This window comes from Actinomyces gaoshouyii (genome assembly GCF_002076915.1).
GTDB lineage: Bacteria > Actinomycetota > Actinomycetes > Actinomycetales > Actinomycetaceae > Actinomyces > Actinomyces gaoshouyii.
Genome location: NZ_CP020468.1, coordinates 2,288,501 through 2,346,171 on the forward strand (window position 1 = coordinate 2,288,501; position 57,671 = coordinate 2,346,171).

47 protein-coding genes and 1 pseudogene (2 of these 48 running past the window's edge) are annotated in these 57,671 nt (G+C 70.8%); 22 read left to right on the top strand and 26 right to left on the bottom strand.

Annotated features, from left to right (window positions below; genetic code table 11):
• The 11 genes from B6G06_RS09695 to B6G06_RS09735 all read right to left on the bottom strand — a co-directional run.
• On the bottom strand, positions 1-824 hold the 5' portion of the coding sequence (locus B6G06_RS09695) for a type II toxin-antitoxin system HipA family toxin (RefSeq protein WP_081172049.1). Its footprint begins 385 nt before the window's first position; the window shows 824 of its 1,209 coding nt (coding positions 1-824); the start codon lies at positions 822-824; its stop codon lies beyond the left edge, outside the window.
• On the bottom strand, positions 821-2,455 hold the full coding sequence (locus tag B6G06_RS09700) for a DUF262 domain-containing protein (RefSeq protein ID WP_081172051.1): 1,635 nt from the start codon (positions 2,453-2,455) through the stop codon (positions 821-823). The genes B6G06_RS09695 and B6G06_RS09700 overlap by 4 nt, the downstream gene beginning before the upstream one ends.
• 290 nt (positions 2,456-2,745) lie before the next feature.
• Positions 2,746-4,134, bottom strand: a complete 1,389-nt coding sequence (locus B6G06_RS10575; RefSeq protein ID WP_081172054.1) for a CAP domain-containing protein — start codon at positions 4,132-4,134, stop codon at positions 2,746-2,748.
• Between the two features lie 522 nt (positions 4,135-4,656).
• Positions 4,657-6,702, bottom strand: a complete 2,046-nt coding sequence (locus tag B6G06_RS09710; RefSeq protein WP_080462265.1) for an alpha-amylase family protein — start codon at positions 6,700-6,702, stop codon at positions 4,657-4,659.
• A 71-nt stretch (positions 6,703-6,773) separates the two neighbouring features.
• The gene (locus B6G06_RS10695; RefSeq protein ID WP_338025861.1) at positions 6,774-7,085 is read right to left on the bottom strand and encodes a Fic family protein; all 312 of its coding nucleotides are present in this window, start codon (positions 7,083-7,085) and stop codon (positions 6,774-6,776) included.
• A 113-nt stretch (positions 7,086-7,198) separates the two neighbouring features.
• Complete coding sequence (locus tag B6G06_RS10700; RefSeq protein ID WP_338025862.1) at positions 7,199-7,882, bottom strand: Fic family protein; 684 nt, start codon at positions 7,880-7,882, stop codon at positions 7,199-7,201.
• Positions 7,854-8,444, bottom strand: a complete 591-nt coding sequence (locus tag B6G06_RS09720) for a methylated-DNA--[protein]-cysteine S-methyltransferase (RefSeq protein ID WP_080462267.1) — start codon at positions 8,442-8,444, stop codon at positions 7,854-7,856. Before B6G06_RS09720 ends, B6G06_RS10700 begins: the two co-directional genes overlap by 29 nt.
• Positions 8,445-8,465: 21 nt before the next feature.
• Positions 8,466-9,671: a DUF3322 domain-containing protein gene (locus B6G06_RS09725; RefSeq protein ID WP_081172056.1), complete on the bottom strand. Its 1,206-nt coding sequence runs from the start codon at positions 9,669-9,671 to the stop codon at positions 8,466-8,468.
• Positions 9,668-9,838: a hypothetical protein gene (locus tag B6G06_RS10295; protein ID WP_158082816.1), complete on the bottom strand. Its 171-nt coding sequence runs from the start codon at positions 9,836-9,838 to the stop codon at positions 9,668-9,670. Before B6G06_RS10295 ends, B6G06_RS09725 begins: the two co-directional genes overlap by 4 nt.
• Positions 9,839-9,939: 101 nt before the next feature.
• Entirely contained in the window at positions 9,940-11,193 is a 1,254-nt protein-coding gene (locus tag B6G06_RS09730; protein WP_081172058.1) for an AI-2E family transporter, read from the bottom strand.
• A 33-nt stretch (positions 11,194-11,226) separates the two neighbouring features.
• Positions 11,227-12,081, bottom strand: a complete 855-nt coding sequence (locus B6G06_RS09735; protein ID WP_080462270.1) for an alpha/beta fold hydrolase — start codon at positions 12,079-12,081, stop codon at positions 11,227-11,229.
• Between the two features lie 97 nt (positions 12,082-12,178).
• Here B6G06_RS09735 and B6G06_RS09740 point away from each other — a divergent pair, with 97 nt between their 5' ends.
• The 4 genes from B6G06_RS09740 (at position 12,179) to B6G06_RS09755 (ending at position 15,434) form a co-directional block, all read left to right on the top strand.
• Positions 12,179-12,631, top strand: coding sequence for an S-ribosylhomocysteine lyase (locus B6G06_RS09740; protein ID WP_081172060.1), 453 nt, complete (start codon positions 12,179-12,181; stop codon positions 12,629-12,631).
• A gap of 63 nt (positions 12,632-12,694) precedes the next feature.
• On the top strand, positions 12,695-13,591 hold the full coding sequence (locus B6G06_RS09745) for an alpha/beta fold hydrolase (RefSeq protein ID WP_081172062.1): 897 nt from the start codon (positions 12,695-12,697) through the stop codon (positions 13,589-13,591).
• Between the two features lie 9 nt (positions 13,592-13,600).
• Complete coding sequence (mtnN, locus tag B6G06_RS09750) at positions 13,601-14,425, top strand: 5'-methylthioadenosine/S-adenosylhomocysteine nucleosidase (protein ID WP_080462273.1); 825 nt, start codon at positions 13,601-13,603, stop codon at positions 14,423-14,425.
• Positions 14,426-14,621: 196 nt separating this feature from the next.
• Entirely contained in the window at positions 14,622-15,434 is an 813-nt protein-coding gene (locus tag B6G06_RS09755) for a hydroxymethylpyrimidine/phosphomethylpyrimidine kinase (RefSeq protein ID WP_081172064.1), read from the top strand.
• A 224-nt stretch (positions 15,435-15,658) separates the two neighbouring features.
• Here B6G06_RS09755 and B6G06_RS09760 read toward each other — a convergent pair whose 3' ends face one another.
• Positions 15,659-16,645 (bottom strand): CAP domain-containing protein, encoded by a 987-nt coding sequence (locus B6G06_RS09760; RefSeq protein WP_125898933.1) that lies wholly within the window; start codon positions 16,643-16,645, stop codon positions 15,659-15,661.
• Positions 16,646-16,828: 183 nt separating this feature from the next.
• Complete coding sequence (locus B6G06_RS09765; protein ID WP_095532460.1) at positions 16,829-18,433, bottom strand: aspartate-alanine antiporter-like transporter; 1,605 nt, start codon at positions 18,431-18,433, stop codon at positions 16,829-16,831.
• A 305-nt stretch (positions 18,434-18,738) separates the two neighbouring features.
• Between B6G06_RS09765 and B6G06_RS09770 the strand changes: the two genes are divergently transcribed.
• The 3 genes from B6G06_RS09770 to B6G06_RS09780 are packed head-to-tail and all read left to right on the top strand — an operon-like array spanning position 18,739 to position 24,480.
• Complete coding sequence (locus B6G06_RS09770; RefSeq protein ID WP_080462276.1) at positions 18,739-19,008, top strand: heavy-metal-associated domain-containing protein; 270 nt, start codon at positions 18,739-18,741, stop codon at positions 19,006-19,008.
• Entirely contained in the window at positions 19,005-21,527 is a 2,523-nt protein-coding gene (locus tag B6G06_RS09775) for a heavy metal translocating P-type ATPase (RefSeq protein ID WP_420807194.1), read from the top strand. Before B6G06_RS09770 ends, B6G06_RS09775 begins: the two co-directional genes overlap by 4 nt.
• Positions 21,528-21,576: 49 nt before the next feature.
• Positions 21,577-24,480 (top strand): lysylphosphatidylglycerol synthase domain-containing protein, encoded by a 2,904-nt coding sequence (locus B6G06_RS09780; RefSeq protein WP_240494059.1) that lies wholly within the window; start codon positions 21,577-21,579, stop codon positions 24,478-24,480.
• A gap of 302 nt (positions 24,481-24,782) precedes the next feature.
• Here B6G06_RS09780 and B6G06_RS09785 read toward each other — a convergent pair whose 3' ends face one another.
• Together B6G06_RS09785 and B6G06_RS09790 are read right to left on the bottom strand one after the other, a co-directional pair.
• Positions 24,783-25,580 (bottom strand): hypothetical protein, encoded by a 798-nt coding sequence (locus B6G06_RS09785; protein ID WP_229657824.1) that lies wholly within the window; start codon positions 25,578-25,580, stop codon positions 24,783-24,785.
• Positions 25,581-26,013: 433 nt separating this feature from the next.
• Positions 26,014-27,441, bottom strand: a complete 1,428-nt coding sequence (locus tag B6G06_RS09790) for an amino acid permease (RefSeq protein ID WP_081172067.1) — start codon at positions 27,439-27,441, stop codon at positions 26,014-26,016.
• Positions 27,442-27,516: 75 nt separating this feature from the next.
• Here B6G06_RS09790 and B6G06_RS09795 point away from each other — a divergent pair, with 75 nt between their 5' ends.
• The 10 genes from B6G06_RS09795 to B6G06_RS09840 all read left to right on the top strand — a co-directional run bounded on the left by B6G06_RS09795 (position 27,517) and on the right by B6G06_RS09840 (position 37,401).
• A complete protein-coding gene (locus tag B6G06_RS09795) occupies positions 27,517-29,196 on the top strand; it encodes a DUF2079 domain-containing protein (RefSeq protein ID WP_240494060.1) in 1,680 nt (559 codons plus the stop codon).
• 1 nt (position 29,197) lies between these two features.
• Entirely contained in the window at positions 29,198-29,668 is a 471-nt protein-coding gene (locus tag B6G06_RS09800; protein WP_080462279.1) for a fluoride efflux transporter FluC, read from the top strand.
• On the top strand, positions 29,665-30,153 hold the full coding sequence (locus B6G06_RS09805; RefSeq protein ID WP_205635458.1) for a fluoride efflux transporter FluC: 489 nt from the start codon (positions 29,665-29,667) through the stop codon (positions 30,151-30,153). Before B6G06_RS09800 ends, B6G06_RS09805 begins: the two co-directional genes overlap by 4 nt.
• A gap of 72 nt (positions 30,154-30,225) precedes the next feature.
• Positions 30,226-31,059 (top strand): DsbA family protein, encoded by an 834-nt coding sequence (locus B6G06_RS09810; RefSeq protein WP_081172069.1) that lies wholly within the window; start codon positions 30,226-30,228, stop codon positions 31,057-31,059.
• 176 nt (positions 31,060-31,235) lie between these two features.
• Positions 31,236-32,231, top strand: coding sequence for an ROK family protein (locus B6G06_RS09815; RefSeq protein WP_081172070.1), 996 nt, complete (start codon positions 31,236-31,238; stop codon positions 32,229-32,231).
• A 197-nt stretch (positions 32,232-32,428) separates the two neighbouring features.
• Complete coding sequence (locus tag B6G06_RS09820; RefSeq protein ID WP_081172071.1) at positions 32,429-33,472, top strand: iron-siderophore ABC transporter substrate-binding protein; 1,044 nt, start codon at positions 32,429-32,431, stop codon at positions 33,470-33,472.
• The gene (locus tag B6G06_RS09825; RefSeq protein WP_240494061.1) at positions 33,469-34,512 is read left to right on the top strand and encodes a FecCD family ABC transporter permease; all 1,044 of its coding nucleotides are present in this window, start codon (positions 33,469-33,471) and stop codon (positions 34,510-34,512) included. Before B6G06_RS09820 ends, B6G06_RS09825 begins: the two co-directional genes overlap by 4 nt.
• Entirely contained in the window at positions 34,509-35,552 is a 1,044-nt protein-coding gene (locus B6G06_RS09830) for a FecCD family ABC transporter permease (protein ID WP_081172072.1), read from the top strand. Before B6G06_RS09825 ends, B6G06_RS09830 begins: the two co-directional genes overlap by 4 nt.
• The gene (locus tag B6G06_RS09835) at positions 35,549-36,427 is read left to right on the top strand and encodes an ABC transporter ATP-binding protein (protein ID WP_205635459.1); all 879 of its coding nucleotides are present in this window, start codon (positions 35,549-35,551) and stop codon (positions 36,425-36,427) included. The genes B6G06_RS09830 and B6G06_RS09835 overlap by 4 nt, the downstream gene beginning before the upstream one ends.
• The gene (locus B6G06_RS09840) at positions 36,424-37,401 is read left to right on the top strand and encodes a siderophore-interacting protein (RefSeq protein WP_229657820.1); all 978 of its coding nucleotides are present in this window, start codon (positions 36,424-36,426) and stop codon (positions 37,399-37,401) included. Before B6G06_RS09835 ends, B6G06_RS09840 begins: the two co-directional genes overlap by 4 nt.
• Positions 37,402-37,470: 69 nt before the next feature.
• Here the strand turns inward: B6G06_RS09840 and dnaB are convergent, their stop codons facing one another.
• On the bottom strand, positions 37,471-38,892 hold the full coding sequence (gene dnaB / locus B6G06_RS09845) for a replicative DNA helicase (protein WP_080462394.1): 1,422 nt from the start codon (positions 38,890-38,892) through the stop codon (positions 37,471-37,473).
• 516 nt (positions 38,893-39,408) lie between these two features.
• On the opposite strand from dnaB, the gene B6G06_RS09850 reads away from it, so the two are divergent.
• Complete coding sequence (locus B6G06_RS09850; RefSeq protein ID WP_240494134.1) at positions 39,409-40,845, top strand: MATE family efflux transporter; 1,437 nt, start codon at positions 39,409-39,411, stop codon at positions 40,843-40,845.
• 267 nt (positions 40,846-41,112) lie between these two features.
• Here B6G06_RS09850 and rplI read toward each other — a convergent pair whose 3' ends face one another.
• The 5 genes from rplI to B6G06_RS09875 all read right to left on the bottom strand — a co-directional run bounded on the left by rplI (position 41,113) and on the right by B6G06_RS09875 (position 45,525).
• Entirely contained in the window at positions 41,113-41,568 is a 456-nt protein-coding gene (gene rplI, locus B6G06_RS09855) for a 50S ribosomal protein L9 (protein WP_080462286.1), read from the bottom strand.
• Between the two features lie 15 nt (positions 41,569-41,583).
• Positions 41,584-41,820: a 30S ribosomal protein S18 gene (gene rpsR / locus B6G06_RS09860; RefSeq protein ID WP_017177879.1), complete on the bottom strand. Its 237-nt coding sequence runs from the start codon at positions 41,818-41,820 to the stop codon at positions 41,584-41,586.
• Between the two features lie 86 nt (positions 41,821-41,906).
• Positions 41,907-42,485, bottom strand: a complete 579-nt coding sequence (locus B6G06_RS09865; protein ID WP_081172076.1) for a single-stranded DNA-binding protein — start codon at positions 42,483-42,485, stop codon at positions 41,907-41,909.
• Positions 42,486-42,508: 23 nt separating this feature from the next.
• Complete coding sequence (gene rpsF, locus B6G06_RS09870; protein WP_017177877.1) at positions 42,509-42,796, bottom strand: 30S ribosomal protein S6; 288 nt, start codon at positions 42,794-42,796, stop codon at positions 42,509-42,511.
• Positions 42,797-43,083: 287 nt separating this feature from the next.
• On the bottom strand, positions 43,084-45,525 hold the full coding sequence (locus tag B6G06_RS09875) for a transglycosylase domain-containing protein (protein ID WP_081172079.1): 2,442 nt from the start codon (positions 45,523-45,525) through the stop codon (positions 43,084-43,086).
• A gap of 447 nt (positions 45,526-45,972) precedes the next feature.
• Between B6G06_RS09875 and B6G06_RS10580 the strand changes: the two are divergent.
• Positions 45,973-46,323: pseudogene (locus tag B6G06_RS10580) on the top strand (hypothetical protein); the annotation flags it as partial.
• Positions 46,324-46,430: 107 nt separating this feature from the next.
• Here the strand turns inward: B6G06_RS10580 and B6G06_RS09885 are convergent.
• From B6G06_RS09885 to B6G06_RS09905, 5 genes are all read right to left on the bottom strand, one after another.
• Positions 46,431-47,627, bottom strand: a complete 1,197-nt coding sequence (locus B6G06_RS09885) for a phosphoglycerate dehydrogenase (RefSeq protein WP_080462289.1) — start codon at positions 47,625-47,627, stop codon at positions 46,431-46,433.
• Between the two features lie 75 nt (positions 47,628-47,702).
• Positions 47,703-48,785 carry a 3-phosphoserine/phosphohydroxythreonine transaminase gene (gene serC, locus B6G06_RS09890; protein ID WP_081172080.1) on the bottom strand — a complete coding sequence of 361 codons (1,083 nt, stop codon included), beginning with the start codon at positions 48,783-48,785 and terminating at the stop codon, positions 47,703-47,705.
• A 275-nt stretch (positions 48,786-49,060) separates the two neighbouring features.
• Complete coding sequence (locus B6G06_RS09895; protein WP_080462291.1) at positions 49,061-49,465, bottom strand: type II toxin-antitoxin system VapC family toxin; 405 nt, start codon at positions 49,463-49,465, stop codon at positions 49,061-49,063.
• Between the two features lie 3 nt (positions 49,466-49,468).
• Positions 49,469-49,768 carry a type II toxin-antitoxin system Phd/YefM family antitoxin gene (locus tag B6G06_RS09900; RefSeq protein WP_081172081.1) on the bottom strand — a complete coding sequence of 100 codons (300 nt, stop codon included), beginning with the start codon at positions 49,766-49,768 and terminating at the stop codon, positions 49,469-49,471.
• Positions 49,769-49,962: 194 nt separating this feature from the next.
• Positions 49,963-51,516 (bottom strand): CCA tRNA nucleotidyltransferase, encoded by a 1,554-nt coding sequence (locus B6G06_RS09905; RefSeq protein WP_081172082.1) that lies wholly within the window; start codon positions 51,514-51,516, stop codon positions 49,963-49,965.
• A 132-nt stretch (positions 51,517-51,648) separates the two neighbouring features.
• Here B6G06_RS09905 and B6G06_RS09910 point away from each other — a divergent pair, with 132 nt between their 5' ends.
• The 3 genes in view from B6G06_RS09910 to B6G06_RS09920 are tightly spaced (at most 26 nt apart) and all read left to right on the top strand, a layout consistent with a single transcriptional unit that may run on beyond the window.
• Positions 51,649-52,158: an NUDIX hydrolase gene (locus B6G06_RS09910; protein ID WP_080462294.1), complete on the top strand. Its 510-nt coding sequence runs from the start codon at positions 51,649-51,651 to the stop codon at positions 52,156-52,158.
• Positions 52,155-54,671: a DUF6049 family protein gene (locus tag B6G06_RS09915; RefSeq protein ID WP_081172083.1), complete on the top strand. Its 2,517-nt coding sequence runs from the start codon at positions 52,155-52,157 to the stop codon at positions 54,669-54,671. The genes B6G06_RS09910 and B6G06_RS09915 overlap by 4 nt, the downstream gene beginning before the upstream one ends.
• A gap of 26 nt (positions 54,672-54,697) precedes the next feature.
• Positions 54,698-57,671 carry the 5' portion of a murein biosynthesis integral membrane protein MurJ gene (locus B6G06_RS09920; RefSeq protein ID WP_081172332.1) on the top strand. Its footprint extends 983 nt past the window's final position, so the window shows 2,974 of its 3,957 coding nt (coding positions 1-2,974); its start codon is at positions 54,698-54,700; its stop codon lies beyond the right edge, outside the window.

The following is a 57,671-nucleotide window of genomic DNA, read 5'->3' on the forward strand; positions in this document are numbered from 1 at the left end:
AGCGAGTCGTAGTCCTGGCCACGATAAGCCAGGCCGAGGACCGTCTCGACATTGGACAGGTACTTGGCTCTCCCCGCCCCGTGGCGTCCGAGGACCTGCGCGAAGTCCTCGATGTGAATGCGTCCCGCGGGCGAGCGGTCGAAGCGGCGCACCGCGTAGGCCTGCGGCTCCTGCGAAGGCCAGGCGCCGGGGCCGAGGTCATCGACGTCGTCCCGGTGCCACAGGTCCACCTCGGGCACGTCGATCCCCACCTGACGGGCCAGGCTCATGACGGCGCGCTCATTGGCGGGCAGACCCGGGAAGGACTGGTCCGGAGTCTTGAGGATCCAGTCGCCGTCCTCGCCATGGACGGGGACGGCGAGGCGGTCCCCCTCTCGGCGCACGGAGAACTTGAGCGCCATCCCCGCAAGCGAGGCCCGGCGCGGGCCCGCGACCGGCACAGGTTCCCGCCCTGAGGTGGAGACCGCGTCATCGAAGGAGGTGTCGACTGGCTGGGCGGGGTCCAGCACGACGGACACCGCTCCCGGCAGGTCGCGGCCGATCCGCTCGAGCAGGTCCATCTCGCGGTACCCGGACACCGCCTGCTCCCGAGCGATGAGGTCGCGCAGCCTCCCCTCGGGCAGGAGGTTGGAGAACCAGGCGGGGACGCTGTTCGTGGCGTGCTGCTGCTTGCGCGGGTGGTCCTCGAACCAGCGCCCCAGGACCATCCGGTGGGGGCGGTCCCAGTAGTCGGCGTCGAAGACGAACTTCGTGAAATCCCCCCGGCGCTGGAGTGAGCCCACGTGCTTGCCATGGAGGAGGACCGCGTAGACAGCCTCGTTCATGCGCCGACCTCGGCGTCGTCGACGATGTAGTCCTCCAATGGCGGGGTGTCCTCCTGGTCCCAGGCGGTTCGCACAGCCACGAAGCGATGCAGATGCTCGGCAAGAAGGTCGCCCCGAAGCCGGATCGCCTCAGCACCGTCGTTGTTCTGCAGGCATGCGACGATTCCCTCGGTCAGGAGGAGGGAGCCCAAGCGCTTGACGTCGCCGCCCAGGAACTCCATGACTTCCCGTCGATCCAGCCCTGAGATCATCCGGTTCGCCGCCACTGGAACGCCCCCGGCAAGAGTATCGGCCGGCACAAGCTCCGTAAGGGCGGGGCTCGGCGTACTGCTGGACACCAGCATATCCGCGAGGGCCTCAACCGTCAGGGGCTCGCCTGTGCGCAGATCGGTGGGCTCAAGGCTCCACAGCGCACTGGCGATGACCTTGGAGTCGGAGCGATTGGCCCGGAACACGCTCAAGTCCGGCAATGGCGCCTCGTGCTCCAGGCGGGCCGCTGCGAGAAGGCGCTGGATAGAGTCCGACTCCTGATCCACCACGAGGCAGGCGGCCATGCTCCGCAGATCGGTCTGCGATCCGCTGATCCCGAGCTCGTCGGCGCCCACGCTCGTGCGCCACAGCCAACGGCCGAGCAGATCGAGGTTGCGATCATGCGGGCTGGGGAAGAGCGCGAAGAAGCGGGTGAGGACCAGCAGTTGGAATCGGAAGGGCAGGAAGGTCCAGTGCGGAACGCCTTCCTCCTGGAGGAAGCGGACAGCGGCGAGCAGCGCCGCCTCCGTGCCCCGGTACGCCTCCTCCTCGCTCTCGTCTGGGAAGTCGCTCACCCGGCGTCGGGAGTCGGAGAACTCACCGTGAAGATCCCGGGTGATATCCGTGTGCCGACGCACGAGGAGCGCCTGGACGACTGCGGCGCCGGGAAGCAGACCGAAACTCGTTCGGGAGGCGACAGAGGCCCGTATGCCTTCAATGGTCAGCCCCTTGCCCGGTCCTCCGTGAAGCGCGTCGAATACCTCGGCGTCGCTGAGCGGCTTGCCTCGATTGTTGATGCGGTCGAAGACCTCCCTCAAGATGCTCTCATCAGCGTCATCCATGATGGTCGCCGCGATCTTCGCGCTAGTCAGCCGGGTGACCGCCTTCTGGAGGCGGTCGGCCGCCTCTGCCGCCTCAGGATGATCCCCCAGCCAGGCGAGTGCCCGGCCGAGGTCGAACAGGTCGGGAAGGGGGACCACGGAGTCCTCCTCCGGATCGCGCCGCCGCACTACCTTCCCGGTCTTGAGGGAATACCCCAGGGCGAAGCGTCGATCACGGCCGCCGTCCGGGTCCACCGCGTTGACGAGACTCGTGATGCGCTGCTGGCCGTCGACCACCCACAGGGCATCGGGCACCTCCGAGGCTTCGACGTCGAGCGCGCCGATCCGCAGGCGAGCGGCCTCGGCCGGCCGCTTCCACAGCAGGAGGCTGCCCACGGGGAAGCCTCGCAGGAGCGAGTCGAATAAGTCGAGGACGTCCTTGGTCTCCCACCGGAAGGAGCGCTGGAACTCGGGCACGCGGATGCGCCCCGCGCGCGCAAGGGCGTGCAACTCACCGATGGTGTAACTCTCCGCCCGGGAGATCGCCTGGAACTCGTCCATGCGCCCATCATGCCAGGCCGCACCAACACGATTTCGGGCGATGGGCCACGCCCCGACTGAGCGCGTCGAGTTCCTAGGTGTGGTGACGAGTTCGGCGGGCGGGGGACAGGCTCGTCACCAAAAGCACGAAGTCGCAATGGAGCGGGCCGGGCAGGGGAGCGCTGCCCATGACGATCACCCCGTTCCCACTGACGATGACCATGTCCAGGTCGAGCAACGCCCCCCACCGAAGCCACGGGCGCCCGCCGCCTCTCGGGACAGCGGGCGCGTCGGTGCGGCGTCAGTGCGGCTCAGCGCACCCAGGCGCCCGAGGCGTCGAGGAAGTACCACTTGCCGCCGTCGGCGATCCAGCCGGTGGCCATGGCACCACTGGCCTTGAGGTAGTACCAGTGACCGCCCGTGGCGATCCAACCGGTGCGCATCGCGCCCGACGCATCCATGAAGTACCAGCTCCCGCCGTCGGCCACCCAGCCCGTGGCCATGGCACCACTGGCCTTGAGGTAGTACCAGTGACCGCCCGTGGCGATCCAACCGGTGCGCATCGCGCCCGACGCATCCATGAAGTACCAGCTCCCGCCGTCGGCCACCCAGCCCGTGGCCATGGCCCCGCTGGGGCGCAGGAAGTACCAGTGACCGCCGATGAAGTGCCAGCCGGTGACCTTGGTGCTCGTGGACGGGTCGATGTAGTGCCAGATCGAGCCCGAGCGGACCCAGCCAGTCGCCTGGGAGGCGGCGGGCACGGGGCGCCCCGGGGCTGCGACGGCTGCCGGCCTGGAGCCGGAGAAGGAGTTGCTCGACGCCCCCACCTGCGAGCCGGCGGCCGGCGTCAGAGCGCCGACGTTCGCAGGGTTGCGATAGAGCGCGAAATTCTGGGTGGCGTACCAGGAGCGAGTGGCACTGTCATAGTGGACGGCAATGCCGATATGGGTGAAGGACGGGTCGAGCATGGCTCCCAGATGGCCCGGGGAATGCAGCCACTGATTGAATAGCGAGTACCCCTGGTTGCCATTCTTGTGGCCGTAATAGTACTGCCAGGCGATATTCTCGGATCCACCGCCCCAGCCGGAAGGATACAGATCCCAGAAGTTCTCCGGGGCACCCTTCTCGGTGATGTGGTGCTGGAATCCCTTGGGCAGATTATTCGATCCCACGCCGTAGGAGGCCATATGGGCGCTCCAGTCACGCGCGACGGTGTCGAGCTTGACCGCGCGCTTGACCGGGTTCAGCCCCTGCTCGACACGGAGCTGGTTGACGCGGTCGAGGATCTGCTGCTCGTAGACGGCTATGGCGGAGAGCGACCACCCCAGCGCGTCATCCTCGGCGACCGTTCCCTCGGGGACATCGTTGACGGAGGACGAGACCGTGACCTTCTTGGCGGCGGATCCCTCCCCCGAGATCACCGTGGTGGCTCGATGATCCTTGGGATTGGTCTGGCTGGGATCCGACACGACGGGGGCGGACAGAGCTCCGACCGTCCCCGGGGTGTCGGCGAAGCCCAGTGGATCCCCGTAGTTCTGGACGCATGGCAACGAGCCGCCGCGCGAGCCATCCACGGGCATGATCGAGGCCGTCGCACCCGGCACCACCGCCAATCCCAGGAGAATTGCGGAGGCGAGCGCGGTTACCAGTCGCGATCCACGAGACGCGACGTGCTGGGATTCTTTCAAGGAGGAAGACATGGGGATCTCTCGGGAAGGGATGGCAGGGGCAGGGGCAGGGGCAGGGGCAGGGGCAGGGGCAGGGGCAGGGGCAGGGAGAGGATGGGAGGAGCGGTCGCAGGGAACCGGAGTCCTGAACTCCAGGCGATCGGGCGAGGACGATGCTAGCAGCGCCCCGGCAGCCTGAACATCGAGATTTCCCCGTGATGGCGCCGGTCGGGATAACGAATCATCGACGGCGCCCGACGACATTCCTGTCACGCCCATTCATCGCGGGGCGGACTCGTATTCGTCACGGTTCGCCGATGACCTGGTCCGGCACCGGGGCCACTGCGGGAACGCGAGCGCGCCGCGGGGATATCCCCGACCGCGCCCCGTGACCGCGGTGAGACCGGGAGGACGCGATGGCGCCCGGCGACTCGCCCTTTCACAGGGCCCGGCACCGGGCGCCATCGTGATTCTTCCGCAACGGCCACGAGACCGGAGAGCGACGGGAGAGCCGCGCGGTGCCCGCCCGGGGCGCCGCGCGGCTCGGGCGGGCGCTCAGTCGGTGGCGCGCACGAGCCACCAGGCGGCGTAGGGCGGCACGGGGACCATGCCGTCGCCGTCGCCCTCGAGAGTCGCCGTACCCGCCGGGATCGTGTCCGTCAGAGCGTCGACGGCGCCGAGCACACCGTGCTCCGCCAGCCGCCAGGCGGGGATCCTCCTCCAATCCGGAGTCACGTTGTACACGCCCACAAAGCTGCCCAGCGGGTGGTCGCGGAAGGTGACGAGCACGCCGTCGTCATCCAGGGGGGCCACCTGCGTGCGCACATCAGCGCTGAGCACGGGCAGGGAGGCGCGAACCCGTCCCATGTGGGCGAGGTCGGTGAAGACGCGGCCCTCGATGGTTGAGCGGTCCCAGCGGCCGGCCATGAGGCGCTCATCGAGGCGGGGGCGGCCCGCCCAGCGGGAATCGGTCTCGTGGCCGGGCTCAGTGTCCCAGTTGGGGTCGTTGAACTGGGCCAGCTCGTCGCCGGACCAGATGACGGGGACGCCGCCCCATCCGTAGAGGATCGCGTTGGCCATGCGCAGGGCGTTGATGCGCTCCTCGCGCCACCGCCGCAGGGAGTCGACCTCGTGCTCGGGGGTGAGGTCGTTGATCCCCTCCCAGGCCTCGGCCACGGCCTCCAGGCCGATGAGCGAGGCGGCGGTGCCCGAGATGCGGCGGTCACCGGTGGCCGGGTTGTGCTGGAAGACCAGGCCCCGCGCGTCGGAGAGCGGGTAGAGGCCCGCGTACCAGTCGGACAGGAAGGCTCGGTGCCAGTAGCCGGACAGGCCCACGGCATCGGCGTCGCCGTCGTCGATCGCCCAGCCGATGTCATCGTGGCAGCGCAGGTAGGTGATCCAGGTGGAGCTGGGGGACTCGGCGGGGAGGTGGCGCAGGGCGTGGGCGCCGAGCACCGCGTTGCGCGCCGCGAGCATGGACCAAACCTGCACCATGAGGGAGTTGTGGTAGGCGAGATCGGAGACCTTGTTCGTGTACCGGCCCTGACCGAGGTACTGAACGAGCTCCGTGGGGGCGACGATCGCCTCGGCCTTGAGGATGATGGCGGGGCAGGCGACCCGGGTGATGGCGCGCAGCACCTGGGTGATGGCGTGGACCTCGGGCTGGCCCTGGCAGTCGGTGCCCTTGCGCTTGATGGTGAAGGCGATGGCGTCCAGGCGCAGCACCTCGACGCCGCGGTTGGCCAGTTCCAGGATGATGGAGACGAATTCCTCCATGACGTTGGCGTTGCGCCAGTTGAGGTCCCACTGGAAGGAGTTGAAGGTGGTCCACACCCAGGAGTCGAGTTCCTCGTTCCAGGTGAAGTTGCCGGGGGCGAAGTCCGGGAACACCTCCGGCAGATCGCGCTCGTACTCGTCGGGCTCGACTCGGTCGGGGAAGAGGAAGAAGTAATCCTGGTAGCGCTTCTCCCCCGCCCGGGCGCGCCGGGCCCACTCGTGCTCGGCCGCCACGTGGTTGAGGACGAGGTCAACGACGAGGCTCATGCCCTCCCCGCGCAGGGAGCCCGCCAGGTGCTCGAGGTCGTCCATGGTGCCCAGGTCCGGGCGGACGGAGCGGTAGTCGGCGACGGCGTAGCCGCCGTCGGAGTCCCCGGGGCGGGGGGTGAGCAGCGGCATGAGGTGGAGGTAGTTGACGCCGAGCTCGCGCAGGTAGGGGATGCGGTCCTCGACGCCGCGCAGGTTCCCGGCGAAGCGCTCGGTGTAGCAGGCGTAGCCGATGCGCGAGGGGTCCTGGATCCAGGAGGGGTTGAGCATGCGCTGAAGGTCCAGGTGGCGCAGCTCGGGGCTCCGTTGGGCGTAGGCGGCCGCCGCCTCGGTCAGCAGGATCGTGGCCGCCCGGGTCGCCGCGGGCTCGCCGTAGAGGGTGACCAGGCCGTCGATGACATCGGGGTACCAGCGCTCCAGGCGGGTCGTGAAGATCTCCTGCTCCGTGGGGCTGAGCCCTACCAGGGGGGTGGCGATGGCCCGGGACACCTCGTCGGGGATGCCGACGGGCGGGGTGGGAACGGGCTGTGTCTCGGGGGCGCGGCGCTGGGAGCTCATGTGATCATGATCCCCCACTCCGGGCCCTCGTGACAGCCGAACCGCGATTCGGCCTCGGCCGACCGCGGGGCTCAGGCGCGCACGCGCCGGGCGAGGTCATCGACGGGGAACCACACCATGCGGCGCCCCTGCCTAGCGGAGATCAGCAGCCCCCGGGCCTGAAGGTCCCGCAGATCGGTGCGAGCCGTCTGCGGGATGGCGCCGTGGGTGGTCCGATGGGCCTCCACCGAGACGCTTCCAGTGGAGTCGCGCAGGAAGGAGTCGATGACGGCGATCTGCCGGTGATTGAGCCCAGCTCCCCGCAGGGCCCGCGAGGCCTGGCGCAACTGGCCGGCCTGGCGCTCCAGGTAGACGTCAAGATCGTCGATCGCCCGGGCGACCACGCGGGCTTGCGCGAGGAGGAAGTGGGTGAGGTCGCCCTCGTCACTCTCGGTGAGCAGGAGACTCCGGGCGTACCGCGCCGGCGCGCGGCAGCGGGCGCGAGATGGGAAGGAACTCAGTGAGGAAGAAGCCCTGGTGGAGCATCGCCCAGTAGAAGACCGCACGGGCCGTGCCCATTGCCGTCGGCGAAGTAGTGGTCGTAGCCCATCATGAAGTGCAGCGTGATGGCGCGGATCAGCGAGGGCATGTAAGGGGCTCCCTCCGAAGGGTCATCCGCAGCGTTGGCGAAGGCGCACAGCCGCTCCATCCGCTCAGGCAGGTCCTCGGCGGCCGGTGGGATGTGGAGCACCTGCTCATCGTCGGAGACGCCGTAGATGCGCACCCGCTGCTCCCCGGGGCGCTGGAGGCGCCCGGCGTCGTCGGGATCGTCGAGCGTGCCGTCTGTGACCATGCGGTGGATCTGGGTGATGAGCGCCGGCGACAGAGGCTCATCCTTGATCTCCACGATCCGTTGCATGGCCCGGTAGTTGTTGAGGATCATGCGCTCGGAGCGGTCGCGCGGGGAGCGATCCTCGCGCAGCATCTGCTTGGCGCGGACCCGGGACGTGGAGGCGCCCTTGAGCTGGGAGGAGGTGATGGCCTCCTCGATGAGGGAGCGCACGAGGTAGCGATTCCGTGTGGCCGTATTGGCGATCGGCTCGGAGAGCTCGACGCGCCCCCGGGCCCGGCTGGAGACGTCGTCGATGAGCCGCAGGAGTGGATCGGGCAGGTTATAGGTGAGCGGCGCGCCATCGGTCATGGTCAGGGGCGCGGGTCCGGCGGCCCTCGCGGGCGAGCAGGCTCTCCTTGGTCGCCGGCCCATAGCGGAAGCCGCCCAGGGAGCCGTCGGCGCGAGCCACCCGGTGGCAGGGGACGAAGAGCGCGGCGGCGTTGAAGGCGCAGGCGCCGGCCGCGGCCCGCACCGCCCGGGGGCTGCCGCACAGAGCGGCGTACTCGGCGTAGCTCACCAGGCGCCCCGGGCCGATGCCGCGCAGCACCTCCCAGGCCCGCTCGCGGAAGGGACCCGAGCGCTGGAGGACCGGAACCTGGGCGGGGGCGCCCAGCTCGCCGTCGTAATAGGCCTCCAGGGCAAAGAGCGCCTGGGCCAGGGCCCCGGGAACGGATCCCGACGACGCCTCCTCCAGGCGCCCGGGGCGCAGGCCGGGATGGATGAGCGCGAGGAGCCCGGCGGGATCCTCGGTCCACCCCGAGGCCAGCACGGCGCTGCCCGCGATGATCGTGAAGGGGCCATCCGCGGTGGGCACCGTGGCGACGGAGGCCGTCAGCCCGTCATCGTCCAGGTCCCGCTGAGGTCGCGTCATGCCCCTATCCTCCTGCACCACTCATGCCAGTGCGAGGGACAGGGCGGACGTCGCCTCATCCCAGGGCAAGCGCTCCTGCTCCAGGCGCAGGCCACAGTCGATGATCATCCGCCAGGCGCGCATCTGCTCGTAGCCGAGACCCTCGGAGCGCAGGCCGTCGCGGCTCGCCCGCTCGCCGGGGTCGGCCACCGCCAGGGAGCGCCAGCGCTCCAGGGTGGGGGCGTCCATGAGCACCGGCACGATCCCCGGGAGGCGCCGGCTGAGGCAGGCCAGGATCCTCATGCCGTCGCCATCGAGATCCCCCCAGTAGACGACGCGGCGCGCGCGGCGCGCCCAGGAGAGCCGGGGGAGCGTCTGGACGATCTTGCTGCCCGCGCCCCAGACGGCCACGGTTCGCGGCCGCTCCTCCAGGGCGAGGAACGTAGCCAGGTTATCCACGGCGACGACGTCGATGAACCCCGCCCGATCGGCCCACATGCGGCTGATCTCCTCCACCGGGGCCTCGACGTCGCGCAGGCCCCCGGCAGCCAGGCCCGGGTCGAGGATCCGCACGCGCACGGTCGTGGGAGGGCGGCGCAGGCCCAGCCCGGATTCCACGAGACGCTCCCCGCCCCGAGCCGCTCCGAGCAGGCGCAGCACCACGCGGCGGTGCCGTTCCAGCCATGCGGTGTCCAGGCCGGCGATCGGCAGTTGGCGCAGGTAGAGGCCGGAGGACGGATGCGAGGCCAGCCAGCCCACGGCGGCGACGAGGCGCTCGACGTCATCGTCCTCGTACTCGACAACCTCGCCGATGACGGCGGCCACCGCCTCGGCCGCGCCGTCCCGCCCCGACGGGCCAGTGGGCCCCGCGCCCAGGGCCTCGAGCATGCCCGCGATCATCCCCGCCCGCGAGCTCGCCAGCCCCCAGTGGCCGGCGCGGCCCGCCGCCGATGCTATGGCATCGGCTCCCACGAGCTGGGCGCGCACGGGCAGGTGCTGGGTGCCCGGTGATGCCCAACGGCGCCCCTCCCAGGTGACGGTGCCGGGGGCGGAGCGCTCCCATTGGCGCCATGCGTCGATCCATGCGGCGACGCCGTCGGCGTTCGCGAGCGCGAGGTCCTGCGTGGGCGGGTCGAGGGGCAGGGGCAGCACCTCGGCGCGCGCCTGGTCGGGGTTGGCGGCCCAGGCGGCGTAGACGCGCTGGTAGCGCACGGCGGCGCGCGCGGCGAGCTCGGCCGGGCCCCTCACAGTGCCTCCTGAGTGAGGCCCTCGAAGGGGTCGCCGGTCCGCTCGGGGCCGCCCCAGACGGCGATCGCGGCCTGGTCCGAGCGCAGGAGGCGCAGCCCGGCGTGGGCCTCAGGACCGGCCAGGAGGCGGCTCGCGCTCAGGGCGGCGACGCCTGAGGACCGGGGCATGGCACCTCCTTCAGGGCGGGGGCGGCGGCTACGAACGCGCCGCACGGTACCCGCCATCCCTGACACCCGCCTGAAGGCGGGCAGGCGCCCAGGGGCTCCCGCTACTGGGCGCGGACCGGTTCGTCGGCCTCAGGGGTGGCGGGACCCGGGCCGTCGCCATCGAGGTCGGCGCGGTCGACGTCGTCGAGATCCACCTGCTCGACGGGATCCGGCGGATTGTCCCCGGCGGACAGGAAGAGGCTCACCCAGGCGGCGCGCCGATCGGTGTCGATGAGGAGGGCCTTGACGAAGAGGGTGAGCGGGATGGCCAGGATCGCGCCGAGCGCGCCGATGACCTGGGACCAGAACAGCAGGGAGATGAAGGTGACGGTGGTGTTGAGACCCACGGCGTCGCCGGTGAACTTGGGCTGGATGATGGACTGGATGACGAAGTTGAGCAGTGAGTAGATGACGATCACCCACAGGGCAGTCCAGGGCCCGGAGTCCACCATGGCCAGGAGGGCCGGCGGCATGACGCCGATGACGAATCCGATGTTGGGGATGTAGTTCGTGACGAAGGCGACGACACCCCAGGTCACGGCCATGGGCACGTCGAGCCACCACAGGGCCATCGTGTCGAGGACGGCGACGATGAGGCCGAAGACGGTGGAGACCAGCCAGTAGGAGCGCACGGACTGCGCGAAGCCGGCCAGTGCCGAGGCGAGACTCGGCTTGAGCATGACGAGGGCGCGGGTGCGCCTCTCGATGCGCGACATGTCGAACATGAGGAAGATGACGGCCAGGCCCATGACCGTGAGCATGGAGCCGATGCCGGAGATCTGCCCGAGGAGCGCCTGGGCGAAGCTGACGACCTTGGAGGTGTCGACGGCCTTGGAGAACTGGGCGATGAGGTCGGCCTGGGACATGCCCAGTCGGGTGAGGCGGTCCTGCAGTTGCGTCCAGATGTCGGCGAACCTGTCCGAATAGCCCGGGAGGGTGTCGATGAGCTGTACGACGGCGATGCCGAGGAATGCGAACAGGCCCACGACGAAGGTGTAGATGATCATGATCGCGGCGAGCGCGGAGACGGGCCTCGGGATGCGGTGGCGGGTGGCCCAGGCGATCAGGGGCCGCACGGTGATGACCAGGGTGAGGGCGAGGAACACGGGACCGATGAGCCCGCGCGCGTAGTACATGCCGACGCAGCACACCGCGAGCGCGGCCACCGTGAAGGCGATCGTCTCCCCCTGGCTGCGCCCGGGCTCCCCGGAGGGCGCGGAGGGCGGCGGTGCCGGGGAGGCGGGCCCCTCCTGATCGGCCGCTGTCACCGGCAGGGGCGGCGTCAACCGCTCTGTCTTAGGGATGGCAGTACTCATGGGCCGTATCCTCCCATGACTACCGCTCCTGGCTCATCCCGCGGTGCCGCCGATGGGAGCCAGGAGGCGCTCGAGCCACGGGTCGACGGCGGCATAGTAGCCGCGGCGCCGGCTGCGGCGGATGAGGTGCCCCGCGCCCTTGATGAGCATGGTGGTGATGAGCGGGTTGCCCAGGGCGCGGGCCTCCTCCAGGCCTCCGGCGCCGAGGCGGGCGGAGCCGGGCTGGTCACCGCTGAGCAGCAGCGTGGGAATCGTCAGGGCGGACATGGCCTCGCGCCAGGGGACCTCGGGGGCGACGACGCCGGTGCGGAGCAGCGCTGGATCCACGCGCTGACTGGCCCAGACCGAGGGCAGGGCCTCGGCCTCGGGCATGGTGGCCGAGGCGAGGGCCCGCAGGACGGCGCCGGCGGGATTGGCGAGCTCGGTGTCGAGGGAGCGCTCCCGAGCGGCGCCGCGGGCGAGCAGATCGGAGGGGCTTCGGGTCCCGTAGAGGGAGGGGTCCTCCAGGACGAGGCCGCTGAGGAGCTCGGGGTGGCGGGTGGCGGCGACCATGGCGGTGGCCCCGCCCATGGAGTGGCCGAGCACGATCGGGGCCGGCGCCGCGGTCAATCCCAGGGCGGCGCGGCCCCGGGCCTGGGTGTCGAGGTCGGCGAGGAGGCCCAGGGCGTCGTCGACGAGCTGATCGCCGGCCCGTGCGAGCCGCGCGTCCTCCCAGCGGGGGGAGAGCCCGTGCCCGCGGGCGTCGGCGGCGACGACCCGGTAGCCGCGCCGGGCCCAGTGGTTGATCGCGTCGGCCTGGGAGATGGCCGAGGAGGTGATGCCGTGCAGGAGAACGAGGGTGGGAGCGTCGTCGCGGCCCACGGTAATCCGCGCCAGGGAGGAGTGCATGGGCGCTATCCTCCCCCATTAGGCTGTGCCCATGACAGGGGACAGAGATACGAATAAGCAACAGGTCGTCACCAACGAGGGCGCACGGACCGGACGGATGAACGTGGAGTCCTTCAATCTGGACCATCGGAGGGTGCGGGCCCCCTACGTCCGTATCGCCGACCGCAAGGAGCTGCCGGGCGGAGACACCCTCATCAAGTACGACGTCCGCTTCTGCCAGCCCAATGCGGAGCACCTTGCGATGAAGGCGGTCCACTCCATCGAGCACCTGAGCGCCGAGCTCATGCGCGACCGCACCGACCGGCTCATCGACTTCTCCCCCATGGGGTGCCAGACGGGCTTCTACGCGCTCATGCTGGGCGTTGAGACCGAGGAGTTCCTGGGGCTCCTGGAAGCGACGATGCGCGACATCCTCGCGGCCACCGAGGTGCCGGCGGCCAATGAGGCCCAGTGCGGCTGGGGCGCGAACCACTCGCTGGGCCAGGCCCAGGACGCCGCGCGAGCCTTCCTGGCCGAGCGCGAGGAGTGGGAGACCGTCTTCCCCTCCTGATCCCGCCCGCCCCGCCCGCCGGCGAGAGCGGTCTCGCCGGCGGGCGGGATTTACGATCAGGGCATGACCGCTGATCCCGCTCCCGCGCCCCTCGCCCGGCACCTCGCCGGGCGGCTCGACGACGCCGAGGCGCCCGTTCTCGTCCTATCCCACGGGATCACGGACTCGGCCGCCTGCTGGATCGAGGCGATCGAGCACTGGGCGCCGCGCCACCGGATCGTCGCGCTCGACGCGCGCGGCCACGGGGACTCCCCCCGCTGGGACAACGCCGACCTGAAGAACCAGGAGACCGCCGGGCGCCGCCTGGCCGCCGACCTCTCCGACGCCCTGGAGGACCTGCGCTCCCACGGCCTGCGCACGTCGCCCGAGGAGCCCTCGGTCGGCCCCCTGCGCGCGCCACTGCTGCTCGTGGGGCACTCCATGGGCGGTGTGACCAGCCTCGATGTCGCCTATCACCGCCCGGACCTGGTGGACGGCGTCATCGCGGAGGACCCCGCCTTCGTCACCCCGGCATGGCGGGCCCTCCTGCGCGCGAACGCCTTCCGGCAGGTGGCCGGGATGAAAGGCATCGCGAAGGATCCCGAGGCCCGCTTCACCGCGGAGACCACCGAGAACCCCACGTGGTCGCACCGGGAGGTGCGCGCGAGCGTGGAGGCATCCTGCGGCGTCGACCTGCGGTTCATCGGCCTGGGTTGCGTGTCCCCGCCGACACCGTGGGAGGAGGTGGTCGACGGCCTGGCCGTCCCCGCGCTCATCATCACCGGCACCGACGGCGTGGTGCTGCGCGGCGACCACTACCTGAACCTGCTCTCGCGCAGGAACCCCCTCATCTCCACCTCGGTGATCGTGGATGCCCCGCACTGCGTGCGCCGCACCTTCCCCGAGCGATTCCACGCGGTGTCAGACCCGTGGATGGAGATGATCATCGCGCGCGGGCGGCGGGCCGGGCGGGCCGCATAGGCTCTCGGCATGACATCCTCTCAGCTCCCACGGCCCGTTCGGCCCGCGCGCCCGGGCCGCCGGGTTCATTCCGTCGTCCTGACCGCGATGGAGGAGGAGGCGCGCCCCTTCCTCGAACGCCTCCCCGCGCTCAACGGCGCCGCTCCCCCCACGCTGAACGGTGACGCATGGGCCGCGAGCCTCACGCTGCCCCCGGCCATCCCGGGAAGCGCCGATGGCGCGGACCCCGGGGCCTCCCGCGAACTCATCCTCATCCGCACGGGGATCGGCCTGGTGGCGGCCGCCGCGGCGCTGGCGGAAGCGCTGACGCGGGTGGCGCCGCGCATGATCGTCTCGGCCGGAACGGCCGGCGGCCTGGCCCGGGGCATCGAAGTGGGGGACGTATGCGCCTCGACCGCCTTGGCGTTCACGGACGCCGATGCGACGGCCTTCGGCTACGCCCGAGGCCAGATCCCCGGCCAGCCCCCCGCCTTCGGGTCGGCTGCCGGGCTGCGCGACGCCGTCGAGATCCACGGCCCCGCAGCGCTGGCCACCGCAACCCCGGCATCGTCGTCGGCGCGCATCCATGCCGGGCAGATGCTCTCCGGCAATTCCTTCGTGACGGCGGCGAACGTGGCGGACACGCGCGAGGCGTTCCCGGAGGCGGTGTGCACCGACATGGAGTCGACAGCGCTGGCGCAGGTGGCGGCCGCCGCGGGCATCCCCTTCGTCTCGGTGCGCGGGATCTCCGACCTGTGCGGGCCCGAGGCGGGCCAGGACTTCCACATCGGCGCCGACGAGGCCGCGGCCCGCAGCGCCGCCGTCGTCATCGCCGCCCTGGCCGCGCTCGGCTGAGGCCGCGCCGACTCATACCGCCCCATGTCGGCGCCCCGAGCCCGCCAGGCTCCCGGCATGACCGCAGCGCGCGACCGCCTCATCGTCGAGGGAATCAGGTCGATCCGACGGATCGGACCCGGGCACAGGCCGCGATCCTCATCGGAACGAAGGCCCCGGGCTGCGCGATGGGGCCCACTGGGTGCAAGCTTGACCCATGAGCACTACTCCCCCCATCGCCCTGACCATCGCCGGCTCCGAGGCCTCCGGCGGCGCTGGCGCGCAGACCGACCTCAAGACCTTCCAGCAGCTCGGCGTCTTCGGCTGCGCAGCGCTGACCTGCATCGTGTCCATGAACCCGAAGGCGAACTGGGACCACCGCTTCGTGCCGGTGGACCCGCAGGTGATCGCGGATCAGATCGAGGCCTGCGCCACCGTCCACTCCGGGATCGACGCCGTGAAGGTCGGGATGCTGGGCACGCAGCCCACGATCGACGCCGTCGACGCAGCCCTGGAGCGCTACGGCTTCCCGATCGTGGTGCTCGACCCGGTCCTCATCTGCAAGGGCCAGGAGTTCTCCGCGGCGATGGCGGTGGACAACGCGCTGCGCGAGAGGATCCTGCCGCGCGCCACGATGGTCACCCCGAACCTCTTCGAGTCGGCGACGCTGGCCGGCGTCGAGGAAATCACCTCTCTGGAGGCGCTCAAGGACGCGGCGAAGCGGATCTTCGACCTCGGCGTGCCCAACGTGCTGGCGAAAGCGGGCCCGAGCCTGGGCACCGGCACGGCGCTGGACGTCTTCTACGACGGCTCCGCCCTGGAGGTCCTGGAGGTCCCCGCAGTGGGCACGGAGCGGATGCACGGCGCGGGCTGCACACTGGCCGCTGCGGTGACGGCGGAACTCGCCAAGGGGGCCACGCCCCTGGAGGCGGCGGTGACGGCGAAGAACGTGGTCTCGGCGTCGGTCAATCCCGGCATGCGCGGGAACATCCCCTTCACCTACGTCTGGCAGGGCAGCTACCAGCACTGAGAGCCCGGCCGCCCGGGACATCCGATACCCCTCGCTCAGAACAGCCCTCCCATCATGGCGAGGTTTGAGGATTGCTCGTCGCCTCACCACTCTCCAGGCAGGAACTCAATCAACGAGCAAGTCGCTGACCTGCAATAATATCGGACCTGCCATCGCGTCAGAAAAAGGAATCCTCAAACCCCGCCATTTTCTCCACTCCCGAGCTCAGGTCTATCGCTCGTGGATCAGTCGCGCAGACCGCGGCGCAGGATGAGGACGACGCCGCCCACGCCCAGCGTGATGATCGCGAAGAGCACGAGGGTCGCGTTGGCGCCCGTCATACCGAGCATCCCCAGCAGCCTCTCCTGCGTGGACCGTGGCGTGCTGGCGGGCTCCGCCGGGGCGGCCACGACCTCGGAGGCCGTGCTCGGGGCGCCGATCGAGTCAGTCGTGCCGCCGGATGGAACGGCCACGGGAGCGGCGGTGGCCGTCGCGCTCGCCGAGGCGCTCGGCGTCGCGGCGGGAGCGGCGGTCGCCGTGGCATCAGGGGTCGCGGCGGCGTCCGGCGTCGGGCTCGCCCCGGGCGCGGGCTGGGCGGCCTCCGTCGAGGTTCCACCACTGGGCGCTCCAGAGTTGTTCGGCGCCGCCGATGGCGAGATGGACGAGCCCCCACCGGAGACTTCGAAGCCCGCCTGGATGTCGTCGGGGTAGGCGGCGAAGTTCTGGGTGGCGTAGATCGAGCCGTTGGAGGACCGGGCGATGCCGATACCGATCGCCGTGGCGTTGCGATCCACCATGTTCTGGTAGTGGCCCGAGGAGTTCGCCCACTGCTGGAACAGGGCGTTGCCGAGCTCCGCGCCGGACAGGCCGTTGCCGTTCATCGCGATGTTCTCGGCCACCCACGTCCATCCCGAGGGGAAGGCGTTGCGCAGGTCGGGCCGGTGGTACAGGTTGTTCTCGGCGGCCATCTGGCCGGACCAGTCCTGGGCGACATCGTCAAGCGCGACGAGCCGGGTCAGCGGCTTGAGGCCGATGCTTTGGCGCAGCTCATTGACGCGGGCGAGGATCTGCTGGGCGGCGGCACTATCAACGGAGGTCGCAGCGGGCAGGAGGACCCCCGCGGCTCCGGGGCTGACCGGCGACACCGGGGCCTGCACCGCGACGGCCTGGGGGGTGGTCCCCACGAGCGACGCGGTGACTGCGGCGGCGGCGAAGAGATGGGCGATCTTCACAGGGCTGAATCTCCATGGGTAGTCAGTTCTGTCGATGACTCACCGGGACGCTAGGAACTCGTGAGCATCAGGCGCGGATGGGGTCCGCGCCTTCATGATACTCATCCCGTGATCTCCATGTTACCTGACGGGCTCAGGAACTTCTTCGCTACGCGCCTCGTCGCGACAGGTTTGGGAGGTGACTCACAGGGCCGCGAGTATCTGAACCATCACGATCTTGACCACGATCGCCAGGGCGAAGAGGGTCGCGTACCCGGCCTCGATCCGCACGTCGTCGCTGCGAGACAGGGCGTAGGAGAGGATCGCCGGCTGCCCCACGAGGCCCGCCAATCCACCGGCGGCTCGCACGGCGGAGAGCCCGGCGAATCTCGCCCCCGTGAGAAGCACCACGGCGCTGACGACGACGACGATCGCCGCGAGCCCGCCCACCGCCATGCCCGTGGAGGAGAAGGCGGCGGCCGCGAACTGCGGGCCGGACGCCAGGCCGATCGCGGCCAGGAAGAACAGGAGCCCGAGCTGGCGGATCGTGGCGTTCGCGGCATGGGGCAGCCCCCACAGGAAGGGGCCGGTGCGCCCGAGGCGCCCGAGGATCATCCCGGCGAGCAGCGGCCCCGCGGCGACCCCCAGCTTGAGGGTGATGCCACCGGGCAGCGGGATGGCGATGAGGCCGAGCAGCACGCCCAGGGCCATGCCGATACCGACGCTGAAGGCGTCGATCTGCGAGATCTTGCGCTCGGAGTCGCCGAACCAGTCGGCGGCTTCCTCCAGCCTCTCGCTGGGCACGACGGCGAGGACCCTGTCCCCGAGCTCGAGCACGAGATCGTCGCGGGCGAGCAGGTCGAGGTCCCCGCGCCGCACGCGGGTGATGACGCCCGCGAAGCGCCCGGGCATGTCCAGCTCGGCGATCGTGCGCCCCGCGACGCGGGTGGAGGAAACGGTGAGCCGGCGGTGGTCCACGGCCCGGCGGTCCTTGGCCAGGCAGGAGCGCAGTTCCGTGCCCAGCTCGTGCATGGCCTCCTCGACTGCGGCGGGCGCCCCGACGACGACGACCTTGTCCCCCGGCGCCAGCTCCTCGCCGGGGTCGACGACGCGCGTGACGCCGTCGCGCTCCAGGTAGGAGATGCGGATGTGGGCGCGGGTGAAGGCCTCCATCTGGTCCAGCCGCACGCGGGTGAGCACGTAGACGCTGGTGGCGGTGATGCCGTCGGCGCTGGCGGGACGGGGATCCTTGCGGCCGGGCCAGCGCTGGCCGATGACGATGGCGACGACGATGATCGCCACGGCCACGCCCACGGGGTAGGCGATGGCGTAGCCGATGGAGGGCTCCTGATTCCCGGCGGCCTCGATCGCGGCATCGAGCACCGGGGAGGTCAGAGCGCCCGCGTAGGCACCGGCGTCCATCGCGGGCGTCACCCCGGTCAGGCGCGAGAAGCCCGCCCCCGCCGCGCCGGCGGCGACGAGCGCGACGACGCACAGCGCCATGAGGGGCATCTGCCGCCCGAGGTTGCGGAAGAAGGTATTCCCCGCGCCGAGCCCCACCGTGTAGCAGAACAGCCCGAGCCCGAGGGCCCGCAGCATCCCGAGGTCGGCGCCGAGCCTGGGATCCAGCGCGCCGACGGCGAGCCCCGCGAATAGCGCCCCGGCCGCGCCGAAGCGGATCGGCCCGAAGGGGATCTGGCCGACGGCGGTCCCGAGCCCGATGACGAGGAAGACCGTGAGCAGGGGGGTGGCGGCGAGGACGTCGATGACGCCCTCAGGGATGAGCCCCGCCGCGACCGGATAGGTCATGTGAATAGCTCCAGGCACATCGGACAGGGTAGGCCACATCAGCGTGCGCCCCCTCCTCGGGGCGCGGCGGGCGGGGGCGGTGGATGCGGTCACGGGCCGAGCCCTCGCCCCATCGGGCGCCGGGCGCCCTCCGGCGCTCCCGCCAGACCTGGTGCCAGCCCCTCGGACCGCATCCACTGCCCCCGCATAGTCCCGGTTTCGCCGGGAGACAAGGCGGCTTGGTGCGCCGCCGCGGCCGGGAGTACGTTCGCAGTGCCTCATATCCGAGGCGGACACGCAGCAGCACCGCAGCGAGGAGCATTCCCATGGCCGACTTCACCGACGACGGCATCGACCGCACCACCACTCTCAAGGTGTCCGGCCTGACGTGCGGGCACTGCGTCGCCCACGTCACCGAAGAGCTCGAGGCGCTCAAGGGCGTCAAGAACGTCTCCGTCGTCCTCAACAAGGGCGGGCAGTCCGTCGTCACGGTCGTCTCGGACGTCGTTCTCGAGGATGCCGCCCTGGCCGAGGCGATCGACGAGGCCGGTGACTACTCGCTGGACACCGTCGAGCGCGACGTCCGCATCTCTTGAGCACCCGCGAGGTCGATCTCGCTGTCGGCGGCATGACCTGCGCGTCCTGCGTGGCGCGCGTGGAGAAGAAGCTGCGCAGGATCGACGGCGTCGAGGCCAGTGTCAACCTGGCCACCGAGTCCGCCCACCTCACCGTTCCCGACTCTGTGACGGATAACGAGCTCATCGCCGCCGTCGCCCGGGCCGGGTACTCGGCGGCCCTCACCGGCCCCTCCGCGGCGGCGAGCACGGCCGCCCCGGCACAGCCGGCACCGCCGTCCTCCTCCGAGGAGCCATCGACCCGGCCCACCGGCGGCGCCCCTGCCGCAGGCGCCGCTCCTGCGACCACGGAGCCGGCGATCGCGAGAAGCGCCCGCGGCTCGCTGGGCGCCTCCCACTTCGTGCGCGCCGAGGACCTGCGGCGCCGCCTGGTCCTGAGCCTCCTGCTCTCGGTCCCGGTCATGGCGATCTCAATGAGCTCGGCCCTCCAGTTCTCCGGCTGGCAGTGGGCGCTGGCCGCCCTCGCACTGCCCGTCGTCACCTGGGGCGCCTGGCCCTTCCACCGCACGGCTCTGGCGGGCCTGCGCCATGGGGCCCTCACCATGGACACGCTCGTCTCGCTCGGCGTGACCGCCTCCACCCTGTGGAGCCTGTGGGCCCTCATCTGGGGCGGCGCGGGCGAGATCGGCATGAGGATGCCCATGGACCTGTCCGGAATGCTCGCCGGCGCCCATGCGGGTGGGCATCACCCGCACATGTACTTCGAGTCGGCCGCCTGGGTGACCACTTTCCTCCTGGCAGGCCGCTACGCGGAGGCCCGCGCCAAGTACCGCTCCGGGGACGCCCTGCGCGCCCTTCTCGAGCTCGGCGCCAAGGAAGCTGGCCGCGTCCGACTCACCGCTCCCTCAGGTTCCACCGACGCCGTCGACGTGCTCAACGACGACGGCGCTCCCCGCCCCGGCACCAAGCGCTGCGAGGAACGGGTCGGAGTCGATGACCTGGTCGCCGGCGACCTCATCGCCGTGCGCCCCGGGGAGAAGATCGCCGTGGACGGCGTCGTCGTCGAGGGCGCCAGCGCCGTGGACGCCTCCCTGCTCACCGGCGAGTCCGTGCCGGTGGAGGTCGGCGTGGGCGACGAAGTGACCGGTGGGACGATCAATACCTCCGGCGCCCTGCTCGTGCGAGCCACGCGCGTGGGCAAGAGCACCACCCTGGCGCAGATCGGCGCGCTGGTGAGCGCGGCGCAGGCGGGCAAGGCGCCCGTCCAGCGCCTCGCCGACCGCATCTCCGGGCTGTTCGTGCCCGCCGTCCTGGGAATCGCCGCCCTGACGCTCATCGGCTGGCTCGTGGTCGGAGCCTCGGCGCAGGACGCCCTCACGGCGTCGGTCGCGGTGCTCGTCATCGCCTGCCCCTGCGCCCTGGGCCTGGCCACGCCCACCGCGATCCTCGTGGGCTCGGGCCGGGCCGCCCAGCTCGGCGTCGTCATCCGGGGCCCGGAGGTCCTGGAGCTCACGCGCTCGCTGGACACGATCGTCCTGGACAAGACCGGCACTATCACGACGGGGCGCATGAGCCTCGACACCGCCGCCAGCGCCGGGATCGGGAGTGAGTCGGCGCTCCAGGGCCGATCCGCCCTCCCCACGATCGACCCCCTCATGCTGGCGGGCGCGCTCGAGGCCCTCAGCGAGCACCCGGTGGCGGCCGCCATCACGGCCGCTGCCCACAAGCGCGCGAAGATCGGGGGCTCCCGGCTCCCGAGGGTCGAGGGCTTCGTCAACCACGAGGGCCGGGGTGTCACGGGCCGGGTGACCGGCACCGCTTCGGAGCCGGGAAGCGCGCGCGAGGTCGCCGTGGGCCGGGCCTCCTGGATCGCCGAGCGCGGCATCGCCCTGCCCGGCCACCTGTCCGACGCGCTGGAGGCCGCCGAGTCGACCGGGGCCACCGGAGTTGTCGTCGCCGTGAATGGCCGGGCCGCCGCCGTGCTGGCGGTGCGCGACACGGTGCGGGCCTCCTCGGCCACCGCGATCGCCGAATTGCGCACCCTGGGAATCCGCCCGATCCTGCTGACCGGGGACAACGCCCGGGCGGCAGCGCATGTGGCGGGTCAGGTCGGGATTGATCCGGCGGATGTGCGCGCCGAGGTCCTGCCCGCCGACAAGCGCGACGTCGTCGCCGGGCTCCAGGCCTCGGGCGCCGTCGTCGGCATGGTGGGCGACGGGGTCAACGACGCCGCGGCCCTCGCCCAGGCGGGCACTCGGGGGCTCGGACTGGCCATGGGCTCGGGGACGGATGCGGCCATCGAGGCCGCCGATATCACCCTCGTACGGGCCGATCTCGACGCGGTGGTCGCCGCCGTGCGGGTGAGCCGGGCCACCCTGCGGATCATCAAGCAGAACCTATTCTGGGCCTTCGCCTACAACGTGGCGGCGATCCCGCTGGCCATGGCGGGGATGCTCAACCCGATGATCGCCGGTGGGGCGATGGCCTGCTCCAGCGTCATCGTCGTGGCCAACTCGCTGCGGCTGCGCAGAGCCGGATGAGGTGCTGAGACGCAGCGGGTTGGCGCGCCGATCCCCGTAGAATCCCGCCATGACCGATGCCGACGCCGAGATCCCGACCTCGGGCAGCGCGCCCGCCGACGCTGCGCCCGCCCTGTCCGCGGCGCCTGTGCCGCCAGCGTCCGATGTCCCGCCGGCGCCTCCGACGCCCGCGACATCCCCAGTCGGCATCCCCCGCATCGGCCTGACGCCCGTGGTGGAGGCGGCCCCTGACCCGGAGCCCGGCCCCCGCTCGGCGGCGCTGCTCGTCGATGAGGCCCCCCGCCGCCGTCGCCGCGCCGAGGACCTGCTGAGCCTCGCCCTGGTGAGCGCGGGCATCCTGTCGGTCCTCGTCCTGGCCACCTACGCGCATGAGACGACCACCGGTGTCACGGCGGATGTCCGCGTGGTGCTGTCCTCCGTGCTGCGCCAGGTGCTCATCCTCCCCCTGCAGACCCTTGAGGGACTGGCGACTTTCCTCATCCCGGTCCTCATCCTCCTCGACCAGCTCCTGCGGGGGCGCTGGCGGGGGGCCGCCGAGAGCGCCGCCGGGGCCGTCGCCGGCTGGATCCTCACCATCACGGCCCTGTGGGCGCTGGAGGCCTGGGCGCCGCCGGCCCTCTCCGCCGGCCTGACCGTCACCGCCTCGGGCCTTCCGCGCCTGGGCGTATCCGTTGTCTTCGCCGCCCTGGTGGGCCTGCTCACGGCCGCGGGCGAGCGGCGCTCGTCGGCCACTGTTCGCTACGGCTGGGTGGCGATCTGGACGATCGTCGGGCTCGCCGTGCTGCGCTCGGCCATCACTCTTCCCGGGGCACTGCTCTCCCTCCTCCTGGGCCGCCTGGCGGGCCTGGCACTGCGCTGCCTGTTCGGGGTGGAGGACCGCTCCGTCCACGGCATCGCCCTCGTGCGGGCGCTGCGCCGGGCGGGGGTCGACGCCGTCCGCGTGGTCCGCGTGGACAGCGCTCCCGGGGCGACGGCCTGGTGGGTGACCACGGACGCCCCACTGGGCTACACCGAGGAGGTGAGGGAGAGCCCGCTGGCGCCCGCGAGCGCCTCGCCCGCGTCGGAGACCAGTGGCGACGCCGCCGGCTCCTCCGCCGTGGCATGGGCGATGACGGCGGCCACGCCTCCGGATACGGCGCCGTCCGCCGGGTCGCCCGCCGAGGGGCCGGGCACGGATCCGGACACGGCCGCTCTGCCCCCCGCGCGTGAGGGCCGCGCCGCGGCGCCGTCATCGACGATCGCGCCGGCGCCGGCGATCGACTCCCCGGCGCTCATCGCCGAGGCCCGCTCGTTGTCCCCGGGGAAGCCCAGCGCCCACCGCATGTACGCGGTCTGGGACCGCATGGGCGCGCGCCACGATCTGACGATCATCGACGCCGACCGGCAGGTCGCCGGCTACCTGGCCACACTGTGGGACAGGATCCGGGTCCGGGGACTGTCCCCCGAGCGGGGCATGTCCATCCGCTCCGAGGCCGAGCACGCCGCCCTCATGACGCTGGAGGCGCGCCGCGCCGGGGTGCGCACGCCCGCCCTGCGCGGGATGGCGGACACCCCTGAGTCCGTGCTGCTCGTGACGGACCACATCGCGGGCTCGCGCGCCCTGTCCGAGCTCGGCCCCGATATTCCCGACGCGGTCCTGACCGGTCTGTGGGATCAGCTCCGCCGCGCTCACGCGGCCGGCCTGGCGCACCGCAGCCTGAGCGGGGACAGCGTCGTCGTGGATGATGCGCGCCGCGTGTGGCTGCTCGGCTGGGACTCCGGGGAGACGATCTCCTCGGAGCTGTCCCGACGCGTCGACCTCGCCCAGGCCCTCGCCCTCCTGGCGGGCTCCGTGGGCGTCGAGCGCGCCATCGCGTCAGCCTCCCGGGTCCTGACCACCCCCCAGCTGGCCTCCATCGCTCCCATGCTCCAGCGCGTCGTCCTGCCCGCCGACACCCGCCGAGCCATGGGCCGCCGTGGACGGGTCCTCCAGGAGCTGAGGGACGCCCTCGTGGCGCTCACGCCCACCGCCCACGCCGAACCGGCCCGCATCAACCGCTTCCAGGCGCGCACCGTGGTCATGGCCATCATCTTCCTCGTGGCGGTGTGGTCCCTCCTGGCCCGCATGAACTTCGAAGAGGTCTCCAACGCCGTGGCCCAGGCCAATGCCTGGTGGATCCTGGGGGCGCTCGTCTTCTCACTGGCCACCTACCTGGGGGCAGGCATCATCCTGGTGGCCTTCACCCCGGAGCGCCTGAGCCTGTGGCGCTCCACCGAGGTCCACCTGGCCTCCTCCGTCGTCGCGCTGGTGGCGCCCGCCGGCGTGGGAGGGGCGGCGATCAACCTGCGCTTCCTGACCCGCAAGGGCGTGCCGACGGCGGTCGGCGTGGCCACGGTGGCGCTCGTCCAGGTCGTGCAGTTCCTCGTCACCCTGGTGCTGCTCGTCATCCTGGCCGCCACGACGGGGCAGTCGACAGGGCTGACCCTGCCCTCGGGCTGGGTGCTGCTGGGAGCCGTGCTGCTGGCCGCGCTCGTCGCCATAGTCCTGGCCGTGCCGCGGGCGCGCATCTGGATCTGGGAGAAGATCGAACCCACGTACCGGCAGGTCCGGCCCCGGCTCGTGTGGATCCTGTCCAACCCCGCGCGGCTGCTCGCCGGCGTGGGAGGGGCGGTGCTCCTGAGCCTGTCCTACATCCTGGCCTTCGGGGCGAGCCTGTGGGCCTTCGGCTTCACCCTGCCCTTCTCCATGCTGGCGATCGCCTATTTCGCCTCCAACACGGTGGGGTCCGTGGTGCCCTCCCCCGGCGGGATCGGACCGGTGGAGTTCGCCCTGACGGCGGGCCTCATCGCTGCGGGGATCCCCAGCGGCACCGCGTTGTCAGCCGCCATCGTCTACCGCCTGGTAACCTTCTGGATCCCGATCCCCATCGGCTGGCTCAGCCTCCAGCGCCTCCAGAAGCTCGGGGAGCTGTGAGCCATCGACGCGGTCCCGTCCTGACAAGGACAGGACTGAGCCCCTCCCACCAGGGGTGAGGCGGAGCGAGACCCGCTCGGCGGGTCCTCGGCCGGCGCCCCGCTCCTCGTGCAGCATTTTCGTGGCCAGTGGTGTCCTTGTTGGACCTTGACTGAGAAGAAAATGGCGAAGTTTGAGGATTCCTTTTTCTAACATGCCGTCATGACTCGCGTTTGCCCAGTCCAGAGGCCTGCTCTTAAGGCAAACGCCGCGGACGGCCCCCCTCGAGGCCCAAGCAATCCTCAAACCGCGCCACTTCACACTCACCACATGAGCCTCGGAGCCCCAATGGAAGGATCACGATCGACCCTCAGGGGCGCCGACGCCCTATCCAGCCCTCTCAGCGCGGCCTCGACGATGATGACGCCACAGCCTCGCATGACATCCTCGTAGGTCAACCGGACAACCGGCAGCCCCATCGAGATCATCCGCTGGTCGCGCTCCCGATCCCTGGAGAGCGCCTCCCTGGAGGAGTGGTAGGCGAAGCCATCCGTCTCAACGAACAGGCGCTGATCCACGAGTTGATCGACCTCACCAACGCCATGCACGATCACCCCGACATCCACCTGATGGCCCGCGTCCTCGAGCTCGATGCGGAGCCGGCTCTCGATCAGGGACCGAGCACGCGGGTTGGCCCGCCCCGCCCTCCGACGCGCGACAGCCGCCTGATACCCATCACCCCCGAGGAGCTCATGAACGTCGTCCAGCAGGACAACGCCCTCGCGGAGCGCGGCGTCCAGTGCAGCGACGGCGTCGATCTCCGGGGAGCACCGGAGCATCCTCGCCAGGACGAGCTCAGGCGGGGCAACGGGCATCTCAAGCGGATCGACCCGGCCGAGATGGGCCTCCCGGTGGACGATCACACCACCGGGCGCCCGGATCACACCGGTACGCGCCGGCACCGCGACATGCAGTGAGCGCGGGCGGCGCACCAGAGGGAGTCCGTAGTGCTCAAGAGCGGATTCGGCCGTCAGCACGCCGCCAAGCGACCGGCTGACGACAATCGCCTGGGGCGCATCCGGCAGGTGGATGGCGCCGCCCGTCCTCAGCACGTCGCCCATGGTCAGCAGGTCGGCCAGCGCTCGCTGGCCGGTGCGGCCCAGGCGCAGGTCCCGACGGCGCAGGGCCCATGGCCTGATCGAAGCTCCCGGAGGATCCTGCTCGCCTCCACCTCGCGTTGTCCCATGCGCCGGATTGTGAAGATCTCCAGGCCCGTCGAGGAGATGCCTCCACAGCGCGGGAGGGCCTGTGGGGGCAGCATCACCTGTGGTTCACGGCGCTCAGGCAGCCTGCGGGGACTCGCACGCCCGCGGATTTGGCGAAGTTTGAGGATTCCTTTTTCTAACATGACGTCATGACTCGCGTTTGCCCAGTCCAGAGGCCTGCTCTTAAGGCAAACGCCGCGCCCGGCCCCCCTCGAGGCCCGAGCAATCCTCAAACCGCGCCACAGTAGATAGGGGCGATACCGAGTGAAGGGCAGTGAAGGGCCGAGCCTCAGCCCCGCTCGACCAGGCTCTTGGCGCGGCTGGAATGGGTCCACCAGGCGGTCGCCATCACAACCAGCCACAGCGGTGAGGCGAGCACCGCCAGCCTGGTGTCATGGGCCTGCGTGAGCGTCCAGATCACGAAGACGAAGAAGACGATGCTCGCCCACGCCGCCGCCCGGTCGCCAGGCATCTTGAAGGCACTGGCCTCGTGGAGCTCGGGATGCACGGAGCGGAAGCGCAGGTAGGAGACGATGATGATGATCCACACGAGGATGAACAGCACGCTCGCCACCGTCGTGACCACTGTGAACGCCTCGATGATCGACGCGGTCGTGTACAGCAGCGGGATCGCCATCAGCAGTGCCGCGCAGGTGACTACCAGCGCGGGCCCCGGAACGGAGCGGGAGGTCAGGCGCTTGAAGATGGCCGGACCGTGCTCCGACCAGGACAGTCCATAGAGCATCCGGGAAGTGGAGTACATGCCGGAGTTCGCGCTCGATGCCGCGGCGGTCAGGACGACGAAGTTCACCAGCGACGCCGCGAGACCGAAGCCGGCCAGGGAGAACATGGCCACGAAGGGGCTGGACTCGGTGACCTCCCTCCAGGGGGTGACCATCATGATCGCGGTGAGCGCGCCCAGGTAGAACAGGAGGATGCGCACCGGGATGGCGTTGATCGCCTTGGGAAGGGTGACCTCCGGGTCCTTGGCCTCCGCGGCGGCGGTCCCGATGAGCTCGGTGCCCACGAAGGCGAAGACGGCGATCTGGAAGGCGCCGGTGAAGCCGGAGAAGCCATGGGGGAAGAGGGCACCGATGGGGTCGGAGGGATCGCCCAGGTTCCCCAGGGAGGCGACAGCGCCATTGGGCGCTGTGAATCCGATGGCGACCATGACGATGCCAACGACGACGAGCGCGATGATCGCCACGATCTTGATGATGGAGAACCAGAACTCGATCTCGCCGAAAGCCCTGACCGTGGTCAGGTTGAGAGCCAGCAGCAGGGCCACGGTCAGGATGGCGGGCAGCCACAGGGGCACGGTGGGCCACCAGTACTGCGCGTACTGGGTGATGGCGATGACCTCCGCAATGGCCGTCACGAGCCAGCAGAAGTAGTAGGTCCACCCGGTGAAGAAACCCGCCCAGGGGCCGATGAGGTCGTGGGCGACGTCGGCGAAGGACTTGTAGTCCAGGTTGGACAGCAGGACCTCGCCGAGTGCCCGCATGACCAGGAAGAGGAAGCCGCCGATGATCGCGTACACGAGCAGCACACCGGGACCGGCCAGGGAGATCGTCTTGCCCGACCCCATGAACAGGCCGGTTCCGATCGCCCCGCCGATGGCGATGAGCTGGATGTGTCGATTGGAGAGACGGCGCTGGAGGTGCTCGCCGCGCTCGATGATCTCGTCGAGATCGTGCTCGCCCGTGTTGGCAGTCATCTATGTCTCCTCAGGGGTGGGTGTGACTGGGGCAGCCTACGCCGAGGGGTGTTTCGAGCATTAGGCTCGTCCGCGATGAGTCCAGTGCCCAGATCCGACAACACCGTTCCTTCCCAGGATGGAGACGCCGCGTTTCCGATCCCGCCTCTGCCGGCCGCCACGTCCGCGCCCCCGCTGCCGCAGGGCCGGCACCTGCCGCCCGATGCAAGGGCGCCGGGGGAGGGCACCGGGACTGCCCAAGCGATCGCCCCGGAAGTGGAGAAGGCACCGCCCTTCCGCCCAGCGCCACCGCATTCCCTCCGAGATCTGCGCGATCTCCTGCCCGCCGCGCTCACCGTCCTCATCGGCGCCTGGGTGCTCATCTCCTACTCCGTGGGCCAGTGGAGGGCGATGACCGTCCCGAGCTGGGACCTGGGCATCTTCTCCGAGGCGGCCAAGGCCTACTCGCATCTGCAGGCGCCGATCGTCCCGATCAAGGGCCCGGACTACAACCTCCTCGGCGACCACTTCCATCCCATCCTCGTGCTGCTGGGCCCCCTGTGGGCGCTGTTCCCCTCGGGCCTGACCCTCCTCATCGTCCAGGACCTCCTCCTGGCGATCTCCGCCTGGCCCATCGTTCGCCTGACCCAGCGCCTGACCCACCCGATCGTCGCGCTCGCGCTGGGCCTTGCCTACGTGCTGAGCTGGGGCTTCCAGGGCGCTGTGGCCGCGCAGTTCCATGAGATCGCCTTCGCGGTTCCCATGCTGGCCTTCGCCTCGGCGGCCTTCGTCGAGCGTAGGTGGCTGGCCGTGGCCTGCTGGTCCGCGCCACTGGTCCTGGTCAAGGAGGACCTCGGCCTGACGGTGCTCATGATCGGCCTGGCCGTGGCCGTGCGAGGGCTGGGCGAGCTGAAGCGGGGCCACCTGGCGCGCCCGGTCGGCCGCCTCACCACCTGGCAGTTCGGGCTCGCGCTCGCGGCCTTCGGCGTCATCATGTTCTTCCTGACCACCATGGTGCTCCTGCCGATGCTCAACCCGGACGGCTCATGGGCCTACTCCATCGGATCGGGCGGCGGCGCGCACCAGGGCCTGCTCACCCGCCTATTCTCCCCGGAGGTCAAGATCCAGACCCTGGTCGTACTCATGCTCACCGCCGGGCTCATCGGCCTGGGATCACCATGGATCACCGTGGTGGCCCCGACACTGGCCTGGCGGTTCCTGGGTTCGGTGGCCTTCTACTGGGAGTGGAAGAACTGGCATTACAACGCCGTGCTCATCCCGGTGGCGATCGGGGCGCTCCTCGACGTCGTCGCCGCTCTCAAGCGGCGGCGCTCGCGAAGGCCGGAGGGTGCGGGCTGGCTGGAGGCGCCGCTGTGGGCCCGCTGGCTGACGCTCCTCGGCCTGGCCGCTCCGATGCTCCTGGGCGTTCTCACCGCTTCCTATCTGCCTCTATGGCAGTTGACCAACCGGGACTTCGGCAAGGCGCCGGAGCGCATGGCCTCCGTGGAGGCGGTCTACGACCTCATCCCCGAGGGCTCGACCGTGGAGACGGACCTGTCCCTCATGGCCTACCTGGTCCCGCGGGCGGATGTCGCCTGGGTGGGCACGGGCAGCGAGGCGCCGCAGTACGTGGTCATCGACGCCCGGTCATCGGCGTGGGGCGGCAATGCCCCTCGCGACGCCGCGGCCTGGATCGAGGGCCGCACGGGTCGCGACTACATCCTCATCTTCAACAAGGACGATCTCCAGGTCGCCCAGCTCGTCGGCACCCGTTGACATGCGCCCCTCCACCGCCCCCGACTGGCCCGCCTTGGCGGTAGTGGGCCTTGGCGGAGCCGTCGGCACCTCGCTGCGGGCCAGTCTCGCCGAGCTCATCGGCCCCTCGCCGTCGGGCCTGCCCTGGGCGACGGCGACGGCGAACCTCGCCGGCGCGCTCCTGCTGGGCCTTATCCTGGGCCGATTCGCGGCGCCCTGGCGCCAGACGGGTAAGCATCGGCTCGTCCGCCTGGGGGTGGGCACGGGACTCATGGGGGCGCTCACCACCTACTCGACACTGATCGGCGAGACGCTTGCCCTCATCGACCAGGGATTCCCGGCCCTGGGGGCAGTGTACCTCCTGGGATCCCTCGTCGCGGGTCTGGCGCTCGCCGGCCTGGGGCTGCGGCTGTCGAGGTTCCTCGATCAGTCGCATCACACCGGTCCCACCGACGGCGCAGGGGTCGGCGCCGCGGGCTCGCAGTCGCCGTGAGCGGGGCATGGGCATGGTCCCTCATGGTTCTGGCCGGAGGCGCGGGGGCCATCGCCCGCTACCTCGTCGACAGCCGCATGAGTGCGGCGGCGACCAGGGCCGCGGCCAGGAGGGCGGCCGCCTCATCCCGCCACGAGCAGGCCGGTCCTGCCGACGGGTCCACCGGCGAGGCCCGCGGGGCCGTCGACGAGCTTCCGGTGCCGGTGGGGACGATCGTCGTCAACATCACGGCATGCCTGATCCTGGGCGTTCTCACCGGTTGGGCGCAAACGGAGGCCGCAGCGAGCGCTGCGAGCCTGACCCGCGTCCTCGGCACAGGCCTCATGGGCGGCTACTCGACCTTCTCCACGGCCAGCGTGGAGGGCGCGCGGCTCGCCGCGCTCGGGCGCTGGCGGGCCGCCGCGGCCCACGGCCTGGGCATGATGGCCGCCTGCCTGGCCGCGGGGGCGCTGGGGATGGCGCTGGGCGCCGGGCTCGCAGGCTGAAGAGCATCGCGGATCCGTCGCGATGGGGCCGATGGCCGACTCCGAGCCAGTGATCTCTGCCAGACTGCGGGCATGACCCTCTCGCCCAAGTCCACCACCGCGCCCATCAGCCACGCCTCGGACGGGGCATCACCGGTCCGGCGGAGCAATCAAGCCGTGGTCATCCTGCTCGTCATCATCGCCATACTCCTTGCCGTGATCGCCGGAATGCTCATCCTGCGCACCACGAAGGACTCCCCGTCCGGCGCGGCCCAGACAGCCTCCACGGCGGGAACGGCCGTCTCGTCCCAGATCGCCGATGGGACAGCAGCCGGAGCCGCTGGCGCGGCCCCCTCGCCCAGCCCCGAGCAGTTGCAGATCCTGCGCAACGAGCCCAAGCGCGACCCGAACGACGCCCGCGCCAAGGGAAGCGCGGACGCGCCGGTCGTGATGACGATCTTCTCCGACTTCGCCTGCCCGTACTGCACGAAGTTCGCCCAAGAGACCGAACCCGGGTTGCGCGACCTCATCGACAGCGGCTCTCTGCGGATCGAGTGGCGCGATCTCGCGCAGATCACCCCGTCCTCGCCGCTGGCCGCGCAGGCCGGGATCGCCGCCGGGAACCAGGGCCGCTTCTGGGAGTTCCACGACGCCGTCTACGCGGCCGCCGATCCCACCGACCACCCCGAGTACACCCAGGACAGCCTCACGGCCTTCGCTCAGAGCGCCGGGGTGAAGGATATCGAGAGGTTCAAGGCGGACATGACCGCTGACGCCACCGCCCTGTCGGTGACCCAGGCCAGGGATCATGCCTACGAGATCGGAGTGAGGGGAACGCCCTTCCTCATGATCAATGACACCTACATCAACGGCTTCGCCTCTGCGGACGCGGTGCGCGCCACGATCGCCGAACAGGCCGCGAAATAGCTCCGCGAGCCACCGGGGCCCGCGATGGCCGGGGCCGGCCCGCAGGGACGCCGTCATTCGGTCGCGGAAGACCTGCGACGCCTGTCACAATAGATGCGCCTCGGCAGCGCACCCATCGACAGACGCGCGCCCACCCGGCACCGCATCCCCCGAGGCATGGCGAAGGAGCACGGCACATGGCGGATCAGACCGAAGCGACCACCGGGACGGCGCAGGACTCGCACGGCGCACTGAGCATCGGCGTGGACGTGGGCGGCACGAAGATCGCGGGCGGTGTCGTCGCCGTCGACGGCGAGGTCCTCGCGACGATCCGCCGCGATTCGCCCGCCCAGGAGCGCCAGGCCATCATCGATACGATCGTCGAGGTCGTGCGCGAGCTCAAGAACGACTTCCCCTCCTGCACGACGGTCGGCATCGGCGCGGCCGGCTTCATCGCCGAGGACCGCAACACGATCGCCCACGGCACGAACCTGGACTGGACGGGCCTGCGTCTGGCGGATGCGATCTCCGAGCGTGTGGGCATGCCCGTCGTGGTGGAGAACGACGCCAATGCCTTCGGCTGGGCGGAGGTGCGCTTCGGCGCCGCCCGGGGCAAGCGCAACGCCCTGGTCGTGGCGATCGGCACGGGCGTGGGCGGGGCGGTCGTCGTGGATGGCAGGCTCCTGCGCGGCGCGCGGGGCTTCGCCGCCGAGATTGGGCACATCAACGTCGTGCCGGATGGACGGCCCTGCGGCTGCGGCCTCAATGGCTGCCTCGAGCGCTACGCCGCGGGCACGGCCCTGGGGGTCAACGGCTGGGAGCAGGCGCGCTTCCGCCCCGCCTACGCCGCGCGCATCATCGAGCTCTCGGGAGGGGATGCCAACAACATCTCCGGCAAGGCGGTCACCGCGGCGGCCCGCGAGGGCGACCCCTGCGCCCTGGAGTGCTACGCCCAGCTCACGCACTGGCTGGGCCGGGGCCTCGCGGATCTGTGCGCCGTGCTCGATCCCGAGGTCATCGTCATCGCCGGGGGCCTGGCCGAGGCGGGAGACATCCTCCTGGAGCCCACGCGCAAGGCCTTCGAGGCCGCCCTCACCGCGGGCACCCATCGACCGCCGATCCCGCTCGTCCTGGCCGCCGGCGGCCAGGAGGCCGGTCTGGTGGGGGCGGCGGACCTCGCCCGCCAGAGCTGAGCCCGGTCCGGGATCCCACCGGTCCCTCCCGGGGCAGGGCAGTCCGGCACGGCGGATGATGACCCGCCATGCCGTCGAAGATGCGTCACGCCATACATCCCGCTCTTCCATAGGCGACCCTGACCTTACTAAGGTTGCCCTTGTCCATTTCCGGGCGCTCACCGCGATCGACCGCCCCCGACGACGAAGAGGAACCCATGCCCGTCTCCCGCAAGTCCTTCCTCGCGAGTACTTCAGCACTGTCCCTGTCGGCGCTCCTGGCCGCCTGCGGGAGCAAGAAGAGCGATGGCGGGGGTGCCAGTGGCTCCTCCGCCGACGGCGCCCCCGGCACCATCACCCATGCCTTCGGCACCACGGAGCTCCCCACCTCGGTGGAGCGGATCGCGACCGTCAACTGGGCGAACCAGGACGTCCCCCTCGCCCTGGGCGTCATGCCCGTCGGTATCGCCAAGCAGGTCTTCGGCGTCGAGGACGGCTCCGGGATGCTGCCCTGGACCAAGACGAAGGTGGATGAGCTCGTCGCCGGCGGCGCCACGGCACCCGTCCTGTTCGACGAGACCGACGGCATCGCCTTCGAGGCCATCGCGGACACGAAGCCCGATATCATCCTGGGCGCCTACTCGGGCATGACCCAGGAGGACTACAACCGGCTCAGCGAGATCGCCCCCACCATCGCCTACCCGAAGGCCGCCTGGGTCACCCCGTGGCGCGAGATGATCACCATGGATGCCACCGCGATCGGGAAGAAGACGGAGGGCGAGGCGCTCATCGCCGCCCTGGAGTCCTCCATCTCCGCCGAGACCGCCAAGCACCCGCAGCTGGCCGGCAAGACCGCCGCCTTCTTCTACATGGGCGCGGGCGACCAATCCTCCATCGGCTTCTACACGACGGGCGACCCGCGCACGGCGTTCATGGAGGACCTGGGCCTGACCATCCCGGAGTCGGTGCGCAAGCAGGCCGAGGCGGACCCCTCCACCTTCTCCTACAACCTCTCTGCCGAGAACGCCGACATGGTCAACGACGTCGACATCATGGTCATGTACGGCACTGCGGAGGACCTGCCCACCCTCCAGGCCGATTCCCTCATCGGGACGATCCCGGCGGTCAAGAACGGGGCCATCGCCTTCGTCGGCAACGGCTCGGCGCTGTCGGCCTCCACCAATCCCGGGCCGCTCTCCCTGCCCTGGGGGCTGGCCGACTACGTGGCGCTCATCGCCGCAGCCGCAGACAAGGTCCAGTGACCACCCCGGCCACGCCCGGCCCGGGCAGGGCCGGCGATCACGGCCCCACGGCCCTGCCCGCGCCCGCCGTACTCGTCGCGCTCCTGGCACTGCTCGCCCTGGCGGCCATCGCCTCGATCGCCTTCGGAGCGCGCATGGTCAGCCTCCCCGAGATCCTCGATGGCGTGGTCGGCCATGACTCGACCATCGGGGCGACCGCCGTCGGCGAGAGGCTCCCGCGCACCGCCACCGCCCTCGTAGCGGGCGCGGCCCTGGGGCTGGCGGGCGCCCTCATGCAGGCCATCACCCGCAATCCCATAGCCGATCCCGGGATCCTGGGGATCAACACGGGGGCGTCCCTGGCGATCGTCACCGGGATCGCCTTCCTGGGAATCCATTCGCTCTTCCAGTACCTGTGGGTTGCGATGGCCGGCGCCATGCTCACCGCTATCGTGGTCTACGCCGTCGGCTCGCTCGGGCCGGGAGGGGCGACGCCGGTCAAGCTCGCCCTGGCCGGGGTGGCCACGGGTGCGGCGCTGTCCTCGGCGATCAGCGCGATCATGCTGCCCCGCGCTCAAGGCCTGGAGGACTTCCGCGCCTGGCAGGTCGGGAGTCTGGGGCGCGGCACCTGGGACTCCCTCGGAGTGGTCCTGCCCTTCATCGCACTGGCCACCGCCGCGGGCCTGGCGATGGCGCGCCCGCTGAACTCGCTGGCCCTCGGCGATGAAGCGGCTACCGGCTTGGGCGTCAACGCGCCGCTCACGAGGCTCTTCGCCGCCGCGGCGGGAGTGGTTCTATGCGCCGCCGTGACGGCGCTGGCCGGGCCGATCGGCTTCGTCGGCCTCATGGTCCCCCACGCGGTGCGGATGCTCACGGGCCCCGATCACCGGTGGCTCCTGCCCCTGTCCGTCCTCGGTGGCGCTGCCCTGTTGACGGCGGCCGATACCCTGGGCCGGGTGATCGCGAGGCCGAGCGAGATCTCGGTGGGCATCATCACCGCCTTCGTCGGGGCCCCCATCCTCATCGTCGTGGCCCGAAGCGCGAAAGTGCGCGAGTTATGAGCGCCCCGCCCCTCGCCCTCGGCTTCACCGACCGGGGCAGGCGCTCCCGGGCGGCGCGCTACTGGGGGGTGAGCGCGGCGCTGCTCATCGGAGTCGTCGCCCTGTGGTGGGCCTGCGTGCTCATCGGGAGGACCTGGTACTCCCCGGAGGAGGTCATCCGCGTCATGATGGGCGAGCACGTGCCCGGGGCGTCGTTCTCCGTGGGCCGCCTGCGCCTGCCGCGCGCGATGGTGGGGCTCCTCGCCGGGCTGGCCTTCGGCATGGCCGGCACCACGTCCCAGACCATGCTGCGCAACCAGCTCGCCAGCCCGGACATCATCGGCATCACCTCGGGCGCCTCGACGGCGGCGGTCTTCTCGATCCTTGTGCTGGGCTGGTCCGGGCCGGCAGTGAGCATCCTGTCGATCGTCGCCGGCCTGGCGACGGCGGCCGCCATCTACGCGCTGTCCGGCTCGGGCCGGACACAGGGCGCCCGGCTCATCCTCATCGGGATCGGCGTGTCCTCGATGCTGTCCTCACTGATCGCCTACCTGCAACTACGGGCCGCCATCTACGACGTCCCCAAAGCGATGCGCTGGCTGTCCGGCTCCCTGAACGACGCCGCCTGGGACCAGGTGGTAATCCTGGCGATCGCGGTGAGCGCCTGCGCGCTGATCATGGGGGTGATCGGCCGGGACCTTCCACTGCTCGCCCTGGGCGAGGAGACCGCCGTCGGCCTGGGAGTGACCACTGGCCGCGCCAGGCTCGCCCTTGTGCTCACCATGGTGGCGCTGGCCTCCTTCGCGACCGCGGCCACCGGCCCCATCGCCTTCGTCTCCTTCCTAGCCGGGCCTCTCGCGGCAGGCCTCGTGGGGCGCACGCATCGCACGCTGCTCCTGCCCGCCGCCCTCATGGGGGCCATCGTCGTGCTCGGCGGCGACCTCCTGGGCCAGCACGCCTTCCCCACGACACTCCCGGTGGGCGTGGTGACCGGTGTGGTCGGCGCCCCTTACCTCGTCCTCCAACTGCTGCGACTCAACCGCCAGGGAGCCTCCGCATGACCCCGTCCATGAGCACAGCCGCCCCTGCGACCCAGGATCGCGCGCGCCCCGCCGAACTGACCACTCGCACCCTGCGCTCGGGGTACGGCGGCCGCGTCGTCGTCGACGGCGTGGATGTCGCTATCCCGGTGGGCCGGATCTCCGTCATCGTGGGGGCGAACGCCTGCGGGAAGTCCACCCTGCTCAAGACGATGGCGCGAGTCCTGACCCCCATGGACGGGCGGGTCCTGCTCGACGGCGAGGAGATCCGATCTCTCCCCACCCGCTCTCTGGCCCGGCGCCTCGGCCTGCTGCCGCAGCAGCCGATCGCCCCGGAGGGCATCGCGGTGGCAGATCTCGTGGGGCGCGGGCGCAGCCCCCACCAGGGGCTGTTCCGGGCCACAAGCGCCGCCGACCGGCGGATCGTGGAGGCCTCGCTGCTGGCCACCCGCACCGAGGCCCTGGCGGATCGCTCCATCGACGAGCTCTCCGGTGGGCAGCGCCAGCGCGTGTGGATCGCCATGGCGCTGGCCCAGCGCACCGACGTGCTCCTCCTCGACGAGCCCACGACCTTCCTCGACCTCGCCCATCAGGTGGAGGTGCTGGACCTTCTCACGGATCTCAACCGCGAGCGCGGTACGACGATCGTCATGGTCCTGCACGACATCAATCTCTCGGCCCGCTACGCGGACCACATCATCGCCATGCGCCAGGGCAGGGTGGTCGCCTCGGGAGCGCCATCGGAGATCGTCTCGAGCGAGCTGGTGCGCGAGGTCTTCGATCTGGAGGCTGATGTCATCCCGGACCCGGTCTCCGGCACGCCGCTCATCGTCCCCAAGGGCCGCTACCACGTGGGCGGCGGTAGGGATCAGGCACCCGGGCAGGAGGGGGCGTGAGCGGCGCGGGGAGGGCCTCTTTTGGCTTCTTCTCAGTCGAAGTGGCGGGGATCCTCGATGTCTCCCCCTCCATGAGGCGCTTCACCTTCGTAGGCGCCGGGGCTGCCGAGGAGGGCGGCGACCCTCTTGCCGACTTCGCGGACCCGGGCTGGGACCAGCGCATCAAGCTCGTCCTGCCCGCGCCCTCGGGCGGCTACGAGCACCTGGTGGACGGCCCGGACTGGTACGCCGACTGGCTCGCCCTCCCGCCGAAGCGCCGCTGCCCGATCCGCACCTACACGACGCGCGCGGTGCGCGGGGCCGTCTGCCGCGGGGGCGCGACGGAGGTGGACGTCGACATGGTGGTCCATCCGGCCGCGCCGACTGGCGGGCCCGGCACCGGGTTGGGGCCGGCGGCGCACTGGATCGGGGGAGCCGTCGTCGGGAGCAGGGCAGTGCTGCTGGGGCCCCGTCGTTCCTTCGACGGCATGCCGGGTGGCGTCGATTTCATCCCACCGGCGCGCACCGGCGCCTATCTCCTGGGCGGCGATGAGACAGCGGCCCCGGCGATCGCCCGAATCCTGGAGGGCCTGCCCACGAGCGCACGCGGCATTGCCGTCGTCGAGATGCCCCAGGAGGCCGACCGCGCCTACCTGCCCGCGCATCCAGGTTTCGAACTGCGCTTCCTGGGGCGCGAGGGCAGGGCGCATGGCGAGTTGCTCACGACGGCGGTCGTTGAGGCGGCGGCCGAGCTGTGCCCGCCGGGCCGGCCCACCCGGGTGGAGGAGATCGACGTCGACTCCGACCTCCTGTGGGAGGTTCCGCGCACAGCGCGCGGCGGGGCGGCGCTGTCACGAACGGATCTGTACGCGTGGCTGGCCGGTGAGGCGGGAGCGGTGCGCGCGATGCGCCGCCACCTGGTCTCGGAGCGGGGCGTCGATCGGCGCGCAGTGGCGTTCATGGGCTACTGGCGCTTGGGGCGCGCCGAGAACTGACGACGGATCAGCGCACTGGAATCGGCGCTCCGCCGGGGAGCGCATCGGTGCTCCGCCCGAGAAGGCCGTTCAGCCCTCGTAGTCGGGCTCGGCGGTGATGTCGCGCGCCATGTTGGAGAAACGGGAGAGGTGACCCTGGAAGGCCACGGGGATCGTCTTGGTCTGCCCGTTGCGGTGCTTGGCGACGATGATGTCGGCCTCCCCGGGGCGCTCCTCCATCGCGTAGTACTCGGGACGGTGCAGGAGCATGATGATGTCCGCGTCCTGCTCCAGGGAGCCGGACTCGCGCAGGTCGGACATCTGGGGCTTGTTGCCGGTGCGCTGCTCGGGGCCGCGGTTGAGCTGTGCGACGGCGATCACCGGGATCTCGAGCTCTTTGGCGAGGAGTTTGAGCGAGCGGGAGAACTCGCTGACCTCCTGCTGGCGGGACTCGACCCGCTTGCCCGAGCTCATGAGCTGGAGGTAGTCGATGACGAGCAGGCCGAGGCCGTTCTGCTGCTTGAGGCGCAGGGCCTTGGAGCGGATCTCCGGCATGGTGAGATTCGGGGAGTCGTCGATGTACAGCTGGGCGTTGGAGACGGGATTGTACGCCAGGGCGACGTCCTGCCAGTCACGCTCATCCATCTGGTTGGAGCCGCGCAGCTTGTTCATGGAGACCCCGGACTCGGCGGCGAGAATGCGCATCATGAGTTCCATGCGCCCCATCTCCAGGGAGAAGTAGCACGAGGGGATGCCGTGGTGGATGGAGGCCGAGCGGCAGAAGTCGACGGCGAGCGTGGACTTCCCCATGGCGGGGCGCGCGGCGATGATGATCATCTGGCCGGCGTGGAGGCCGCCGGTGAGCTCATCGAGGTCCATGAAGCCCGTGGGAACGCCCGTCATGACGCCCTGCTCGCGGCTCTGCCCGGCCTCGATCTCCAGGTTGGCCTCTCCCAGGAGCTCGGAGATCGCGACGTAGTCCTCTTTCTCCCCCTCGGAGTGGGCGACGGAGTAGACCTCGGCCTCGGCCAGGGTGACGAGCTCGGCGATGTCCCCGACGTCCTGGGAGTAGCCGAGCTGCGTGATACGGGTGCCGGCCTGGACGAGGCCCCGCATGAGGGACTTCTCCCGGACGATGCGCGCGTAGTGGGCGGCGTTGGCGGCCGTGGGCACGCTCGCCATGAGGGAGGCGAGGTAGGGGGCGCCCCCGACGAGGTCGAGCTCGCCGCGCTTGGCCAGCTCGTCGGAGACGACGATGGGGTCGGCCGGCATGGAGCGGTTGTAGACGTCGACGATGACGTCGAAGATCGACTCGTGGGCGGGCTGGTAGAACTCGTTGCCGCGCAGGACCTCCAGGACGTCGGTGATCGCCTCCTTGCTCAGCAGCATGCCGCCGAGCGTGGCCATCTCCGCCTCGTCGTCGTGCGGGGGGACGCGGTCGAAGACGCCGTCGAAGCGTGCCGCCGCCGGGCCGGGCGAGCCCTGGCCGCGGTGTTCCCGCGCGGCGCTCACGGCGGCGCGATCGATGACGTCGGTCACGACTCCCCCTCCCCTCTGGCGCCAGGCGGCCCGCGCGACACTAGCCGCCGCCCCAGGGCGCGGCAAACGCGCCCTGGGGGGACGCTGTGGGCAGACCACCGACACCTGTGGAAAGCGGTGGATAACCTGGGGGCGACGCGCCGCACAACCTGTGGATAAATTTGAGGTAACGACCTGCACATTTTTGACAATCGTTGATATACCTGCGTGATCCCGACGTGAAGTTCATGCTCAGAAACCCACAAGCGAGTGCGACAAAGTCCGCACAAAATCTGTGGATAACCCTGTTCTCCTGTGGAATGATCTCATCCTCACCTTCAGGTCTGGACCACTCGGACGCGATTGGCGTCGGCGCGCGACCGGGCGGCGGCATCGCCCGCCCATGAGAGACTGGCCCCCCACGACCCCGGAGATGACGTGACCAGACCAGCGCGCGATGACGGTCCCTCGGACTCATCCGATCGCTACCGGGGCGGCTCCGCGGATTCCCTGAGCTCGGCGGGCCCCACGAGCCGCCATCACCTCGACCGCTCCATCCTGGGGCTGGCCCTGCCGGCGCTCGGCGCGCTCGTGGCCGAACCGCTGCTCGTGCTCGTGGACTCCGCGATGGTCGGGCATCTGGGCCCCACGTCGCTGGCGGGCCTGTCACTCGCCTCCACGGTGCTGACCACCGTTGTCGGCCTGTTCGTCTTCCTCGCCTATGCGACGACCGCGATGACGGCGCGGCTCTTCGGGGCGGGCGACCGGGCGGGCGGCCTGCGCGTGGGGATCGACGGGTTATGGCTCGCCCTGGTGCTGGGCCTCGGCGCGGCCGCGATCCTCGCCGGGACCGCCCCCGCCCTGGCCGAGCTGCTCGGCGCCCGCGGTGCGGTGGCCGGCGCGGCCATCGACTACCTGAGGGCCTCGGCGCCGGGTCTACCCGGCATGCTCGTCGTCTTCGCCGCCACCGGGACTCTGCGCGGGCTGCTCGACACCCGTACGCCCTTCATCGTCGCCTCCGCGGGAGCGGCGCTCAACATCGGGCTCAACGCCCTCCTTCTCTACGGCATCGGCATGGGCATCGCCGGCTCGGGGCTCGGCACGGCGCTGAGCCAGAGCGCTATGGCGGTGGCGCTGACGCTGCCGGTGCTGCGCGCCGCCCGGCTCGAGGGCATCGGGCTCGCCCCAAGGCGTGAGGGCATGCGCGCCTCCCTCGGCTCCGGCCTGCCCCTGCTCGTGCGCACCGTCTCATTGCGCACCGCCATCCTGGCCACGGTCTGGGCGGCGACGGCGCTGGGCGACCTGCCCCTGGCCGCCCACCAGATCGTCACCGCCCTGTGGAGCTTCACCGCTTTCGCCCTCGATGCCCTGGCCATCGCCGCCCAGGCCCTCATCGGCACCGCCCTGGGGCAGGCCGACGCCGCAGCGGACCGCGCGCCGGGCACCGAGGAGGCCACCCGGGCCGGCGGCAGCAGCCCTGCCGGCACTAGTGGCCCGGCGGGCGGGGACAGCGGGGACGTCCCCGTTCTGACGGTTGACGTCGTACTGCGCCGAAGCCTGCGATGGGGCGTGCTCGCCGGCGTGATTATCGGCGTGGTCATGGCAGCGGCGACGCCGTGGCTGCCCCTGGCCTTCACCTCCGAGGCTGCCGTGGCGGAGGCGGCGCGGCCGGCGCTACTCGTGGCGGCCTCGGCCATGCCCTTGGCGGGCGCCGTCTTCCTCTTCGACGGGGTCCTCATGGGCGCGGGCGACGGCCGCTACCTCGCCCGGGCAGGTCTGGCCACCCTCGTGCCCTATCTCCCACTGACCGCGCTCGTGGCCCACGGTGCTCCCTACGGCGGTGCTGCCGGCCTCGTGTGGTTGTGGGCCGCCTTCGCCTGGGTGTTCATGGGGACGCGGGCCCTGACCACTGGCCTGAGGGCGCGCACCGACGCCTGGCGCTCCTAGGGCGCGGCCGGCGCCTCGGGGTGCTCGCGGCCCATTCCTGAGCCACATCCCGGGTCACGTCCCACGAGGGTGGCGAGATTTGAGGATTCCTTCCTCTGATGCTGCATCGCATCTTGCGTGATACCAGGTCAAGAGCCTGGGGACGAAGGAGGAGAACACGCAGAGCGCCTCCGGGTCGCGAGCAATCCTCAAACTTCGCCACCGCCGGGGCACTGATCGCGCAAGGGCCCGCCCAGGCAGTCCTGGGCGGGCCCTCAGCGCGAGTGCTCAGCGAGCGGCGACGACGTACAGCTCCACCGGGGCGACGACGTCGGCGTGCAGGCGAACGGAGGCGCTGTGGCGACCGGTCGACTTGATCGGGGGGGCGATGGTGATCTTGCGGCGGTCGATGGCGGGGCCACCGGCCTCCTTCACGGCATCGGCGATCTCGGCGGTGGTGACGGAGCCGAAGAGGCGGCCATTGGCGCCGGCCTTCGCGGTGATCGTCACCACGTTGTCAGTCAGCCAGGCGCGGGCGGTCTGGGCGTGCTCGAGGGACTCGATGCTGCGACGACGGCGGGCCTCGGCCATCTGGTCGATCTGCTTCTGCGCGCCCTTGGTCCAGGGCGTCGCGAGCTTGCGCGGAACCAGGTAGTTGCGGGCGTAGCCGTCCTTGACGTCGACGACGTCCCCGGCGGCGCCGAGGTGGGCCACGTCGTGGGTGAGGATGAGCTTGGTGGTCATATCCGTGCCTCCTTCTCAGCGAGCAGAGCTCGTGTAGGGCAGCAGGGCCATCTCGCGGGCGTTCTTCACGGCCTTGGCGATCTTGCGCTGCTCCTGGACGGACACGCCGGTGACGCGGCGGGCGCGGATCTTGCCGCGGTCGGAGATGAACTTGCGCAGCGTGGCGGTGTCCTTGTAGTCGATGACACCGACCTTGATCGCCTTGACGGGGCCGACCTTCTTCTTCGGCTTACGAAGCTGAGGCTTCGCCATAGTGGTACTCCTTGTTGCGAGCGCCGACGGCGCTCATACGAGATTGGGTTGTGAGTGTGGGAACGGAGCGCCTGGCTCCCGGGGAGTCAGAACGGGGGCTCGTCACCGAAGGAGGTGGAGCCGCCCGTGGCCCACGGATCGTCCGCGGCGCCGCCCCGGGGGGCGTTGTAGCCGGACTGGCCGCCCTGCCCCTGGAAGCCCTGGCCGCCGCCCTGGTTCCCGCCGTAGCCGCCAAGACCGCCCTGGTTCTGGACGCCGCCTTGGTAGCCGCCGCCCTGGTTCCCGCCGTAGCCGCCCTGACCACCCGTGCGGGTGACCTGGGCCTTGGCACGGCGCAGGGAGGGGCCGATCTCGTCGACCTGCATCTCCACGACGGTGCGCTGAGCGCCCTCGCGGTCGGTGTAGGAGCGCTGCTGGAGGCGGCCCTGGGCGATGACTCGCATGCCCTTGGTCAGGGACTCCGCAACGTTCTCCGCGGCGTCGCGCCAGATCGAGCAGCGCATGAACAGCGTCTCCGCGTCCTGCCACTCGTTGGTCTGGCGGTTGAAGGTGCGCGGTGTGGACGCGATCGTGAAGGACGCGACCGCCGCACCCGACGGGGTGAAGCGCATCTCCGGATCCGCGGTGAGGTTCCCGATGATCGTGATGACGGTGTCGCCGGCCATTTCGCTTCCTTCCCTCGGTGGGCTCAGGCCTCGGGACGCAGGAGCTTGGTGCGCAGGACAGTCTCGTTGAGGCCGAGCTGGCGGTCGAGCTCCTGGGCGATCTCGGGCGTGGTGGTCATGTCGACGACGACGTAGAAGCCCTCGGAGCGCTTCTTGATGTCGTACGCGAGACGGCGCTTGCCCCAGACATCGACCTTGTCGACCGTGCCCCCGTTGCTGGGGACGACCTGCAGCAGCTTCTCGAGCGACGGCGCGATGGTGCGCTCGTCCGTCTCGGGGTCGAGGATGATCATGATCTCGTAATGACGCATGCTTGGTACCCACCTCCTCTGGTCTCAAGCGGTCACGGTCTCTCCGTGACAGGAGGGTTGATGCGTGCGGCGCACCGCCGGGGCGGGGTCGCCCAAAGGCGCGCCGGAGCACGAGCCTACTCCAGGCCCGCCCCCGCCAGGAAGACGGGGGCGGGCCATCGGGCCGTGCAGTGCGACACGCGCGAGAGTCCAGGCAGGGCTCTCAGGCGGTGATCTGCTGCGCGATCAGCGCCCAGGGCGGCCTGGCGCTGCCGCACCCCGGACAGGGCTCAGTACCTATTCGTCACCTATTCGTCCCAGTAGCGGGGGATCCAGCGGCGGGGGCCCCAGCCGTAGGCGTTGCGATTATTCTGGGCGCCCTGGTTTCCCTGCCGGTCGCCCCGCTGGCCTACCCGGGCATTGTCATCGTTGTCCTGGCCCGCCGGAGGCTGCTGCCCACCCTTCTGCTCACCGTTCGGGCTCGACGGTTGACTGCGATCAGGGGTGGAACCCTGGTTCTGGCCCTCGATGAACTCATCGCGCTCCTCCTCCTGCGACGGCGCCTTCCGCGTCGGCTCCTCCTGCGTGGGGGTCACCGGCACCTTGGTGGGCTCGGGCTCAGGGGCCGGGGAGAAGTTGTACGAGGGCGCGGGGGCCTGGGCGCCTCCCAGGGAGCCCGGCGTGTAGGAGTTATCCGTACGGCCCGGGAACTGCTCAACGGGCAGGCCGTCCAGTGCGGACGCCATGTAGGTGGTGAAGATGTCCGCCGGGTAGGTGGAGCCGGTGATCTCGGAGTACTCGCCCCATGGGGTGATCGACTCCTCCTCTCCGTTCGCACCGGTCTGGTAGAGAGTAACGGCGGTGGCCACCTGCGGGGTGTAGCCGACGAATTGGGCCGACTTGTTGTCCGAGGACGAGCCCGTCTTGGCCGCGATGGGCCGCCCGAGCCTCAGAGCGGTGGTGCCGGAGCCCTCGTTGACCACCTGCTGCATGGCGTAGGTGGCATCGGCCATGACGTCGTCGGAGAAGACCTTCTCCCCATTGGTCGGCGCCGTGTAGGAGACGTTCTTGCCGCTGACTGAGGCGACGATATGCGTCTGGTGGCGAGTCCCCCGAGAGGCGAAGGTTGCGTACGCCGTGGCGATGTCGATCGTGTGCGGTGAGGCCGAGCCGAGGACGTTCTGGAGGTTCGCGGGCTCCAGACCCACCGTGTTCTGCGGGTAGCCGGCCCGCGTGGCAACCTCCTTGGTGGTCTCGGGCCCGACATCCTTATTGAGCTGGACGTAGGAGGTGTTCACCGAGTACGCGGTGGCCTTGACCAGGTCGGCCCACCTGAATTGGGCGCCCCCGAAGTTGACGAACCGAGTGCCCTCGATCGTCATGGGCGAGGTCCCGGGATAGCCATTGGCCAAGGTCGCGCCCTTCTCCAGGGCGGCCACGAGTGCGAAGGGCTTGAAGGTCGAGCCCGCCTGGGCGACGGCACCGGTGGAGGAGTTCAGTCCGTCGGTGAGGTAGTCGCTGCCGCCGTAGAGGGAGAGGATGCCGCCGCTGCTGGCGTCGATCGAGACCAGCCCCACCCGCAGGTTGGGCGAGTAGCCCTCCGGCAGGCTCTGGGCGGCGGCGATGGCGGCGTCCTGGTTGCCCTTGTTGATCGTGGTGACGATCGACAGCCCGCCGGTGTCGATCTGCTGGTCGGTGAGCCCCGCCGTCGTCGTGAGCTCCTCCCGGACCATCTGGAGGAGGTAGCCGTTGGGACCCTGGTAGGTCTCATCATTGGTGACATCGATCGTCGTCGGGAGAGTCGCGGAGTCGCGCTCCGCCTGTGTGATGTAACCGTCTTCCACCATGAGGTCGAGCACGCGGTTCCAGCGAATGGTGGCCTGGTCCTTATCGATCGCCGGGTCCCAGGCGCTGGGGGCGGGCAGGATCCCCGCCAGGAGCGCGGATTCGGAGTAGGTCATCTGGGAGGCCGGGTGGCCGAAGTAGGCCTGGCTCGCGGCCTCGATGCCGTAGGCAGCCCGCCCGAAGTACACCGTGTTGAGGTAGGAGCCGAGGATCTCCGCCTTGGTCTTAGAGCGGTCGATCTTGAGGGCCATGATGGCCTGCTTGAACTTGCCCGTGTAGGAGCTCGTCGTATCGACGTAGTAGTTCTTGATGTACTGCTGGGTGAGGGTGGAGGCGCCCTGGGTCCCCCCGCCGCTGGCATTGTTGACCAGTGCCCGCAGGATTCCCTTCGGGTCCACACCGCTATTGGTGTAGAAGGAGCGATCCTCGGAGGCGACGACGGCGTTGCCCACATGGGAGGGAATCGTCGAGGTATCGATAATAGTGCGGTTGACCTCGGCGAATTGCCCCATCGGGGTGGTGCCGTCGGAGTAGTAGACGGTGGTCGTCTGCGCCTGGGCGAACTCGCTGGGCTCGGGCACCTTGATCGTCGAGTAGGCGTAGACGAACAGGCCCAGCACCGCCGAGGTCATCAGGAGGAAGGAACCCAGGCAGAAGCGCCAGCTCGGGATCCAGCGATGGATCGGGCCCTTGCCGCGCCTGGGGTAGTTGAAGATCCTCCTCAGGCCCGTGGGGGCCGGGACGGCGGCAGCGGCCCTGGCAGCCTTCTCGGCGGCCCGGGCGGCGCGCCTGTCGCGGCCGCTCGTGGGAGCCTGTCGGCCGCGCTCCTGCCTTCCGGAGCTGGCCGCCTGGGCGAGCCTGCCGCCATGGGGACGATTGCCTCCTGGGTTCGCGTTCAGTGTCACGCGCTCCTCATTCCTGCAGTGCCGGTCGGTTCGCTGGGATTCAGGGCTGGGGGCCCAACGAGCCATCGTGCAGTGCCAAGTATGGCCGGGAAGTGCCCCCTCGGGGCAAGGGGAATGCGGCGGGATCATGACTCGGCGTCGGCTCCACGGGCCCTGCGGCCCCGCCGATCAGCATCATCACAGGCCAGGGCACAATATGGCGCCTATCACTCAGGTGTCGGTCACACCGCCCTCCTCCCACCAGATCCGGCCGGGCCCGCAGGAGGCTCACAGGATGCCGAGGGGCCCCGCTCACGCCCCCCTAGGCTCGGCGCCATGCGGGCGCGATCTCCCTGCGACTCCAGCTCCTGGGCATCCCCGGCCCCACCGGGGCCACCTCCACGGAGATCGACCAGCCGGTCTCCCCGATCATCGCCCGCGCCCTGTCCTTGCCGGCTGTGTCATCCTGGCCCACACCTGACCCGCCTGACGAAGAAGGAGCTCGGCCTGCCCTCGTGGGAGAAGGCCACGGAGCGCCGGCGCAGCGACGGCATGTGCCACTAGACCGAGGACGAGCGCTACAACGGCGGCAAGGCCTTCAAGTGCTCGGCCCGCGACGAGCGTGGCGTCACCGTCATCGCGGACAACTATTTCGGCTGCTGTAAGAAGGAGGTCAAGACCCAGATCGGGTATTCGGCCAATCTCCTCGGCTGCGTGGAGGAGGAGCACGCCGGTGGCGCGATCGCCTTCCCGCGCTACGACCTGGGCCGCGAGTTCCGCGACGTCCACACCCCCGAGGGGCGCGCCCATCAGGATGTGGAAGGCGCGGGTGGTCCCCGGGTCCTTCAGATCGCCGATGAGCCGCATATCCTCCAACCTGCCCGATCCGCGGGGCGGCCGGGGGCGGCAGCGGGCCCGGGAGCGGGTCAGACGCAGCGGGCGGAGAGCACACCGTCGATCGCGACGAGCTCGTCCAGAACGCCGGGAGCGGGATCGCCCTCGACGTCGACGAGGGTGACGGCGAGATCGCCCCGGGACTTGTTGAGCAGGTTCGCGATGTTCTGGCCGTGCCCGGCGACGAGGGTGGAGACCTGGCCGACCATGTTGGGCACGTTCCGGTTGACGATGACGAGGCGGTGGGTGCCCTCGGCGCGGGCCATGACGGCCTCGGGGAGGTTGACGGAGTTGTGGATCTGACCGTCCTCCAGGTAGCCGCGCAGGGAGTCGGCGGCCATGATGGCGCAGTTGCGCTCGGCCTCCTTCGTGGAGGCGCCCAAGTGCGGCAACGAGATGCAGCGGGGGTGCTTGTGGACGGCCGGGGAGGGGAAGTCGCAGACGTAGCCGCCCAGGGTCTCCTCGTCGAGGGCGGCCACGACGGCGGCCTCGTCGACGATCTCGGCGCGGGCGAAGTTGAGGATGACGGCGGTCTCCTTCATGAGGCCGACGCGCTGGGTGGACACCAGGCCGCGCGTGGAGTCGAGGAGGGGCACGTGGACGGTGAGGATGTCGGCGCGCTTGAAGACATCCTCAATGCTCTCGGCGCGCTCGACCTCGGCGCTCAGGTGCCAGGCGGACTCCACGCTGATGGCGGGGTCGTAGCCGATGACGCGCAGGCCGAGGCCCAACGCCGCGTTGGCGACCTGCACACCGATGGCACCCAAGCCGATGACGCCGAGGGTGCGGCCGGGCAGCTCGAAGCCGACGAACTGCTTCTTGCCGGCCTCGACGGCCTTGGCCATCTCGGCGGCGTCGCCGGTGAGGGTATGGGCGAAGCGGGCGGCGGGGATGAGGTTGCGCGAGGCGATGAACAGTCCGGCCAGGACGAGTTCCTTGACGGCGTTGGCGTTGGCGCCGGGGGTGTTGAACACGGGGACTCCGCGCTCGGTGTACTCGGCGACGGGGATGTTGTTGGTACCGGCGCCGGCGCGGGCCACGGCCAGGACGGAGTCGGGGATGGGGGTTCCGTGCAGCTTGGCCGAGCGCAGGAGGAGCGCGTGGGGCTCGGCGACGCCGCCGCCGACCTCGTAGCGCTCGTCGGGCAGGCGGGACAGGCCCGCCCCGGAGATGGCGTTGAGGGTCTTGATGCGGAAGCGCTCGGGCTTGGGGGGCACGGGGACGTTCATGGTTCTCCTGTGTGGGTGCTGGTCGGGGCGCTGGTGGTGAGTGCGGCGATGGGGGCGGGCGCCCGCCGACCGGGCTCAGCCGTGGACGCGCTCGAACTCCGTCATGTAGTCGATGAGGGCGGCGACGCCGTCGGCCCCCATGGCGTTGTAGAGGGAGGCTCGCATGCCGCCGACGCTGCGGTGGCCCTTGAGGTTGGCCAGGCCCTCGCGGGCCGCACCGGCGAGGAAGTCGGCGTCGAGGGCGGGATCGGCCAGGGTGAAGGGGATGTTCATCCAGGAGCGCGAGCGCGGCTCAACGGGATTGGCGTAGAAGTCGGAGGCGTCGATGGCCTCGTAGAGGGAGCGGGCCTTGGCCTCGTTGGCGGCGCCGATGGTCGCCAGGCCCCCCTGCTCCTCCATCCACTCCAGGATGAGGCCGAGGAGGTAGACGGAGAAGGTGGGCGGGGTGTTGAGCATGGAGTCCTTGTCCACCATGGTCCTCCAGTCCCAGATGGCGGGGACGTCGGGGCGGGCGCGGTCGAGGAGGTCGTCGCGCACGAGCACGACGGCCAGGCCGGCGGGGCCGAGGTTCTTCTGGGCTCCGCCGTAGACAACGCCGAAGCGGGAGAAGTCGACCGGACGGGAGAGGTAGGTGGAGGAGAAGTCGGCGACGAGGGGGGTGTCACCGGCGTCGGGGATGTAGGGGAACTCGACGCCGCCGATGGTCTCGTTGGGCGTGTAGTGCAGGTACGCGGCGTCGGCGGGGATGATCAAGGACGCCGGGTCCGGGGTGGTGGTGTAGTGGGAGGCGGACTCGTCGGCGATGGTGACGACATTGAGGCCCTGGCGCTTCGCCTCCTTGGCGGCCTTGGCGGACCACTGCCCGGTGTTGATGAAGGCGGCGGTGGCGCCCCTGGCGGCGAGGTTGGCGGGAACGGCGGAGAACTGGCCGGTGGCGCCGCCGGCGAGGAAGAGGACGCGATAGTTGTCCGGCAGGGCGGCGACGCGGCGGAAAGCGGCTTCGGCCTGGGCGGCGCAAGCGATGAAGTCCTTGCCGCGGTGGGAGTCCTCCAGGACGGACATGCCGGTGCCGCGCCAGTCGGTGAGCTCGGCGGCGGCGCGCTCGAGCACGGGCAGGGGGAGCTGGGCGGGGCCCGCGGAGAAGTTGTGGACGCGCATGGGGCCAGTATGCCCGTGGGCACAGCATGAGGGCATCATGAGTCCGCGATTGGGGAGCGGGGCGAGGCCGGTGGGCGCGGGCCGCCGCCTTGCACCAATGGGTCACGCCTACGCCCCGCGAGGGTCGGCTCGCCGTCGGCGCCGGGCGCATCGACCCGTGAGAGCGCCCCAGCGACGTCACCTTCCGCGATACCGGTCGGCGTGCAGGGCTAGGGGGTGACAGCGCCTCCCTCAGCGGCGACGGAGTCGCAGCACGACATTCGAGGTACCCGCTGCTAGTGGTTCCCGGCGACGTCCACGACCTCGAGGCCGCAGCGCCGAACGCATGCCGCCATCTGCCTGTCATGAGTCAGCACCGCCACTGGGGCGAGCGGCGAGTCCAGGGCCATCGCCGTAGCGACATGCACCGCGTCCAGGGTTTTGATCGGACCGGGGACGATGCCCGCCTCCCGCAGCACCATGTCAACGCTGAACAACTCGACCTCCGCCAGCGCATTGTCGATCGCCGGTCCCGGCAGCCCGGCGCGAGAGGCAACCTGCTTGAGCTCGACCTCCAGCAGCGCCGACGAGACGAGCGCCTCCTCATCGGCGCCCTCCTGGAGAACTCGCTCAGCCTCGGCCCGCCCCTCCTGGTCGAGAAGGGCCAGGAGAAGGAAGGAGGTATCGACGTAGTAGATCACCGATCAGCGCCCCTCGGTCACCATCGCCATGATGCTCGCCAGACTCTGACCCTCGGGGATCGGCACCGGTGCGAAAGGGAGGTGCTGCCTGCGCCTCGCCTGACGGCTCCATCCCTGGCGGCGCAGCCGCTCGCGCGGCGACTCCTGGCCGGAGTACGGCGAAATCCTGGCCACGGGCCTACCGTTGCGGACCACGACCAGATTCTCCCCATCGTCGGCGACGCGGGAGAGGATGCGGCTGCCCTGCTGGTTCATCTCCGTGGCGGAGACAGTACGGCTGCTGTTCATCATCGGCCTACCCATAGCGTCACGGTAACACCTACCTATCGACCTAGGTAACCCTGGCGGACGCAGCGAATCACCCCGAGGGGCGCAGGCGCTCCGCACGACGCCGGCGGGCCAGGCTGAGATGCCCGGCCCGCCGGCCAGTGGTTCGGCAGCGCCATTCAACGCCGCTCAGTGCGCGGAGAGTGGGGGGACTCCCCGCATTCCGGGCCCTATGAGCCCTTCTCGCCATTCTTCCCCCGTTTGGAGTCCCGGCCCCTGTCCCGGCGCCCGGCCTCGGCGCGGGCGCGCTCCTCGGCGGGCACGGCGGCCCACCAGGCGTGGAGAGCCTCGCGTGCCATGTCCTCGCCGAGCGGCCCCCTCTCCATGCGCAGGTCCATGAGGAACTGGTAGGCCCTGCCGACCATGGGGCCGGGCGGCAGGCCGAGCTCGGTCATGATCCGGGAGCCGTCGAGGTCGGGGCGGATCGCGGCGAGCTCCTCGGCCTGGGCGAGCTCGTCGATGCGCCGCTCCAGGTCGTCGTAGGCGTGGGAGAGCATGGCGGCCTTGCGGCGGTTGCCGGTGGTGACGTCGGCGCGGGTGAGGCGGTGCAGGCGCGTGAGCAAGGGCCCGGCATCGGCGACGTAGCGGCGCACGGCGGAGTCGGACCAGGCGGCGTCGGCGTAGCCGTGAAAGCGCAGGTGCAGCTCGACGAGGCGGGCGACGTCCTTGATAGTCTGCTTGTCGAAGCGCAGGGCGGTCAGGCGCTTCTTGGCCATGCGCGCGCCGACGATGTCGTGGGTGTGGAAGGTGACGGTGCCGTCGGGTAGGAATCGGCGGGTGGCGGGCTTGCCGATGTCGTGCATGATCGCGGCCAGGCGCAGCACGAGGTCCGGGGCGGGCACGGGCCCGTCGGGCCCGGTCTCCAGGTCCATGGCCTGCTGGAGGACCACGAGGGTGTGCTCGTAGACGTCCTTGTGCCGCTTGTGCTCGTCAACGGTCTCGCGCAGCGCGGCGAGCTCCGGCAGGACGACGTCGGCCACTCCGGTGTGCACCATGAGCTCCAGGCCGCGGCGGGGGGCGGGAGCGAGCAGCAGGCGCTCCAACTCGGCGCGGACGCGCTCGGCGGAGACGATCTCCAGGCGGTGGGCCATTTCCTCCATGGCGCTCATGACGTCGGGCTCGACGTCGAATCCGAGCTGGGCGGCGAAGCGCGCGGCCCGCATGATGCGCAGGGGGTCATCGTCGAAGGACTGGGTGGCGGTGACGGGGGTGCGCAGGATCCCGGCCTCCAGGTCCGCCAGACCCCCGTGGGGGTCGACGAGCTCCAGGTCGGGCAGGCGCAGGGCCATGGCGTTGACGGTGAAGTCGCGGCGCGTGAGGTCCCCCTCCAGCGTGTCCCCGTAGGAGACGGCGGGCTTGCGCGAGCCTACCTCGTAGGCCTCGGCGCGGTAGGTGGTGACCTCGACGACGACGTCCCCCTTGCGCGCCCCGATGGTTCCGAACTCGCGGCCGACGTCCCAGCAGTGATCCCCCCAGGCCTTGAGAAGCCCCTCGGTCTGCTCGGGGCGGGCCGAGGTGGTCAGGTCCAGGTCATGGGGGGCCACGCCTAGGAAGGCGTCGCGCACAGGGCCTCCCACCAGCGCGATCTCGTGGCCGGATCGCGCGAAGGCATGCCCGAGGGCGGCCAGCGACGGCGGCAGTCCCGCAAGGGCATCGCGCGCGGTGGGCGTCAGGGAGGGGGTCGGGTGGGCCGGGCAGGAGGCGCTGGTTGGGGAGGTAGTCATCGGGGCAAGCCTGCCATGAGCCCGACCGACCGGCTCCCGCGGAAGTCCATGCGGAATCCATGTGAGGAGCACCTGGCCCGCCTCGGCGCGCACTGCGCCGACCGAGGGGTCCGGACAGCCTAGAGTGTCCCCATGCCCTCTCACCGCGTCCGCAAGCCCCGCGCCGGCTCCTCGCCGCGGAGCTCGAGCGCGCGCGGCCTGCCCGTTGTCGATGAGACGAGCGCCGGCGGGCTCGTCGTCGACGTCCAGGGCGGGCGCGCCTTCGCGGCCGTCATCGCGCGCCGCAACCGCGGCGGGCGCCTGGAGTGGTGCCTGCCCAAGGGACATTTGGAGGGTGAGGAGACCGCCGAGGAGGCGGCTGTGCGCGAGATCGCCGAGGAGACGGGCATCACGGGCCGCGTGCTGCGCCACTTGGCAACGATCGACTACTGGTTCGCGGGCGACGCCCACCGGGTCCACAAGGTCGTCCACCACTTCCTGCTCGAGGCCGTCGGCGGGGACCTGACCACGGAGAACGACCCCGATCATGAGGCCGAGGACGTCGCCTGGGTGCCGCTCGACGACGTCGGCAAGCGCCTGGCCTATCCCAATGAGCGCAGGATCGTTGCCGCTGCCCGCGACATCCTCGTGGGGGATGGATGAGCCCGCGTCGCACGCGGCGCCTGCTGGCCTCAGCAGCGGCCGTCCTGTCCAGCGCGGCCATGATGATCGCCGAGCCGGCCCTCGCCGCACCCGCAGCACCGGCGGGGCCGCCGGTGCGGGGAGGCGCCCCGGCGGTCAAGGTCCTGCCCGCCGATAATGCGCCCAGCGCCCCCGGCCCGACCGCCCCTGCCGTCACCGCCGGCGCCCTCACCCTCACGGTGGACGCCATGGCCCCTGAGATCCTGCACTCGGGGGAGGACCTGCGCATCTCCGGGACCATCACCAACGGCACGACGACGAACCTGTCGGGTGCCTCGATCATCGTCCAGGCGCAGCAAACCACGGAGGTCTCCACCAGGAGCCTCGGCTCCTGGCTCGCCGGCGAGCGCAGCACATCGCTCGTCACCGTGATGGAGGACGCACTCGACTTCGACGTCGCCCCCGGCGCCTCCCAGCGCTTCTCCATGACCGTCAAGAGCTCCGACCTCCCCCTGTCGGACACTGATCAATGGGGCCCGCGCGGCATTCAGGTGACCCTGGCGCAGAGCGGCTCCACGCTCGCCCAGGACCGGGCCATCTCGCTGTGGGACAGCGGCGCATCCGTGGATCCCAGCCGCGTCACCGTCGTCATCCCGGTCACCGCCAGCCCCGCCGAGCTCGCGCTCCTGGCGGACCTGGGAACCACCAAACAGCGTCAGGCGGAGCAGGCCGCTGAAGACGCCGCCAGGGCGACGAGCACCCCGGCGGCCGGCCCCACCGCCACTGATAGCGCCTCCCCGGACCCCGAGGCGAGCACCTCCGCGGAACCATCCGCGAGCGCGACCCCCGCCCCCTCCGCGACCGCCTCGCCGAGCCCCTCCGCGGGACTCGATTCCATCCCGACGGTCGCCTCGCCGGGTTCCGGGCCCTCCATCCGCGCCCTGCGCCAGCGCGTCACGGGAATGCTCGACCTCGCCGGCAATGGCGTCGTCCTGGCCATCGATCCGGCCCTCATCGACGCGCTCGGCATGACTCCCGAGCGCCTCCAGGCCGCCGCCGCGGCGGGCTCGGGAGGCTCGGGGCCGCCGCCGGCACCCGTGCCCAGCGCGTCCGCCGACCCCAGCGGCTCGCCGAGCCCCACGGCCTTCCCATCGGCGGCCCCGCAGGATATGGCGGAGGAGGACCTCACCAGGCTCGCCGGCTCCCTGTACCGGGCTCTGACGGGATCGGGCGCGAAGGGCAAGGGCGATGTCGTCGTCCTTCCCTGGGGCGACGCCGACGTATCCGCCCTGACGCACCTGGGCGCCACGGAGCTCATGACCACCGCCACGACCCGGGCGAGCGGCTCGCTGCTGGCCGGCGCGAGCGCGAGCACCTCCCTGGCCTGGCCCGCGGGTCCCCTGGATGCCCAAACACTGTCGGCCCTGCCGGAGACGGCGAGCGTCGTCGTCGCCTCCCCGGGGGATATGAGCGTCACGGAGCCGCTGACCTACACGCCGTCGGGCATCGCCTCGCGGAATGATCGCACGGTCCTCCTGCCGGATACCGCACTGAGCGCCGGGATCGCGGGGAGCTTGGAGACGCAGGCCTCCACGCAGTCGTTGAGCGAGATCGATATCCGCCAGTACCTGCGCGCCCAGACGGCGATCCTCACTCGCCAGGCCCCGAACCTGGGCAGGGACGCGGTGATCGCCATCGACCGCCGGACCGCCTCGACGACCTCGCCCACGGTCCTGGGAGCCCGGGTCGATGCGCTGAGGCAGACCAGTTGGACGACGCCCGCCGCTCTGGCCGACCTCAGCGCCGACGCCGATCAGCAGGCCTCCCGGAATGATGAGCCCGGCCGCGCCGCGCTGCCGGACATCCAGGTCGCCGACACCGAGTTGAGCGATCCCGAGCTCTCCCAGGCCCGCGCCACCGCGCAGCGCGTGAGCGCCACGAGCTCCGTCCTCCACGACCCCGCGGCGATCATGGGCACGCGCGCCCAAGTGGTCTCCTCCGTATCCGCCTCGGCCTGGCGGTCGGACACAGCCGGCCGCACGGCGCTCATCACCGACGCCGCTGCCGCCGCGAACTCCGTGGTCAGCGCCCTGCAGGTCGCCCCGACCTCGACGATCAACCTCATCAGCGACGAGGCGGAGCTGCCGATCCGCGTCTCCTCGTCCCTCGCACAGGACTCCACCGTGGTGGTCGAGGTCATCTCCGGCTCGCCGCGACTCCAGACCAAGGAGACGGTCTCCGTGGTGGTCCCTGCCGGGGGCCAGGCCGTCGCCTCCGTGCCCGTGAGCGCCGTCGGCTCGGGTAACGCGCGCCTCACAGCGAGGATCCTGGCCCCGGACGGCACCGAGGTCGGCACCCCGGCGAGCCTGCGCATGCGGGTGCGCGCCGACTGGGAGGGCCGGGGCACCCGGATTGTCACCGGCGCCCTCGTGATCCTGCTGGCCGCCGGCATCTACCGAACCGTCCGGCGCGGCAGGCGCGCTGTGCCCGATGCGCCGCACGCGGGCGCCCCCGAGCCGGAGGGAGACGCATGACCCCCGCCCACGCCCAGAATGACCCGATGACGCCCCGGTCGGGCCCGCCGGTCGCGCCGACCCGGCGCGACCGGCGGGCCCGGTCTCCCCGGATCGCCCCTGAGCCGAGCCGGAGGCGGAAGGCCCCCAAGCCGACGTCGATCCTGCGCTCCTCGGCGGTCATGATGGTCGGGACCATGGCCTCCCGCCTCCTGGGGCTCGTGCGCAACGCCCTGCTCATCGCCGCCCTGGGGGCCACGGCCTCCGGCGCCGCCGACGCCTTCAACATCGCCAACACCCTGCCCAACCAGCTCTACAACATGCTGGTGGGAGGCATCCTCAATGCCGTCCTCGTCCCGCAGATCGTGCGGGCGCTACGGCGCGAGAACGGCGAGGAGGTCGTCAACCGGCTGCTCACCGCCGCCGGCACCCTCATCTTGGCCATCACGGCGCTGCTCACCCTCGCCGCGCCCCTGATCATCTACCTCTACGGCGGCGGTCTGGGGCGGTGGCTCCCAGTGGGCTACGCCTTCGCGTTCTGGTGCATGCCGCAGGTCTTCTTCTACGGGCTCTACGCCCTGTGGGGGCAGGTGCTCAACGCCCGGCACATTTTCGGGCCCTACATGTGGGCGCCCGTGGTCAACAACGTCATCTCCATCGCCTCGCTCATCGCCTACATGGCGATCTACGGCCGCTACGCGGGATCCGACGGCGGCCCTGCCGAGTGGGACGCCATGCGCATCACGCTCATCGCGGGAACGACGACGCTGGGCATCGTCATCCAGGCGCTCGTCCTCTACATTCCACTGCGCCGCTCGGGTTTCACCCCGCGCATCATCTTCGGTGCGCGGGGCCTGGGCCTGGGCGACACCTCCAAGATCGCCGGGTGGGCGCTCATCGGGATCGTCGTCGCCGCCCTGGGCGACTGGGCCGTCATGAACCTGGGCTCACGGGCCGTGTCCGCGGCGGAGAAGGTTGCCGACCAGGGCATCATCGTCCCCTCGACGACGATGTACAACAACGCCCTCCTCATCTACATCCTCCCGCAGTCCCTGGTGACGACCTCCGTGGTCACGGCGCTGTTCACCCGCATGAGCGAGAAGGCCGCGGCGGGCGACGGCGCCGGTGTGCGCGATGACCTCTCCCTGGGGCTGCGCTCGGTGGCCGTGTTCACGGTGCTGGCCAGTGCCGGGATCGCCGTCCTGGCCACGCCCGCGCTCCAGGCCTTCGTGCCCTCGGTATCCCTGGCGCAGGCCCAGGCGGCCGCGCCGATCCTCGTGGCCCTGGCGATGGGCATCGTGGTCCAGGGGATCTGGTTCACCACGCAGCGGGTACTGCTCGCCTACGGGGACACCCGCCGCCTTGTGCGGGCAGACATCACTGTGGGCGTCATCCCGGTGGTCTTCTGCCTCCTCACTTACTTCCTGGCCGAGCCCCGGCACTGGATGCTCTGGGCGGCGATCTCCTCGCCGGTCGCACAGGCCGGGGCGGTGGCCGTCGTGGTGCCGCTCATACGCCGACATCTGCCGGACCTCGACAGCCCGCGGGTCATCTCGACGCACCTGCGACTCATCGGCGCGGTCATCCCCGCGGCCGTCGTGGGCATCGGGGTGCGCGAGCTCCTGGGCGACGCCGACGGGCACCTCATGGGGGCCGCCGCCCTCGATGCCGTCCTCGTCGTCCTCACCGTCGGGGCGATCATGACTCTGGTGTACCTCGCCGCGGCCCGCGCCCTGCGGGTCGATGAGCTTGCGATCCTCATGAACCCGGTGGCCGGCATCGTGACCAAAGCCGGGCGCGTGCTCCCCGGCGGCGCCAGCCGGGCCCTCACCCGCCTGGGCGGGTCGCTGAGGATGGCCCCGGCGCGCCCCGCGCCCGCCACGACCGCACCAGCCCCCGCGGTCCCCGCGCCCGCCCGAGCATCCGCACCGCCCGCCCCACCAGCGGCGGCGATGCCCAGCGCCGCGCCCACCGCGAACGAGCCCACCGCCCTCCCGCCGTCCATCGCCCCGGCGGGGGGCCCCGGCGCATTCGCCACCGGACCGGCACTCGCCTTCCCAGGCCCGCTATCACCCGCGGCGATCCCGCGATCCGGGGCTTCAGCAGAGCCGGTCTCCCCATCCGGTCCCGATTCGTTCACTGTGAGCGCTCCGGGGGCCGCTACGATAAGTCCAAGCACACAAATAGCCGACAGCACGGGAGGCAGTGTCCGCATGGACGGCATGGATCAGGCGAAGCCCATCGGGTCGGGGCGCTACGCGCTCACGGCCGCGATGCCCGCCACCCTGCCCCGTATCGTGCGGCATCTCGGCCGCGACGAGATCCTGGGGCGCGAGGTCGTAGTCCTGACTCTCAGTGGTGCCACACCGCATCGCGACGAGATCCTCGATGCCGCCTCCCGCGCGGCCCTCATCGATGACACCCGCCTGCAACGGGTCTACGACGTCGAGCGCGGCAATCCGGCCTTCATCGTCACCGAGTCCGTGGCGGGCCGTTCCTTCGGCGCTCTCGTGCGCGAGGGCCTGAGCCCCGCCCAGGTCCGCACCATCGTCGGGGAGGCGGCCCAGGCGCTGGAAGCGGCCTCCCGCAGGGGACTGCACCATCTCAACCTCGCCCCCGAATCCGTAAGGGTGCTGCCCGATGGCACTGTGCGGATCTCCGGTGTCGGCATCGAGGCCGCGGCACTCGGCCTGGAGAAGTCCAGCGGTGATCCGCTCGACTCCGATCGCGCCGACGCTCGCTCGCTCGTCGAGCTCCTCTACTTCGGGCTGACGCGCCGCTGGCCGGGCAAGCGCGCCGGTATCGCGCCCGCCCCCACCTCCGAGGGCATGCCCGCCCGCCCCTCGTCCTTCGTGCCCGCGCTCGCCTCGGAGAAGGAGCTCGACGATCTCGCCGCCAGGTCCTTCGCAGACCAGGCGCCGATCTCCGCCTCCGAGGTCGCCCACCAGCTCGGTCGTTGGGACACGGCCGATCTCCAGGGCCTCGTACCGCAGGCACCCGCGCAGGCGGTCTCTGCCGCTT

Coding starts and splice junctions, on each gene's coding strand:
- B6G06_RS09735 (WP_080462270.1), bottom strand. CDS start 12,081: ATGCACTCCTCCCTGGCGCGGATTACCGTGGGCCGCGACGACGCTCCC.
- mtnN (WP_080462273.1), top strand. CDS start 13,601: ATGACATCCTCTCAGCTCCCACGGCCCGTTCGGCCCGCGCGCCCGGGC.
- B6G06_RS10575 (WP_081172054.1), bottom strand. CDS start 4,134: ATGTCTTCCTCCTTGAAAGAATCCCAGCACGTCGCGTCTCGTGGATCG.
- B6G06_RS09835 (WP_205635459.1), top strand. CDS start 35,549: ATGACCCCGTCCATGAGCACAGCCGCCCCTGCGACCCAGGATCGCGCG.
- B6G06_RS09710 (WP_080462265.1), bottom strand. CDS start 6,702: ATGAGCTCCCAGCGCCGCGCCCCCGAGACACAGCCCGTTCCCACCCCG.
- B6G06_RS09795 (WP_240494060.1), top strand. CDS start 27,517: ATGAGTCCAGTGCCCAGATCCGACAACACCGTTCCTTCCCAGGATGGA.
- B6G06_RS09780 (WP_240494059.1), top strand. CDS start 21,577: ATGACCGATGCCGACGCCGAGATCCCGACCTCGGGCAGCGCGCCCGCC.
- B6G06_RS09915 (WP_081172083.1), top strand. CDS start 52,155: ATGAGCCCGCGTCGCACGCGGCGCCTGCTGGCCTCAGCAGCGGCCGTC.
- B6G06_RS09730 (WP_081172058.1), bottom strand. CDS start 11,193: ATGAGTACTGCCATCCCTAAGACAGAGCGGTTGACGCCGCCCCTGCCG.
- rplI (WP_080462286.1), bottom strand. CDS start 41,568: ATGACCACCAAGCTCATCCTCACCCACGACGTGGCCCACCTCGGCGCC.
- B6G06_RS09745 (WP_081172062.1), top strand. CDS start 12,695: ATGACCGCTGATCCCGCTCCCGCGCCCCTCGCCCGGCACCTCGCCGGG.
- B6G06_RS09800 (WP_080462279.1), top strand. CDS start 29,198: ATGCGCCCCTCCACCGCCCCCGACTGGCCCGCCTTGGCGGTAGTGGGC.
- B6G06_RS09765 (WP_095532460.1), bottom strand. CDS start 18,433: ATGACCTATCCGGTCGCGGCGGGGCTCATCCCTGAGGGCGTCATCGAC.
- B6G06_RS09770 (WP_080462276.1), top strand. CDS start 18,739: ATGGCCGACTTCACCGACGACGGCATCGACCGCACCACCACTCTCAAG.
- B6G06_RS09830 (WP_081172072.1), top strand. CDS start 34,509: ATGAGCGCCCCGCCCCTCGCCCTCGGCTTCACCGACCGGGGCAGGCGC.
- B6G06_RS09885 (WP_080462289.1), bottom strand. CDS start 47,627: ATGAACGTCCCCGTGCCCCCCAAGCCCGAGCGCTTCCGCATCAAGACC.
- B6G06_RS09910 (WP_080462294.1), top strand. CDS start 51,649: ATGCCCTCTCACCGCGTCCGCAAGCCCCGCGCCGGCTCCTCGCCGCGG.
- B6G06_RS09900 (WP_081172081.1), bottom strand. CDS start 49,768: ATGGGTAGGCCGATGATGAACAGCAGCCGTACTGTCTCCGCCACGGAG.
- B6G06_RS09720 (WP_080462267.1), bottom strand. CDS start 8,444: ATGACGCGACCTCAGCGGGACCTGGACGATGACGGGCTGACGGCCTCC.
- B6G06_RS09790 (WP_081172067.1), bottom strand. CDS start 27,441: ATGACTGCCAACACGGGCGAGCACGATCTCGACGAGATCATCGAGCGC.
- B6G06_RS09810 (WP_081172069.1), top strand. CDS start 30,226: ATGACCCTCTCGCCCAAGTCCACCACCGCGCCCATCAGCCACGCCTCG.
- B6G06_RS09820 (WP_081172071.1), top strand. CDS start 32,429: ATGCCCGTCTCCCGCAAGTCCTTCCTCGCGAGTACTTCAGCACTGTCC.
- B6G06_RS09865 (WP_081172076.1), bottom strand. CDS start 42,485: ATGGCCGGCGACACCGTCATCACGATCATCGGGAACCTCACCGCGGAT.
- B6G06_RS09815 (WP_081172070.1), top strand. CDS start 31,236: ATGGCGGATCAGACCGAAGCGACCACCGGGACGGCGCAGGACTCGCAC.
- rpsR (WP_017177879.1), bottom strand. CDS start 41,820: ATGGCGAAGCCTCAGCTTCGTAAGCCGAAGAAGAAGGTCGGCCCCGTC.
- B6G06_RS10295 (WP_158082816.1), bottom strand. CDS start 9,838: ATGCCCCGGTCCTCAGGCGTCGCCGCCCTGAGCGCGAGCCGCCTCCTG.
- B6G06_RS10700 (WP_338025862.1), bottom strand. CDS start 7,882: ATGACCGATGGCGCGCCGCTCACCTATAACCTGCCCGATCCACTCCTG.
- B6G06_RS09700 (WP_081172051.1), bottom strand. CDS start 2,455: ATGGACGAGTTCCAGGCGATCTCCCGGGCGGAGAGTTACACCATCGGT.
- B6G06_RS09785 (WP_229657824.1), bottom strand. CDS start 25,580: ATGGGCGACGTGCTGAGGACGGGCGGCGCCATCCACCTGCCGGATGCG.
- rpsF (WP_017177877.1), bottom strand. CDS start 42,796: ATGCGTCATTACGAGATCATGATCATCCTCGACCCCGAGACGGACGAG.
- B6G06_RS09740 (WP_081172060.1), top strand. CDS start 12,179: ATGAACGTGGAGTCCTTCAATCTGGACCATCGGAGGGTGCGGGCCCCC.
- B6G06_RS09905 (WP_081172082.1), bottom strand. CDS start 51,516: ATGACTACCTCCCCAACCAGCGCCTCCTGCCCGGCCCACCCGACCCCC.
- B6G06_RS09755 (WP_081172064.1), top strand. CDS start 14,622: ATGAGCACTACTCCCCCCATCGCCCTGACCATCGCCGGCTCCGAGGCC.
- serC (WP_081172080.1), bottom strand. CDS start 48,785: ATGCGCGTCCACAACTTCTCCGCGGGCCCCGCCCAGCTCCCCCTGCCC.